Origin of the sequence: Bacillus swezeyi, from assembly GCF_001969815.1 — a bacterium.
Classification (GTDB): domain Bacteria; phylum Bacillota; class Bacilli; order Bacillales; family Bacillaceae; genus Bacillus; species Bacillus swezeyi.
This window is the reverse complement of the sequence record NZ_MRBK01000003.1, coordinates 1-57671: the sequence shown is the minus strand read 5'-3', so window position 1 is coordinate 57671 and position 57671 is coordinate 1. Positions and strand designations below refer to the sequence as shown.

General features: G+C 42.9%; 19 protein-coding genes and 1 pseudogene (1 of these 20 running past the window's edge). 5 read left to right on the top strand and 15 right to left on the bottom strand.

Annotation, left to right across the window (positions count from 1 at the left end):
* Positions 1 to 2, top strand: a 2-nt sliver of a protein-coding gene (locus tag BTA30_RS01915; protein ID WP_076758555.1) for a YqzH family protein. 208 nt of this gene lie to the left of the window's left edge; a 2-nt sliver of its 210-nt coding sequence is all that appears in the window; the start codon falls outside the window, past its left edge; the stop codon is cut by the window's left edge — 2 of its three bases fall inside, at positions 1 to 2.
* Between the two features lie 143 nt (positions 3 to 145).
* Positions 146 to 1387 (top strand): MDR family MFS transporter, encoded by a 1242-nt coding sequence (locus BTA30_RS01910; protein WP_076758551.1) that lies wholly within the window; start codon positions 146 to 148, stop codon positions 1385 to 1387.
* 46 nt (positions 1388 to 1433) lie between these two features.
* On the opposite strand, the gene BTA30_RS01905 is transcribed toward BTA30_RS01910, so the two are convergent.
* The 4 genes from BTA30_RS01905 to BTA30_RS01890 form a co-directional block, all read right to left on the bottom strand.
* Positions 1434 to 1835 carry a VOC family protein gene (locus BTA30_RS01905; protein ID WP_239693663.1) on the bottom strand — a complete coding sequence of 134 codons (402 nt, stop codon included), beginning with the start codon at positions 1833 to 1835 and terminating at the stop codon, positions 1434 to 1436.
* Between the two features lie 35 nt (positions 1836 to 1870).
* Positions 1871 to 2830, bottom strand: a complete 960-nt coding sequence (gene coaA / locus BTA30_RS01900; RefSeq protein WP_076758546.1) for a type I pantothenate kinase — start codon at positions 2828 to 2830, stop codon at positions 1871 to 1873.
* 140 nt (positions 2831 to 2970) lie between these two features.
* A complete protein-coding gene (locus BTA30_RS01895) occupies positions 2971 to 3501 on the bottom strand; it encodes a GrpB family protein (protein ID WP_076758543.1) in 531 nt (176 codons plus the stop codon).
* Positions 3502 to 3806: 305 nt separating this feature from the next.
* Positions 3807 to 5066, bottom strand: coding sequence for an MFS transporter (locus tag BTA30_RS01890; RefSeq protein ID WP_076758540.1), 1260 nt, complete (start codon positions 5064 to 5066; stop codon positions 3807 to 3809).
* 452 nt (positions 5067 to 5518) lie between these two features.
* On the opposite strand from BTA30_RS01890, the gene BTA30_RS01880 reads away from it, so the two are divergent.
* Entirely contained in the window at positions 5519 to 6583 is a 1065-nt protein-coding gene (locus tag BTA30_RS01880) for a Rap family tetratricopeptide repeat protein (RefSeq protein ID WP_275667272.1), read from the top strand.
* The gene (locus BTA30_RS24060; protein WP_275667265.1) at positions 6580 to 6705 is read left to right on the top strand and encodes a hypothetical protein; all 126 of its coding nucleotides are present in this window, start codon (positions 6580 to 6582) and stop codon (positions 6703 to 6705) included. The genes BTA30_RS01880 and BTA30_RS24060 overlap by 4 nt, the downstream gene beginning before the upstream one ends.
* A 192-nt stretch (positions 6706 to 6897) precedes the next feature.
* Here the strand turns inward: BTA30_RS24060 and BTA30_RS01875 are convergent, their stop codons facing one another.
* From BTA30_RS01875 to BTA30_RS01865, 3 genes are all read right to left on the bottom strand, one after another.
* A complete protein-coding gene (locus BTA30_RS01875) occupies positions 6898 to 7863 on the bottom strand; it encodes an ABC transporter permease (RefSeq protein ID WP_076758533.1) in 966 nt (321 codons plus the stop codon).
* Positions 7841 to 8503, bottom strand: a complete 663-nt coding sequence (locus tag BTA30_RS01870; RefSeq protein ID WP_076758531.1) for an ATP-binding cassette domain-containing protein — start codon at positions 8501 to 8503, stop codon at positions 7841 to 7843. The genes BTA30_RS01875 and BTA30_RS01870 overlap by 23 nt, the downstream gene beginning before the upstream one ends.
* A gap of 115 nt (positions 8504 to 8618) precedes the next feature.
* Positions 8619 to 9107 (bottom strand): hypothetical protein, encoded by a 489-nt coding sequence (locus tag BTA30_RS01865; RefSeq protein ID WP_076758529.1) that lies wholly within the window; start codon positions 9105 to 9107, stop codon positions 8619 to 8621.
* A 345-nt stretch (positions 9108 to 9452) separates the two neighbouring features.
* Between BTA30_RS01865 and BTA30_RS01860 the strand changes: the two are divergent.
* A pseudogene (locus BTA30_RS01860) lies at positions 9453 to 9893 on the top strand (SMI1/KNR4 family protein); the annotation flags it as partial.
* A 77-nt stretch (positions 9894 to 9970) separates the two neighbouring features.
* On the opposite strand, the gene BTA30_RS01855 reads toward BTA30_RS01860, so the two are convergent.
* From BTA30_RS01855 to BTA30_RS01820, 8 genes are all read right to left on the bottom strand, one after another.
* Positions 9971 to 10582 carry an undecaprenyl-diphosphatase gene (locus BTA30_RS01855; RefSeq protein ID WP_076758527.1) on the bottom strand — a complete coding sequence of 204 codons (612 nt, stop codon included), beginning with the start codon at positions 10580 to 10582 and terminating at the stop codon, positions 9971 to 9973.
* 180 nt (positions 10583 to 10762) lie between these two features.
* Entirely contained in the window at positions 10763 to 11497 is a 735-nt protein-coding gene (locus tag BTA30_RS01850; RefSeq protein WP_076758525.1) for an ABC transporter permease, read from the bottom strand.
* Positions 11490 to 12410 (bottom strand): bacitracin resistance ABC transporter ATP-binding subunit BcrA, encoded by a 921-nt coding sequence (gene bcrA / locus BTA30_RS01845; RefSeq protein ID WP_125921371.1) that lies wholly within the window; start codon positions 12408 to 12410, stop codon positions 11490 to 11492. Before bcrA ends, BTA30_RS01850 begins: the two co-directional genes overlap by 8 nt.
* A 77-nt stretch (positions 12411 to 12487) precedes the next feature.
* Positions 12488 to 13516 (bottom strand): sensor histidine kinase, encoded by a 1029-nt coding sequence (locus tag BTA30_RS01840; RefSeq protein ID WP_076758522.1) that lies wholly within the window; start codon positions 13514 to 13516, stop codon positions 12488 to 12490.
* Positions 13506 to 14219: a response regulator transcription factor gene (locus BTA30_RS01835; protein WP_076758520.1), complete on the bottom strand. Its 714-nt coding sequence runs from the start codon at positions 14217 to 14219 to the stop codon at positions 13506 to 13508. Before BTA30_RS01835 ends, BTA30_RS01840 begins: the two co-directional genes overlap by 11 nt.
* Before the next feature lie 196 nt (positions 14220 to 14415).
* The gene (locus BTA30_RS01830) at positions 14416 to 33534 is read right to left on the bottom strand and encodes a non-ribosomal peptide synthetase (RefSeq protein ID WP_076758518.1); all 19119 of its coding nucleotides are present in this window, start codon (positions 33532 to 33534) and stop codon (positions 14416 to 14418) included.
* Between the two features lie 157 nt (positions 33535 to 33691).
* Complete coding sequence (locus tag BTA30_RS01825; protein WP_076758516.1) at positions 33692 to 41518, bottom strand: non-ribosomal peptide synthetase; 7827 nt, start codon at positions 41516 to 41518, stop codon at positions 33692 to 33694.
* A gap of 195 nt (positions 41519 to 41713) precedes the next feature.
* Positions 41714 to 57304: a non-ribosomal peptide synthetase gene (locus BTA30_RS01820; RefSeq protein WP_275667432.1), complete on the bottom strand. Its 15591-nt coding sequence runs from the start codon at positions 57302 to 57304 to the stop codon at positions 41714 to 41716.
* Between the last annotated feature and the right edge of the window lie 367 nt (positions 57305 to 57671).

Below are 57671 nucleotides of genomic sequence, written 5' to 3'. Positions count from 1 at the left end.
AATGCGATAAATGCTTCCCGGATCGGCTTCCAAAGCCAGGAAGCTTTCCCCCGCCTTCGCCCCAAGATTTAGAAATTCCTCTATTCATCACCATCTGTTTCATGTATGATAATACAATAAAATATGATTATCTGGAGCGTTCATCATGAAACGAAAATGGCAGAATATCCACCCGCTCAGCTGGACCATTATTGTCGGAACGATTTTCGGACGGATGGGAACCACAATAAGCATTCCTTTTTTAGCGATTTATTTAACACAGGTCAAGGGGGCTTCAGCCGCTTTTGCGGGAGCCGTGATAGCGGCAAGCTCCCTGATTGGAATTGCGGCGAGCTTTTATGGAGGGTATTTATCAGACCGGTTCGGCCGGAAAAAGATCATGCTCCTCTCGATTTTCGGCTGGGTGCTCGTGTTTGCCGGCTTCGCCCTCGCCGACCGCGTCTGGACCTTCTTTTTGATGAATGCCTTGAACGGATTGTGCCGCGCGCTTTTTGAACCGACTTCAAGAGCGCTGCTTTCCGATGTATCCAAACCTGAGACGCGCCTCTTTGTCTTCAATCTTAGATATACAGCAATCAACCTCGGCGTCGTCTTCGGTCCGCTTTTAGGCCTGTACCTCGGCTCTTCCAAAACGACGCTGCCGTTTTTCATCGCGGCTTTTATTTATTTCATTTACGGGGCCGTGCTGGCGGTTCAATTTCAAAATCACACCGTACCGGTAAGGGAGACGAATAAGCGCATTAAAGTAAGAGATGCCTTGCAGGTGACAAGAACAGACCGGGTGTTTTCAATCACGCTGATCGGCTCGATTCTTTGTCTGTTCGGCTATTCCCACTTCACATCGACGCTTGCACAGTACATGTCGGCAAGTCCTTTCATTGAAGATGGGACGAAGATATTCGGGATGATGCTGACGTTAAATGCTGCGGTCGTGCTGGTCATACAGTACCCGATCGTCCATATCGCAAAACGGTTTTCACCGATTTTGTCGCTGATCACGGGAAATGTTTTGATTAGCATGAGCCTGTTCAGCCTCTCGTTTTTCCATGACCTTTTATCCATCATCTTCATTGTTGTATTGTTTACAACAGGAGAAGTTTTGTTATTTTCTATGATGGATCTATTGATTGACCAAATTGCACACCCTGAACTCAAAGGGACTTATTTCGGAGCGATGGGCTTTACCCAGCTGGGAAGCGTCATCGGTCCGTGGGCGGGCGGCATGCTGCTGGATGCTTTCGGAGCAGGGAAGCCTTTTTTCACCTTTTCCATCCTGGCCCTCGCGACCCTTTGCGGAGTGCCTTTTCTCATTGCGGCCTTCAGAAAAGTCAGAGTGATGGAAGCCGCAAAAGTGAACATGCATTCAGAAAACACATTGCAAAATTAAAAGAGCGCAAGAGCGAGACCCTTCCGTTCGGCGGAGGGCCTTCTGGTTAAATGGTCGGGCGGACGTCAGCCGGAGCCACAAGCTCAACCTTGATACGATCGGGATCTTCCGCGTACAGCGCATAATGTCCGGCTCCGCCGGCGAACGGGTGTCTGTCTTCGTATAACATCCGATAGCCGCGTGCAACCAGCTGCTCTGTCATTTCATCCACCTGGGCTCTTGAAGCCGCTTGAAAGGCGAGATGGTTTAAACCGACCCGGCATCTGTGGTAGCCTGCCTCTAAAAAGCGCGCTTCTGCCTGAACAAGGACGATGTAGGCGCCATTCGCTTTCCAGCTGATGCCCCCTTTCCACTGCTGATAAACCTCATAGCCGAGCTCCTTTAGAAACCACCCCCAAAAACGCTTTGATCTTTCTACATTTGAAACATACAGTTCAATATGATGAATCACGCTCTTATCCTCCCGCTTCTATCTCCTTGATGTCACACCCGTCTGACCAAAATCTCTTCGACTTTGTGGCCTTTTCCTTTTTTCAGGATGAAGTCCGACCGGAATTTTGTAGGCAGAATGTTTTCATACAAGTTCGGGCGGTTGACCGTCTCCCAGATCGACTTCGCCAGCGAATCCGCTTCATCGTCTGTCAGATCTTTAAATTTATGAAAATAAGAAGTCGGGTCCTGAAACGCCGTCTCCCTGAGCATGCGGAACCGCTCGAGATACCATTTGATGATGAGATCTTCCTCGGCATCTACATAAATCGAAAAATCAAAGAAATCAGATACGAAAACACGCGGCTTTGTCCGGTCATCTTCAATCGTCGGCGTTTGCAGCACGTTGACACCTTCAATAATGACAATATCCGCCTCTTTCACCGTTTCAAAGACACCTTCCATTCTGTCGTAAGTTAAATGGGAGTAGACAGGCGCCTTGACGCTTTCCTTTCCTGACTTTAATTCGTTTAAAAACTCAAGCAGCGCCTTGACATCATAACTCTCAGGAAAACCCTTCCGCGACATCATCTTTTTTTCTGCGAGAATTGCATTTGGATAAAGAAACCCGTCTGTTGTGATCAGGCTGACCTTCAGCCGCTCCTGCAAGCGGGAGAGCGCGGTTTGAATGATCCGGGCGGTTGTGCTTTTTCCGACCGCCACACTTCCGGCTATCCCGATGATAAACGGAATCTTCGCTGCATGGGGGTGATTCAGAAAACCGTTCACCCGGATGTTCCGCTCATACTGAGAAGTCCGATGCAAATAAAGAAGCCGTGCCAGCGGAACATAAATCGTTTCCACTTCCTCCAATGACAGATAATCATTTAAACCTTCAAGCTCTTTCGCTTCCTCTTCCGTGATTTGCACTGACATATGGCCGCCCAGTTGCGCCCAGGCATCACGGGTATGACTCGTATATAACGTTTGCAAATTTAAATCTTGATTCGCCACATTTCTCACCTGTCCCTCTGTCATACACTGTTTGACCAATTTTTTTGAAATTGATTCCAGACCGCCATTATATTATATAGAATTTTTTGAATATTGACGAGAGATCAAGATTTTTTAATATCTGCAGATAAAAAACCGCCTCATCTGAGACGGTTGCTGTGGTTCGCCTTCCAATCAAGCGCGCGCTGTTCCAATCGTTTGACAAACGTATCTTTGCCATCCATGTAAGCTTCAATGTTAAAAGGAAACTGTTCCGCAAGCCGCGCTTTGAAACGACCGTACATTTCGGCATCCTCGGGATGCGCCCTTAAATAATCCCTGACCGCCAAGTGCCGGTCAATCTCTTCACGGTTATCGAATTGAAACATATGGATCTGATGGGTCCGCTTGTCTCCGCCTTTTCGGTAATACCGCCTTCCCGGAATACCGAATTCCCCGAGCGGCTCATATCCGAACGCAATCATTTCTCTGTTGAAGATTTCAGCATTTTCGATATTTTTGACAACCGGCATCATATCAATGATCGGCTTGGCTTGAAGCCCCGGTACAGACGTGCTGCCGATATGATGAAAATCGATCAATTCACCGCCGAAAATGGCTTTCAATTTTTGCGCTTCTTCCTGAAACAGGCGGGGCCATTTTTCATTATAGGCCGTTACAATAACATTCATGTTTACCGCTCCTTTTTGCCATTTAAGTCTTCAATGAAATAATAGAATATCATTCCGCCTTTACAAAATAAAAAACGCGCCTTCTGCACTCTTTTATGCTTACGACAAATAGTCTGGTAATCTTGGAACCCCTTCGCTTCTCTCCGTCATCTCAACCGGCATATGCCCGTCCAAATTCGCTAAACTGTCTGTTTATGAAATTCCAGACCGTTTTGTTATGATATTTTAAATGCCTTCAAATTAATCCATTGCTGTTTCATCCACAAAAAAAGACAAATAAAGCGATCCTCAGTTTGATATGATCATTAAATCTTCAAGTCGAGTTCTTTTTCTTTTATCAGATCCGTTCGTTGAGCTTTCCCAAGCTTTGTAAACAAAAGAATGACTATGCCTGCAAGGATTTCAACAAGCCCCCCTACAGCAATCACTTTCCCCGCTCCAAAAAAAGTCGCTGCGTATCCTCCAAGCAAGGCACCGATTGGAATCATAACGTATGAGATCATGCTGATGACTGCATAAACCTGCGGTTGATCCTCATCTTCAACTGACATTTGAATAATGGTATGTTCCGGTACATTTATGGCGCTGACAGTAGCCCCTAGTGCAAATGCCGCGAGGAACACCAGTGGCAAGAACGCGTTCATGCCTGTAATGAAAAATGCAGCTCCTTCAATCATGCCGGCAGCAACAAACAATAGCCCATACCGATTCACCTTTACTTTAGCCAGCACATATCCGAGCAAAAATGCTCCGCCGGCCGTCGTGACTTTTAATAAAGAATGAACGATAGGCCCTCCGTTTAAGTCTTCTGATATATAGACTGCGGACAGTGCTTCCCAAGGAGCAGATGCAATATTTGAAAATACGCAATAAATCGCCAACGGATATAAAATATGATGCCGACGAACAAGTGCAAATCCCCTTTTTAATTTTTTGAAATATGTACCTTGTGTCGTTGATGTTTCACCTTCAACTCTATCGCTTTTCTTTGCATAATGAATGAACAAGACTAAACAGCCTGAAATGATATACAGTGAAAGCGGGATCAGCATTGTATATGACGCCCCGATCATAACGATCAAGACTCCGCAAAGTGTAACCGCAGCCAGTCTTATCATATGTTCAGATGACTGTATTATTGCGTTTGCTTTTTGGATAAGATCTTCTTTCACAACTTTCGGAATCAATGATACAGATGCAGGGTTGTAAGAAGCTCCTGTAGCTGAATGTATGAGCGTCATCAAAATAATAAACCACAGCGGTGAAAATCCATTGAAGTAGCATATTGGAATAACAAACATCAGCAATGCTCTGGTTAAGTCCGCAAAGAACATCCAAAACTTCAATGTGTTTGTTTTCATGAGCGGAGTGATCACTGGCCCTAATAAGGCTTGAGGAAGAAAAGATACAGCTATTAATAAAGCGGTTCCTATCGCCCCTTTTCCTTCAAAGATCAGAAACCACAGAATAGAATTAAATGCGAAACTGTCCGCAGTGATTTTTATCAGCTTTGAACAAAAAAGAAAAATAAAGTTTTTTTGCCAAACGCTGTTCTCTCTTTTCACTCTCCGTCCCCCTCACTCCAATTTCCTATCATTATAAATAATGTTATTATATTACATTATCTTATTTGCAGCCAGCAAGTCAAATATATTCCCAGATAATCCCTCTTTCATCTCGTAAGGTTGAGATGAAATGTATCAGGATCGATTTCCAACTCACACGCTCCTGAAAAAGAACTTCACACCTTGAATGATTGCTCTTATTTTTATTGATGGATGAACGTATAAACTTTTATCAACCTCAAAATGAATCATATTGTTTAGGGCAAAGCCCCTTTTCCAACATCTTTCACAAAATAGAAAAAAGATAATGATTGTAAGTCTAAAGGCTTTTTTGTAAAATAATACATAAGGAAATGACACCCAGGATGAAAATTCAAAATATTATAAACAATCAGGAGGAAGGATGAATACCGCTTGGTCACAAAAATAGCATCTGAACAAATTGCCAAAAGCTGAATCAATGGTATGGCATGATTAAACGCCATCAAACGACAGAAGCAGCAGCCTTAAAAGAGGAAATCCGCAGCTTATTGCCGCATATGGATGAAGATCAGGATTTGCTCATATATTTTAATCTATTAGATTTTCGCTATAAGGTTTTGACTGAAGAAAAACTTGAGGATACTGATAAAGTTTATGATACCATCAAGGCAATTGGAGAAGAAAACACCGATAACATGATCGTTTATTATTCATTGTTCTTCTCAGGGGTATATGAATTTTACAAAAAAAATTATGTTGAAGCCATCAATTTTTATCAGCTGGCAGAAGCCAAACTCCGCAATGTCCCCGACCAAATAGAACACGCAGAATTTCATTATAAAATTAGCGAAGCCTATTATCAGATAGACCAGCATCTCATTTCGATAAGCCATGCCTTAAAAGCAAGAAGCATTTTTCGAGAATGGGAAGATTATAGGCATAGATCCATAAAATGTGAGATGGTTCTCGGAGCCAATATGTATGATATGTATAGATTCACCTCGGCGGAAGAACATTATCAAAAAGCGCTGAATGAAGCTAAAGCCGCGGGATTCCCAAAGGAAGTCGGTATCGTATATCATAACCTCGGGTTAATTTATGACAGAAAAAATATTCCTAAACTTGCTGAAGAATATTTTAAAAAAGCGATTAACATTGCGGAACATATGGAATCAATTAATGGCATTAGAACTTTATATATGATGGCAAACGTTCTATACAGAAGTGACCGGACTGCCGAAGCAAGAAGCTGGTATGATAAAGGACTTGCATATGCCAAAACATTTCGAGAAGAGGAGTACGAAGCAAAGTTAAAGTTAATTCACTCTTTATATGATTGCCATAATGATTCTGTAATCAATGAATCCTTACAATTCCTTGAACAAAAAAATTTATGGCCGGATACCTCGGAACTTGATGAACAAATTGCAGAATATTATTTGAAACAAGGAAATTTATCCAGGTCTGTTGAATACTTTAAAAGAGCAATAAAAGCAAAAAATCAAATGATGAAAGTTATGGAGGCGTTAGCATGAAAAAACTTAGTATCATCGGAATATTAAGCATCCTGACAATCACTTTTGCTTTCAGTCCGCTTGAAAAAGCGATTACAGTCGAAGCACCGGGATTTCATGTAGCTGAGAAAGCCATTACGTGAAACATTTAAAGAGACAAGTGCTTAGAAATGAACGGGTCAGTATATCAAGGAGTTTACAGAATTTCTGGACAATCATGTAAGGAGCGGGTCCTTCGTTTTACACCCGCTCCTTTTTCAATTCAAAAAAATATCCTGGCCCCGTTTGAACAAAAAAGAGTGCGGGCCCGCACTCTCTTTCAAACAGCCTGCTATTCACACGACATACTTGCTTTGCCTGTGTGCCATATAATAGGTGACGGCGGACAGCAATCCGATAGACGCGGCCAGAATGATGATGATCGGAAACATGTCAACCTTCACCGGGGTGAACAGTCTGAAGTTGCCGTTGAAATTAAAAACCGCATGCCCCAGATTGGACAGCAGATTTTTCAGATCAAATTTGCCAAGTGCAGGAACGAGCAGGCTGTAAATGATGTACAGCAAAGCTGGTGTAATAAAACTTCTGAACAGGACGCCTAAATAAAACCCGATCGTTGCAAAAATAAAGCTGACGGTCAGAACGACAATAAATTGAAGCAGGATATTGGCTTTTGGAAGAGCAGATATTGAAAACTGATCAACCGGGATGACTCTGGATGCCAGGGAATAAAAAATGAAGCTTGACATATATGCCGTACATAAAACAGCTGCCATTGCCGCTAGCATCACCATATAAACCGAACACTGTTTGGCAAGCAAAACCGACTTCCAATCATGCTTAACCGCCTTGACTTTCACCGTCTTAAATCTCATATCATATGAGGAAATATAGATGGCATAAAGCGTGAAAGCCAAAGGAAAAATAATGAAGCCCATCCACTCCATCGTGATGATGACCGATTGTTTTGGCTGAAGATGGTGAAGGGACAATACGAACTGCTCATAATCATACCTTAAAATGTTTTCAACGATTTCTCCGTCGCCATCCTTGCTCTTCAGCTCTCCTTCTTTCACCTTGACGGGCGAGCCCAGCGCCTGCTTAATATCGATTCCGAGGCTTTCATATTCTGCTTCTGTCTTCTTAAACAACTGATAGCTGCTGACCGTATTCTTATACTGAAAATATATGTATCCTGATGAAATCAATAGAAGAGGAATGAATAAAATGAAGAGCATTTTGGAATAGGATTGATACGCAAGCTCTTTCTTAAAAATGTTATAAATATTCTTTATAGACATCGCCCAATTCTGCTCCATTCGTTTTAAAATTTTCCACATGCAAAGCCGAGCCGTCTTTTAGCACAAATAATTGATCGACGATCGATGAATAAAATTCAAATTGATGACCGGCAGCTACAATGGTCATTTCACTTGACCAGTTATTGATCATTTCCTGAAGCTCCATCATTGAACGGTAGTCCAGGCCGTTTGAAATCTCATCCAAAAACAAGTATGCCGGTTTGTTTAAGGCGGCGATCATTAAAGCAAGCTTTTTTCTTTGTCCATAGGAATAGGTTTTGACTTTCTTTTTCAAGAGCGCATGATCGAGAAACTTTTGCGAGATTTGTTCGAGCTCATCTTTTTCAACCCGCTTGTTCAATAATATGTTGATGTTTTGGTATCCCGTTAGATTGAAATAGAACGGAGAATCATCATAAATGACGTGCACCTGATCTCTGACCGCTTCAAGCGGCTCGCCGCTATATAAAATGTCGCCTTTGAAATGTTCAAGCTTAAGCAGGCATTTCAGCAAGGTCGTTTTCCCTGCGCCGTTTTCCCCCATCAGAAAGCTGATTTTGTTTTTTTCGATGTTCATATTGAGGCGATTGAAAACCGCCTTGTTCCCATATGCTTTTGTTAAATCGCTGATTTTGATCAATTTAAAAAATCCTTTCTTGCATCAGGATGTGTTGCAACATTCTTCATTATAAAACGCTGCCAGGATTTTCAAAATAGTCTTTTGGCAGCGTTTTATGCCCTTTTTTTATTTCAAATTAGTCTTTTCCATACTTGCCTTTTTTGTTGACCCATCTTCTGTCCGTAAATGTAGTGCTTGCAAGTTCCACATCTCCCCAAGGTGTAACGGTCCCGATGCTGTGTGTTTTTTTGGCTCTCCATTTGTGAAGCCCGGAAGATTTGTAATACCTTTTAATCCCTTTTGCTCTCACGACGTTCGGAAAAATATATCCCACATCTTGCGAGCCGCTGCTTTTGGACACTTTTTTGCCGTTGTAGTACCAGTCAATATAATCTTTTGACCAGGCGAGAAAGCTCCCTCTTTTAATCGTGAGCCTCTTTCCCGAATAAGCCGTCACATTGCTTTGAACAGATGCTTGTTTCGGAAGTGATTGGACATACTCTGTTTTGGCTTCAAGCAGTTCTTTCTGCTCATCTGTCAGCTGGCCGCCTTCCGCAGCCGCAGCAAATGAGGATGGAATCAAGAGTGCTGCTGACAAAGAAAATCCTAAAATCGCTTTTTTCATGTTACTCCCCCCGTATTTTAAAATATTCTTATGTATGTCTGAGCTGGCACCCATCAGCATTTTCTATATACAAAAAACGGTTTAAGGTCGCGCATTCTATTATTTTAATCGATTAAAAGGTAGATTCCTAGCAGATCAGACCATTTAATCATTGCCTATTGGAAATTATCCCCTCCTCATTTATTGATATTATAACATATTTTACCTTATTATCAATTTTGTTTTCTTGTTTTTCCCATTATTATGTTTACAAAAATATCATTTTCGACAAATACATTCCAAAAACATCATGCTCCACTTATAATAGAAATGGTTCAAAACAATGACAGAAAAGGATGGGAGAATATGTGGAAAACCGAAAGTGAAGACCCGTATGTTTTGCAGAAAATAAACGAGAAAGCCATTCTCAAAGCGGAAAAAGAGCTTGGGATCAATCTTCCTGAATCGTACAAAAAATTGGTGCTCCTGCAGAACGGAGGATTCATCAAATACAATGCCTTTCCGACAGACCGTCCGACATCCTGGGCGAAAGACCATATCCAGTTCGACTATCTGCTGGGGATAGGCAAAGAAGACGGTATTCTGGAAAGCGCTGATCTGATTGAAGAGTGGGAACTGCCTGACGGTCTCGTCCTCCTCCATGGAGACGGTCATACTTGGATCGCTCTTGACTACAGAGAAGTGAAAGAGAATCCGCCTGTCCATTACTTCGATTTGGAAGATGAGGAGGATTTCAGACTGGCCGATTCTTTTGATGAGTTCATCGCCAAGCTGTATATAGAGGAAATCTAGAACGGCGCATCCGCTCGGATACCATCTTGAAAAAGGAAAAGGCTGCCTGAGAAAACCGGGCAGCCTAATGCTTAAAAGTTTTTCGATTTATCATTGGATTTATTTTTGGAAGGAAATATCCGCTGTTCTCCCTTTTCATAAAGAGCAAGCAATTGGTTGATAAACGCCAGCTTTGGTGCTGTCCAGAATACAAACAGGGCTGATAAAACTCCTAAGAGAGCTCCGGCCGCCACATCGAAAGGATAGTGGACGCCTGACCAAATCCGGGAAACCCCTACGGCGAAAGCGAGTACAAGCCACAGCCATCCCGTCTTCTTGTAGAATAAGAAGAATAAAAAACAGATTGAAAAAAATAAAATCGTATGGTCGCTCGGAAACGAATTATCAATTTCATGTTCAATCAGCTGATTGACATGCGGAAGTTCTGCAAAGGGCTGGTAGTTCGAATAAAGAGAGCCGGCGATTTTCCCGAGAATCTCAGCAATCACAAATGAGATGACTCCATAGATAACCATCAGTCTGTTTTTGGTGGTTCGGGTCAACCAATAAACCACAAGACCCAGCGCGAAAATATACATCATGTATTCCGCCAGAAAATAAACAGCTGGATTAAACATTGAATACTCTTTTCCTAAATCATTAATGGCACGAAAAACATCAATATTCAGCTCTGAAAAAGACATTTCCACATCTCCTTTTTTAAACTTTTATAGAAAATATATCCATTTCAACCGCGCAGAAAGGCCACTGATCATTCACTCCCGCGCTTTATCGAATGTCATATATGTAAAACCGGAAAGTTACAACAAGGGTGACAAGAGGAATTTGCAGGTCGCATCATTGCAAACTCCCTATACGCCATATCAATGAATATCGATCTTCTTAAAGTAAACAATCGTCGCGAGTAATCCAAGAATAGCTGCAGCAGAAACACTGATAAAAGAATATTCTGGCGGATACTCCGGAAAGAAGGTACCGGCAGCTATCACCCATACTGCTGACCAAGGGAATAATGCACTGTATTCCGTACCATACACCATAATGCTGACCATTGAAATAATGATCGTAAATATAATAGTGGGCACATAATTTTTAAACAGCAGCGTGACAAATATAATCGGCGTGATCAGGAAAAAGAGAAGAGCGCCTCCGATGATAAATTGTATAAACGATTCTAGCAGAACCTGGAATCTCAGCCCTTCAAACTGTCCGGCCAGTCCAAACAAAAAGGTCAGAACCCAAGCGATTAAAGTCAGCATCATGATCCAAATAAACAACAGAACCAATTTGCTGACAATGAGGCTGATTCTTGAAACAGGAATCGTTAATAGATTCTTCAGCGTGCTTTCAGTATATTCCCTATTGAATAAATACGAAGTAATAACGCCGTATAAAGGGACTCCGATCAGCAGGACAATATACAGGTTGGTATCGGAAAAAGTCTCGCTGAATCGAATGGGTACATCAGGGTACTTGGCTTTCTTGGCTAAAGACGATATAAAACAAATGAAAGGGGCTGCCGCCGCTCCCAGAATGCTGACTAAAAACATCTGTGAACGCTTAAGCTTCAGCAGTTCCGTGTATAGCAAATTAACCAATCGTCCCGCCCCCTATCAATTTCACGAAGTAGTCCTCAAGACTGTCCTCGCTCATCGTAATCTTCAATACTTCGATGCCGTTTTCGACAAACATTTTATTGAGCCTCCCCTGCTGACCCAAATGGGAATAGACCCGGATGATTCCGTCCTGGTGAACTTCATAGTCGTGAATATCAAAATGCTGTTCCATCAGAACGGCCGCTTTATTTTGATCGGATAATTGAAACTCAAGATATTTGCGGTTTTTTTCCCTAAGATGATCAAAAGGGGTTTCTTCAAGCAGCTTTCCTTCGTGAATGATCCCAACATGATCGACGAGCTGTTCGATTTCAGATAATATGTGGCTTGAAATGAAGATCGTGATGTTTCTTTCTTTGGCCAAGGAATGAATGAGCATTCTCATTTCCTTGATGCCGATCGGATCCAAGCCGTTTGTCGGTTCGTCTAATATCAGCAGCTCCGGATAGTGAAGCAGGGCTCTTGCAATCCCTAATCTTTGTTTCATTCCCAAGGAATATTTGCCGACGAGCTTTTTCGTTTCATTATGCAGCCCCACGATTTCCAATACTTCATCGATCGCATTTTTTTTGTGGACACCGATGATCTTCGCGTTGATCAATAGGTTTTCCCTCGCTGTCAAATTTGCATAAAAACCCGGGACTTCAACAATGGAGCCGATTCTCCTTAAAATGTCTTTTTTATTCTTGAAAAAGTTCTCTCCAAAAATCTCAATCTGCCCATGGGTGGGTTTGATCAATCCCAGCAGCATTCTGATTGTCGTTGTCTTGCCAGCGCCGTTTCGGCCTAAAAAACCGTATATATCTCCTTGTTTTACGTTTATATTAAGGTGATCTACAGATTTTTGCGACCCGTACATTTTCGTGAGATTCGTCGTTTTTATGATTGTGCTCAACTGGTTCACTCGCTTTCACCAACCTTATAGTTACATCATAAACAGAAGGATTTAATTCCTCCTTAACCAATTCTTAATTATTTCTTAAATGAATGGCGATGGTTTTGTTTAGGAAGTGAAAAACCAAAAGTCGTTTTTTTCCAAGGGACACTTTCCGCCCAGATGCTTCCGCGGTTTTTTTCGATTAGGGATTTGGCGATAGCAAGTCCTAAACCGCTGCCGTCATCAAGGCTTCTCGAGCGGTCTCTTCGATACATTCTTTCAAACACATGTTCAAGATCGCCTTCCGGAATTCCCGGTCCCTGATCCCAGATCAGAAGCTGATATTCATGCTCTGATTCTGTCAGCTCGATTCCCAGCACCTTCCCCTCTTTTCCATAATGGACGCCGTTTTTCACGATATTTTCTATCACGCGGATCAGACTCAGCCGATCCGCCATGACTAAACACTTTTTATCCGGAATCTGAACTTCCAATTCAATATCCTGTTTTTTCAGTTCAGGTAAAAAGTCTATCAGCGTTTCCCGAACGATTTCAGCAAAGTCAAAGGAATCGGTATTCAATTGGATTTCATTTGCATCCAGTTTTGCCATGTTAAAGATTTCGTCGATCAATTGCTTTAAGCTGTTGGATTTTTTAGAAATAATCTGAAGATATTCCTGCTTTTCTTCTTCAGAAGAAGCTACCCCGTCTTTTAAAGCATCTACATAGCCAATAATAGATGTAAGCGGCGTCCGGATATCGTGGGAAATGTTAGACAGCAGTCTTTTTCTCGCCGTTTCTGATTTGGCGGCGTTGATTTGCACTTTTTCAAGCTGTTCAATCAATTCATTCATCGAAAAAATGATTTCATTGAATAACCGGTTGTCTTTGGCAAGCAGCCTTCTACTTACATTCCCGTCTGCCACGCGCTTCAGCTCGGCATCAATCCATTTTAAATGGCTGATAAAACGAAGCCTTGAGACGAATAAAAGTGCGGTGCTCCCGAATAGAAAAATAAACAATATAACACTGAACATCCCGAAAGAGCCGGTATTAGTGAATAAAAGCGCCGCAGCCGCTGCAAATTGCAGGATGAGAAGGAGTATCTTTTTATCATTCAGCATCTTTCTCACCTACAAACTTATAGCCGATGCCCCACACAGTCTGAATAAACTGAGGATCAGAAGGGTCAGATTCTATTTTTTTTCTGAGCTTTCTGATATGCACCATGACTGTATTATCATCTTCTATGTATTGATTGCCCCAAGCGTTTCGAAACAGCTGCGTCTTCGTGAATACCTGGCCCGGATTTGCGGCGAAAAACTTCAGCAGTTCAAATTCCTTCGCTGTAAGCGAGATCTCCCGCCCTTCAGCCGTGACCGTATATTTTTTCAAATCAATGGTTAATCCTTTAAATTGAATCAGCGATTTTTCATCGGTGCGGCTCTCACTGCCGAGAACTAAAAAGCGCCTCAGCAGAGCTTTGATCCGTGCCAGAACTTCGTTCATGCTGAAAGGCTTTGTAATATAATCATCAGCACCCATCGACAGCCCTAATATTTTATCGCCTTCAAGGTCTTTGGCGGTCAGCATCAGGATCGGAACATTCGTATGACTCCTTATTCTTCTGCATACTTCTATTCCGTCGATCTTAGGCATCATCAAATCTAATATGATCAGGTGGTAATGGTTCTGTTCAAACAGCCTTAGAGCATCTTCCCCGTCAACTGCCGCATCTACCTCATACCACTCTCTTTTTAAATAGGTTTTCAATAAATCTCTGATTTCTTTTTCATCATCGGCTATGAGCACTCGTATGGCTTCCATGGTTTCACCCGCTTTATGTTTTGGTTTCTTCGAATTCCATCTATATGTCTACCCTCTTTTGATCGATGTCATCATTTGCGGCACAGACCGCTGCTTGTTTTTTGAAGTATTTCCTCTCTTTTCTTTGCTTTCCATTATAGCAGAGAGTTGATTTGTTCGGGAAAAGCAAAGGCATCCCGGAAGGATGCCTTTTTGCTTAAATTCTGACAGTCTTATTGATGATGTCATGAATTAATTTTGCGTTTTTTTCAAGAATTTCAGGATGGGATTTGGATATCATCTGCATGTGTTCTCCGGCTCCTTGCATGACTGTAAATGTCTTGGCCGCCGCTTTTTCCCACATCATGATCTGTTCATCCTGCCGGTCTTTCACCGATTTGATATAGCTTATATTTCCGTCAATTGTGCCGGTTGTCACCGCATTTTGGACATATAAATAAGACTTCATAATCAATTCAACTAAATAGTCGCTCATCAATTTCTCTAAATCTTCATATTTCTCAAGATCAAATGTTTGATAGATCTCCTTCCTGTACTCCTCCTCTGTGTACTGATGCTTCTCCGCTTCTGTACGGTATCTTGAATCGATGATGATCAAATCTTCAACTTCATATCCCTGCCGGTTCAATTCTTTTGCTACGTCAAATGCCAGTACTCCTCCCGACGAATATCCCATTAACGTATATGGCCCATCTCCTTGAATATGTTTGATGATGTCTGCATACTTTTCAATCCTATTTTCGGATTGGATGAAGTTGAAGCTGTAAACTGAATACTGTTCCAAATGTTTCGCCAAGCCCATGTAGGCGATGCCCATCGAAGCGGCCGGCGGGAAGCAGAACAGTTTTTTGCTGCCTTCTTCCGCACCGCTCAGCTGAATACAATCATCTGTATAGTCTTTTAGCAATTCTTGTGCATTTTTCAAAAAGCCCGACAGCTGTTTAATGGACGGCTTGGAGAAAATGTCCTTAAACGGGACTCTGAAGCCCAGATCTGCATATAGTCTTGAAACAAATGACATGACATGTAAAGAGTTGGCCCCGATATCGAATAAATTGGCATTGATGCTGATCGGTTTGATATTCAAAATATCTTCCCAGATGCGGGCCATCTTTTCTTCGAGCGCATGTTTTGGAGGCTCGTATTCTATTGCCGCACCCAGATTTACATCAGGCTCAGGAAGTGCCTTCAAATCCACTTTACCGTTAGGCGTAAGCGGCAATTCATCAAGCTTCAGTACATGGGACGGCACCATATATTCCGGAAGCTCTTTTGCTAAAAACTCTTTTATTGCTGCCTGTGTGATGTCTCTTTGTAAAACGACGTATGCACAAAGATATGGATCGTTGTTGTGATCTGTTTTTGCGGCAACTGCTGCATCTTCGATATCCAGGTGCCTTAATAATTGATTTTCTATTTCGCCAAGCTCGATGCGATAGCCCCGTATCTTGACTTGGTGGTCGACCCGGCCTAAAAACTCTATATTCCCATCCGGTCTCAGCCTTGCGAGGTCTCCTGTCCGATACATCCTTTCACCAGGCAAAAACGGATTTGGCAGGAATTTTTCTGACGTGAGCTCCGGTTTGTTCAGATAGCCTTTTGCCACTCCATCTCCGCCAATATACAGCTCTCCGGCAATTCCGATCGGCTGCACTTCTTGCTGGGCGTCCAGAATGTAAAGCTGGACATTCTGACCCGGCTTGCCGATAGGAACAGATACATGGCGATCTCGTCCGGCGTCATATTGATAAATCATGCAGCCGACAACTGTTTCAGTAGGCCCGTATTCGTTATAAATCTCAATCTTGTGCTGGAATTTCTCAGTGATTTCTTTGGCCAATTCAGATTTTAAATCTTCTCCGCCCACGATCAGCCGCTTGATGCTGGAGCCGCGGCCATCTATATCTTTTACCAGGCTTAAATGCGACGGGGTTAATTTTACAATCCCGGCTTTTTTGTCTTGGAATACTTTTCTGATGATCGGTTCGCTATCATCGCTCTCTTGATAGACAATCACTTTATTGCCTGAGATTAAAGGTGTAAAGATAGATGTCACCGTCAAATCAAACGCAACTGATGAGTAGAGGGCAAAATCGAGCTTATCACCCTGAACATATACTTGATCAGCCCACGCGATATAATTGACTAATCCTCTTTGCCTGATCATCGTCCCTTTCGGTTTGCCTGTAGATCCAGACGTGTAGATGATATAGGCGAGACTGTCGGCGTCGCTGGCTGGTTCCAGCTGATCGGCAGGATAGGCGCTGAAGTCTCCGTCTAAATAGACGGCTTCTTGCCGTGGCCCGCTCAGGCCCTTCTCGTTGTCCAGAAGGATGATATCCGCACCGCTGTCTTCCAGCATATACTTGATTCGCTCTTTCGGATAATCAGGATCAATCGGCAGATAGGCTCCTCCGGCTTTTAATATCCCCATAATCCCGATCATCATTTCCGGTGAGCGTTCTGCCTTGATGGCAACAATCGTGTCCGATTTGACCCCTTTTTCCCTCAGATGTCTTGCGAGCTGGTTTGATTTTTCATTTAGCTCACGATACGTCAGCTTGTCATTGTCAGACACAACCGCAGGAAGCTCAGGGGTTCTCTCGGCTTGTTCTTCAAATAGCTGGTGAATGGTCTTATCTTTCGGATAATCTCTCTTTGTCTCATTCAATTCGTACAGCAGCCTGTTTCTTTCTTTTTCCGAAAGGATCGTGATTTCGTTCAATGTTTGATCTTCATTCCGGACAACCTGTTCCATCACATGCTGGAGGTGTTCTTTGATGTTGTTGATGACTTGATCATGATATGCATTTCCGTCATAAGTGAATTTGATGACCAAACGGTCGCCTGGAACTGCCACAATATTGAATCCGTAATTTGTTTGTTCTTCAGTGTGTATTTCTTCAAAAACAAACTCCGGTCCGCCTTTTTCAACAGATTCAAAGGCGCTCTTATCAACCGCATAATTCTCGAAAATCATGACATGGTCCAGCAGATCTCTTTTTAATTCGCTGAGCGACTGCACTTCCGACAAGTTCATGTAGTTATATTTGCCGCTTTCTAAAGCTTCTTCTTGAACTTTCTTTATGATGTCCCTGAAGCTTTTATTTTTTTCCATTTTGATTCTTGTCGGTATTGTGTTGATGAAAAGCCCGACCATTTTTTCTATACCGGCTACATTCGCATCCCTGCCAGAGATGACGGTTCCGAATACCACGTCTTCCATTTGGTTGTATTTTGCCAGCAAAATGCCCCAAATGCTTTGCAGCACCGTATGGAAGGTTACACTGTTGCGATTTGCAAGCTGTGTGATTTGACTGGTCAATTCTGTTGAGAATTCAATTGCCGTTTCTTTTCTGTGATACTCACCATTTCCAGATTTGTTTTCCAATACCGAAATTTGCGATTTTTCGGCAAAACCTGATAAATATTTTTTCCAATAGGCTTTTCCGGCTTCTTTGTCCTGTTCCTCCAGCCACCTAATATAATCGCTGTACGGTCTTGCCTCTTCAAGCTGATGCTGCTGGCCTGCTGCTTTTCTGTGATAAATGCGGAACAGCTCTCCAAGAATAATCCCCCGGCACCAGCCGTCAAGCAGGATGTGGTGGTTTGTCCATATGAATGTATAGCTGTCCTCTGAGGTTCTCATCAACGCCGCTCTGATTAATGCTTCTCTGCTTAAATGAAAACCTTTCACCCTGTCTGCTTTGAGATATTTTTGAATCGTCAGCTCGCGTTGACCGGGACTTTGATGTCTTAAATCAAGATAGTAAAGATTGATCTTTCTGTCCCTAATGACAATATTTCTTGGTTCTTCCGTTATTTCATACTCAAGCGAAGCCCTCAGGATTTCGTGTCTAGCCATGATGTCATTGAAGCTTTCTTCAAATATCTTTTCGTCTATATATCCTTTAATGTCTATTGCCATTTGTTCAAAATACGCTTTGGATTCCGCGTCTTCAAGCGCATGGAACAGCATGCCTCTCTGCATGTTTGCGAGCGGATATATTTTTTCGATTTCCATCCCTTTATATTTCAGCTTGATTTCCTCCAGCTGAGATATGCTGATGTTCTTATCTCCATAATCGGACGGCGTTTTTTCCGCTTCTTCTTGATAAACGCAGTGAGTGATCACCGTTTTAAGGGCTTCTTTATATTTTTCTGTAAAGGTTTTGACGATGTCTTCATTGTATGCTCTTGTATGATATGTCGTTTGAATGATTAGCTGTCCATTCAACACGACTGCATTTATTTCCATCGGGTGTTCTCTTATGATGCCGTTTCCGATCACTTCTCCCGGTGACAGCGGCGAAGAAGAAAACGCTTTGCTGTTGATATCTTCATCAAGCTGTCCTAAATAATTAAACAAAATTGGAGATGCCGCACCTTTTATGATGTCTGGGTCTCTAGTTAAATATTTTAATATCCCGTATCCTATTCCTTTATTTGGCACTTTTCTCAAATGCTCTTTGACCACTTTGATATTTTTGGAAATATCTGTTTCTTCTCCTAAATCGATCAATACCGGATATTTTGATGTGAACCAGCCTACTGTTCTGCTGATATCGATGCCGTCTCCAACCTTTTCTCGTCCATGCCCTTCCATGCTGATTCTTAACTTGTTTTGACCTGTCATATCCCTTGCCGCAATCAAAAGCGCTGTGATCAAAATATCGTTGATTTCGGTATGATAAGCTTGATTTGTTTCTCTTAAAAGCTGCCTTGTTTCTTCTTCCCCAAGTTGTGTATTTAATGTCTGGCTGTCCTCAAATTTGAAGATGCCGGCATCTTCATTCATTTCTAAAAATTCGATGTCTTCTTGCAATGTCTGGCTCCAATAATTCTTTTCTTTCAGCAGCTTTTCAGTTTGCGAATACTTCGTCATTTGTCGTGCATATTCTTGATAGGAAGCCGTTTTTGGATAGAATTCGACTTTTCTTCCGTTTAATAATTGGCTGTACCCCAGCGCCAAATCTTCAAATAAAATTCTCCAGGAGATCCCGTCGATCACGAGATGATGGATGATGATCAAAAGATGGTCTCCTTCATTCGTTTTGAATATCGCCAGTTTCACTAGAGGGCCGCGTTTGATGTCGATGCTATGCTGGAGCTCTGTTGCCAATTGATGAACCTTTTGATAAAGCTCTTTTTCATGTGAGACATCATAAACGAATAAATCCAACTGATTGCTGTCCGGCCCTTGGTTATATTGCAGAACTTTTCCGTTTTCTTCTTTATACACCATCCGCAGTGCATCGTGATGCTTTACGATTTCTCCAAATATACGTTTGACAATGTCCTCGTTGAATCCGCTTTTTCTAAACAGCATGACAGCGTGGTTATAGTGGTTTCTGTCCGTTTTGTTCCGTGTGAAGTATTCTTGTTGAATTGGCGTCAGCAGGACCTCGCCTTGAACCGTTTCATAGGATGCCGTCTTGCCTGTTTCGGCCTTGACATATTTGCTTAAAGACTTAATTTGCGGATTTGCAAATAAATCTTTCATTTCAAGTGTAATGCCTTCTCTTGATAATCTTGAAATAATCTGCAGCGCTTTGATGGAGTCGCCGCCCGCTGCAAAAAAGTGATGCGTGATCCCTAGATTTTCGACTCCCAGCACTTCTTTCCATACCATGACCAGCTGTTCTTCTGTAAGGTTCCGCGGTGCTTCATATTCGGCCTCTGTGCTCAGCTCCGGTTCAGGCAGTGCGGCCATGTCGATCTTTCCGTTGGCGGTCAGCGGCATGTGTTCAATCTGGACAAAATAGGACGGAATCATATAGTCAGGAAGCTCATTTTTCAGATAAGATCTGATGTCTTCGAATGTCACTCTCACATCTGCTGTAAAATAGGCGCAAAGCTGTCTGCTGCCTTCCTCAGCTTCTTTTACAGCGATGAAGGCTTCCCTTATCTTTTCATGTGTTAATAGCCTGTTTTTAATCTCTTCCGTTTCTATTCTGTAGCCCCTCACCTTCACTTGGGTGTCGATCCGGCCTGAAAGTTCGATGTTTCCATCGCTTAACCTTCTGGCCAGATCCCCTGTCCGGTACATTCTTTCATTTTGTTCAAACGGATTTTCGACGAATTTTTCAGCCGTTACATCAGGTCTGTTCACATAGCCGCCTGCCACTCCATCTCCTGTGATGCACAGCTCTCCGAATACACCTTCCGGAAGCAGTTTCATGTTTTGATCCAAGACATATGCCTTCGTATTATGAATCGGCGTGCCGATGACCGGAGACGCTTTGAAAGATTGAAGCCGCTCCGGGTCGATCACCTTAAAGACCGATCCGATTGTCGTTTCCGTAGGCCCGTAATGGTTCATGATCACACCATTTGGATATTGCTTGTAAAACGCCTCTACATCCCGCGTATTGATCATTTCTCCGCCCAAAACAGCCAGCCTGAGTTTTTCGCAATGATTTTCGGCAGAGAAGCTCGGATCATTGACCAAAATATGAAACAGAGACGGCGTCAATTTCAGATAAGTGATCTCATTTTCTTTCATATATTTGAGTGCTCGATGGGCATTTGAATAAACTGCTTTTCTTGCGATGTGCAGTTCGCTTCCGCTTAAAAGAGCTGAGAATATGCCCGTATAGCCCAAATCAAATGCATAGGAAGACACAAGCAATGCTTTATCGTTTTCTTTCAGGCCCGCTTCCTTTATAAACCACGCTGTGTAGTTCACCACATTGTAATGTCTGACAAAAACCCCTTTTGGTTTTCCTGTGGAACCTGATGTGTAAATGATATATGCATTGTTTTCAGCTGCACTGCATGCGGACAGGTTTGACGAATCCTTTGCATAGATGCTGCTGTCTTCAACATTGACGACTTCTCCATGGAAGATGACGTTCTCCATGACAGAGCCTTTGACCAGCCATATCTTCGCCGCACTATCTTGTAAAATCTCATTTGTCCGTTTGGACAGCTGCTCCGTATCTATTGGCAAATATGCCGCTCCGGCCTTCAGCACCGCCATCATGGACACAATCATCTCAAGCGATGGTTCAATCATGATGCCGACGGCTGCACCGGCTCCGGCTCCTTTTTCTCTCAAAAGTCTCGCCAATTGATTTGATCTTTCATTTAGTTCCCTATACGTGAGCTTTCTATCCTCAAACACGACTGCGGTTTTGTCAGGCGTTTGCTCAGCCTGCTCTTCAAATAGCTCATGAACGGTTTTATCCTTTGGATAATCAGCTTGTTTCCCGTGATGCTTAGTGAGAAGCGTATTCATTTCTTCTTTTGACAGCATATTGATCTCGTTTAATTGCATATCAGGACGGTTTGCTATTTCTTTTAGTATATGGATAAAGTGCCCTGCCATTCTTTTAATGGTTGTCCTCTTAAATAGTTTTGTGCAGTAATTGAGAACGCATTGAATATCATCATCTGTTTCAGCAGCTGTGAGCGTTAAATCAAATTTTGATATTTGCATATCTGTTTGAAGCGGTTTAAATTTTAGGCCTTCTATGTCAAATTCATCACTGTCAAAGTTTTGCAGAACGAGCATTGTATCAAACAGCGCGTTCCTACTCATATCCCGTTTTACATCCAGTTTTTCAACCAGTTCGTCAAATTGATAGTCCTGATTTTCGTACGCTTTCAGCGCCGTTTCTTTTACCTCTTTTAAATAATCGGTAAATAGCATGCCGCCTTTTGGAAAATTCCTCATCGCAAGTGTATTGATAAACATGCCGATGACATGTTTCAAATCGCTGTGGTGTCTTCCCGCAATCGGTGAGCCAACGATGATATCGTCTTGACCGGTATATTTAGAAAGCAGTGTTGTGTAGCCCGCTAAAAGCAGCATGTACATCGTGACGCCAGTTTCTCTCGCCAGCTTCTTTAGCTTCGCGGACGTTTCACCGTCTATTTCAAACTCAAAGATATCCCCTTCAAAATGGCGTTTTTGCGGCCTTTGATAATCGGTCGGCAAGTTCAGGACCGGCACTTCATCTTGAAAGACATTCAGCCAGTAGTCTTCCTGCTTTTTGATCTCATCCTTTTGGTAAAATTGCTTTTGCCATTCTGAAAAATCTTTGTACTGAATCGGCAACGGCGGCAGTTGTTTCCCCTCATATAACTCGGCCAGCTCTTGTGTGAAAACGGCCAGTGATACGCCGTCTGATATGATATGATGCATATCGAACATCATAATATGTTCGTCATCATTCACTTTTAATAGTTCCGTTCTTAGAAGCGGCGCTTTTTCGAGGTCAAACGGTCTGATGAACGATTTGATTTTCTCTTCCAGCCGCTCTGTTCCCAGTTGGCCGTACTTCACTTTAAAATCGATGTCTTTTTCGATCTTCTGCACAGGTTCGCCGTCTGCCATCAATATCGACGTCCTCAAGGCCTCATGTCTTTGAATCAATTGTTGAAAAGCCTCTTCAAACCGATGCACATCAAAATGACCTTCAATTTTCATGACGAAAGGCATGTTGTAAGAAGTGCCGCCGCCTTCGATCTGGTTGAGGATATACAGCCTTCTTTGTGACGATGACAAGCTGTAATATTCTTTATCTTCCACTTTCGTTATGGACGCATAAGGGCTTTCTTTCGTTGAATCGATATATGCTCCGAGATCTTTTATTGTCGGTGTTTCGAATAGTTGTCGTAAAGGCACTTCAATCTTCAGTTCTTTATGCATTTTTGCAGCCAAAGCCGCAGCTTTAAGAGAATGTCCGCCGAGCTCAAAGAAATTGTCGCTGATCCCGATTTTTTCGACCCCTAAAACGTCCTCCCAAATCGAGACAAGTTTTTCTTCCGCTGCATGTCTCGGCGCTTCATATTCAGCTTGAGCACCCGCGCGGCCATCCGGCTCCGGCAGCGCTTTTCTGTCGATTTTCCCGTTGGCTGTAAGCGGCAGTTGATCAAGCTTGACAAAGTACTGCGGAACCATATATTCCGGAAGTTCTCTTAACAAAAATGTTCTGATATCTGAAATGCTTGATGCTTTTTCTAAAGCGATGTATGCACAAAGGTATTTGCCGCCGTCTTGATCTTCTCTTGCTATAACTGCGGCTTGCTGAATGCTTTCAAATGTAAGCAATCGGTTTTCTATTTCCCCAAGTTCGATTCTGTATCCGCGTATCTTGACTTGGTGATCGATTCTTCCTAAATATTCGATGCTCCCGTCAGGCAGAAACCTTGCAAGATCTCCCGTACGGTACATTCTTTCCCCCTGAACAAACGGGTTTGAAACAAATTTCTCAGCGGTGAGGTCAGGTTTGTTTACGTATCCGCGCGCCAGGCCTTCCCCTGCGATGTACAGCTCTCCGGGCGCTCCGATCGGCGCCAGTTTCCGCCGGCTATCAAAAATATAACAGGTCAGCGTCGGAATCGGACAGCCGATATTGCTCACATTCGTTTCAATATCTTGTTTTGTCATTTCTTTAAATGTAGCGTGCACGGTCGTCTCCGTAATGCCATACATATTAATCAGCCTTGTCTGCGGGTACTTATGACGCCACGGCTTCAACATCGAAGGATTCAGCGCCTCTCCCCCGAAAATCACGTAGCGGATGTGAAGCTGCGCCTCCGGATGCCTGCATTCTTCGTTCACAAGCTTAGAGAAAGCGGTCGGAGTCTGGTTCAGCACCGTCACCATGTTTTCCCTTAGCAGCTTAAGGAAAGCCCTGCTGTCTTTCGCAGTATATTTCGGTACAACCACAACTTTTCCGCCATAAAGCAGAGCGCCATACATTTCCCATACCGAGAAGTCGAAGCAGTAGGAGTGGAACATCGTCCATACATCACGATCATTGAAGTCAAACTGCTGCTTTTCGTTCACCAGCAAGCGGACCACATTTCGGTGCTCGATCATACAGCCCTTCGGCTTGCCCGTCGTTCCTGACGTATAGATGATATAAGCGGTGTCTTCCGGCTGATTGACCGGTTTGGGATTTTTCGCATCTGCCGGCTCATCCGCGTTCAGATCATCTATGTCTAACAAGATTCCGGAGAAAGATTTCGGGCAAAACGTCTCCGAATGAATCAGCAAAATCCCCGTCCCGCTGTCTTCAAGCATGTACCGAATCCGTTCTTCCGGATAATCCGGATCGATTGGCAGATATGCGCCGCCTGCTTTTAGAATGCCAAGCATAGCGACGATCATGCCGGCAGAACGTTCCATCATCACTCCTACAATATCATCAGGGCGGACACCTTTTTCCCGCAGGACATGCGCTAGCCGGTTTGCTCTGGCATTCAATTCTCTGTAAGTCAGCTTCTCTTCTTCAAATACAACCGCCATATGGCCAGGCGTCCGTTCTGCTTGTTCTTCAAACAATTGCTGGATCGTTTTATCTTTTGGATAAGCGGCGCTCGTATCATTAAAATCGTACAAGAGCGTCCTTCTTTCTTTTTCCGCCAGGATATCTATTTCGCTTATTTTCGTATTTTCATTTGCCACCACTTGCTCAACGACTCTTTTGATATGGTTTCCGATGTTATCGATGGTGTCCTCGTCATAGACATTTCCGTCATATGTTAATGCCAAAGTCAGCTCTTCACCAGGTGTTGCTGACATGCTAAAGCTGTAATTACTTTGTTCTGCAGCGCTGATCGCTTTGACTTCAAAACCCGTCTCCATTTGGTTCTGCTCCAAAAGCTGATCATCCACTTCATAGTTCTCAAACACAAGAATATGGTCGATCAGATCTTTTTTCAAGCTGCTCAAAGCCTGGACTTCAGCAAGATTCATATAGTTGTAGCCATTGCTTTCGATCGCTTCTGCCTGCACTATTTTGAGGACATCGTTAAATCCCGCATTTTGATTGAACCTGATTCTTGTCGGGATGGTGTTGATAAACAGTCCGATCATGTCTTCTATTCCGTCTACTTTTGCTTCCCTTCCCGATACGACTGTTCCAAACACTACATCTTCTATATTGTTATATTTCGTTAAAATAAGACCCCAGATCGTCTGAAGCACCGTATGAAGGGTTACGCTGTTTTTGCCGGCCAATTGCTTCATTTGATTTGTAAGCTGCTTTGAAAAGCTGATGACTTTTTCTTGTCTGTCATACGGGCTGTTCTTTTTCCCTTTCTTGAACTTTGGAATTTGCGCCTGTTCCTCATATCCTGCCAAATATTTTTGCCAGTATTGACGGGCCTCTTCTTTATCTTGTCTTTCCAGCCATTGAATATAATCGCTGTACGGCTTCGGTTCCTTTAACTGGAGGGCTTCGCCTTTGATCATTTTTTCGTAGACGGCAAACAGCTCGCCGATGATAATGCCCAGGCACCAGCCGTCCAATAAAATATGATGATGGCTCCATATCAGTTGGTATGATCCGCGGTCTGTTTTAATCAAATAAACTCTCATGAGCACATCTTTGCTTAAGTCAAAGCCTTTATCCCGATCTTCATTGATATATTTTTCAATGACCACACCTTTTTGAGGAGAGGCGCTGTTCTCGATACCATAATAGTAAAAATCTATTTTCCGATTTTCAATGATAATTTGTCTCGGTTCCTCAACGATTTCATACTCATAGGAAGCCCTTAATATTTCATGTCTTTTCACGATCTCATTAAAGCTTTTCTCAAGGATGTCTGGATCAACATATCCCTCAATATCCATAACCGTCTGCTGAAAATATGCACTTGATGTTTGATCCTCGATGGCATGAAACAGCATTCCCTTTTGCATATTGGCCAGCGGATAGATTTTTTCAATTCGGGCGTCTTTGTATTTGCCCTTTATTTCTTCAAGTTCGTCTAAACTGATGTTTGTATCTCCGTAGTCAAACGGCGTCCTTTCACTTTCCGCTTGATTTGTGCAGTGGTCAATGATTTTTTCAAGGCTTTCTTTATATGTTTCATTCAGTCGGCTGATCGTATCTTTTGTGTATTCTAACGGATTAAAGGTTGTATGAATCACCAGCTCATGGTTGATGATGATGGAGTTGATTTCAATTGAATGGCTCCTTGAAATTTTCCCGCCGATGCTTTCGCCTTCAGAAAAGTTTGACCCTGAAAATTCGCCGCGATTAATGTCCGAATCGATTTCGCCTAAATAGTTGAAAGAAATCTTGGCTTTTTCTTCATTCATGAAATCTGGATCTTCGGCTAAATATTTTAATATTCCATAGCCTATTCCCTTATTCGGTATTTTTCGCAACGTTTCTTTGACCATTTTTATATGTTGAGAGATTCCTTTTTCATCCCCCAAATCGAGGAGCACTGGATACATCGTCGTAAACCAGCCCACCGTTCTGCTGATATCAGCGCCTTCCAGAATGTCTTCCCTGCCGTGGCCTTCCATCATGACCTTTAGCTTGTTTTCGCCGGTGATGTCCCTGATTCCGGATAATAATCCCGTCAACAAAATATCATTGATTTCCGTGTTGTAAGCTCTGTTCGTTTTTCTCAGCAGGCTCGCTGTCGTTTGTTTGTCCAGCGTGATGCTTAGTGTCGTGCTGTTGGCGAATATATCCCTTTTTAATGTTTGGTTTTGAGGCATGAATGGGACTTCAGCCTTTGCGATATTCCGCCAGTACTCCGCCTCATTCAGTAATCGGCGGCTGCCGGCATACGCCTTTAATCGGCGGGCGAAGTCCTGATAGGAATCCGTTTTGTATCCGACTTCGAGCGTTTCACCTTTTAATGCCTGGCTGTACAATATGTCGAAGTCCTCGAATAGAATTCTCCACGATACACCGTCAACGACAAGGTGGTGGATGACAATGAGCAGATGGTCGCCCTCATCTGTTTGAAAGATGGCGAGGTTAACCAGCTTCCCTTTTTCAATGGATGATTTTTTTTGAATGCTAGTCGCCAGCTCATGAATCTTTTCCGATTTATGACCAAGCCCTCTCACATCATATACATTCAGATCGAAAAGGTTTTCCTGATAGTCTCTGTTATATTGAATGACGGTCCCGTTTTTTTCTTCATATATCATCCTTAACGCATCGTGGTGCCCCAATATTTTATTGAAGGCCATTCTTACGCAGTTTTCATCAAAGCCGTCTTTTCTAAAGAGTATAAAGGACTGGTTGAAGTGGTCGAGCTCTTCTTTGTTATTTGTAAAATACCATTTTTGAATCGGTGTTAACTCTGTTTGTCCTTCAACCATTTCATAAGCTTTTTGCCGCTCATTTTGCTTTTTGACATATTTGCTTAGATCCCTGATTTTAGGATTCGCAAACAAATCCTTCATTTCAAGCTTCAGGTCAAGTCTTGAGAGTCTTGATACGATTTGCAGCGCCTTAATCGAATCTCCCCCTGCTGCAAAGAAATGATGGTTGATGCCTATGTCCTCTGCGCCGAGCACATCCCTCCAAATGTCGACAAGCTTTGCCTCTGTTTCATTCCGCGGCGGTTCATACTCCGCTCCTGTGCCGACATGCCTGGCAGGTTCAGGCAGTGCTTTTCGATCAACTTTATCGTTTGAGGTGAGCGGCAGCTGATCAAGTCTGACAAAATAAGCCGGAATCATATAATGAGGAAGCTCTTTTTCCAGCCATTCGCTAACCTCGGTTGCCGTCAATTCTTTTTTGGAGACGATATAAGCACACAAATAATGGTTATTGGCGTCGTCAGTCCTGGATATGGCGGCCGCTTCTTCGATATTGTCATGCTTGAGCAATTGATTCTCGATCTCGCCGAGTTCAATCCGGTATCCGCGAATTTTCACCTGATGGTCTATTCTTCCTAAAAACTCGAGATTTCCATCAGGCAGCCATCTGGCCAGATCTCCTGTCCGGTACAGTCTTTCTTCCGATATCAATGGATTTGGAATAAACTTTTCAGCGGTCAGTTCCGGTTGATTTAAATATCCGCGGGCCAGACTGATTCCGCCGACACACAGCTCTCCCACAACGCCTGTCGGGACGGGCTGCTGATGTTGATCCAATACATATACTTTTGTATTTGCAATCGGACTGCCGATATGAGGGCGGCCGGTTCCTCTGTAAACCCCCGCCGTTGCACAAACAGTCGTTTCCGTTGGCCCGTAAGCATTGATAAACACTTTGCTGTCAGACCATCTTTTTGCAAGTTCTTCGCTGCAGGCAGAACCAGCGGATACGATGACTTGGAGATGCTCCAATTGAGATTCATCCAACACATTCAGAACCGTCGGCGGCAACGTAGCATGGGTGATCTCATGATGCCTTAAAAAACTTGTTAACGGCTGTCCCGGCATCAGATCCTCTTGCCGGCCGAGAATCAAAGCCGCCCCGGCTGCAAGGGCTGGAAATATTTCAAATGCTGATGCATCAAATGAAAGAGAAGCAAATTGTATCGCTCTGCTTTCCGGTTTTAAATGCATCCATTCAATGACTGCCTGAACCAGATTGCACAACCCTTTTTGTTCGATTAATACACCCTTCGGTTTTCCGGTGGAGCCTGAAGTATAGATGATATAGGCCAGATCCCCGCTCTGATTGACAGGAAGCAAACGATCTGCGTCTTGCTTGGCAATCTGTTTGTCGTGAATGTCTACTTTAATAAAATCGGCATCTTTTATAGAAGTCCGTTCTTTTATGAGCTTATCCTGCGTCAGGAGAATCTTTGTTTGACTGTCTTCAAGGATGTACTTGATCCTGTCTTCGGGATATGCCGGGTCAAGCGGGAGATATGCGCCTCCGGCCTTCAGAATTCCCAGGATTCCAACGATCATTTCAGGAGAACGTTCGACCATGATGCCAACTGCCGAATTCGGTTTTACTCCTTTTTCTCTTAAAAACCGGGCCAATTGATTTGACCTTTCATTTAATTCACGATATGTCATTTTTTGTTCTTCAAACACGACCGCTGTATAGTCCGGCGTTTTCTCAGCACGCTCCTCAAATAACTGACAAATGGTTTGGTTTTTTGGGAAATCTGTCTTTGTATCGTTAAACTGATACAATAACGTGTTTCTTTCATTGCCTGACATCATCTCTATTTTGTGCAGCGGCATGTCTGTATGATTGGAGATTTCCTTTAAAACATGAACAAAGTGCTCGGACATTTTTTCAATCGTCTCTTTATTAAATAGCTTTGTGCAGTATTCCAAATCAAACTCTATGCCGGCGTCCTTTTCGACTGCCGATAATGTGAAGTCAAATTTGGAAATATGCACGTCGCTTTCATATGTTTCAAATGTCAGCCCTTTTATTTCGGCATCCGCATGATCAAGATTTTGCAGGACGAACATTGTATCAAACAGCGGGTTTCTGCTCATGTCTCTATTGACATCAAGCTGTTCAACAAGATCATCAAATTGATAATCTTGATGTTCATATGCTTTGAGCGCCGTCTCTTTTACTTCTTTTAAATATTCAGTGAATGTCTTTTCGCCTTTTGGATAGTTTCTCATCGCAAGCGTATTGACAAACATCCCGATCACATGTTTCAGATCGTGGTGCTGTCTTCCTTCGATCGGCGATCCGACGATTAAATCTTCTTGTCCGGTATATTTTGAAAGCAGAACCGTATAGGCCGCCAGAAGAAGCATATACATTGTAACCCCGTTGTCTTTGGCGATTCGATGAAGGTTTTTCGTCAATTCGCTGTCTACTTTAAAACTGATTCTGTCGCCTTCAACACTTTTCATTTGCGGTCTCGGGAAATCTGTCGGCATATTGAGAACCGGGATTTCGCCTTTAAAGACATTCAGCCAATAGTTTTTCTGTTTTTTTATTTCATCTTTTTGATAAAATGCTCTTTGCCATTCTGAATAATCTTTATATTGAATGTTGAGCGGCTCCAATTCTTTTCCATCATATAAATCACAAATTTCTTTTGTTAGAACGCCCATAGAAGCGCCGTCTGAAATGATATGGTGCATATCAAACAGCAGGATATGTTCTTTTTCATCGACCTTTACCACTTCCGCTCTAAAAAGCGGCGCTTTTTCCAAATCAAACGGCCTGACAAACGCTTTTATTTTTTCTGAAATGGATGAAGATCCTAATTCACTGTATTTGATGCTGAAATCAATATTTTCTTCAATCTTTTGAACAGGCTCTCCTTCTGCCATCAAAAAGGAGGTTCTAAACGCCTCATGTCTTCCCGTTATGTTTTTCAACACGTTCTCAAAGCGGCGGATATCAAAGCTGCCCTTTACTTTCATTGTGAAAGGTATGTTATAGGACAATCCGCTGCCTTCGATTTTATTGAGAATGTATAATCTTTTTTGGGCAGAGGAAAGGTGATAGCAGTCTTTTTCCTCCACCTTTTGAATGGATGAATAAACCGTTTCTTTTGTTGACCGAATATATTTTCCCAGTCCTTTGATTGTAGGGGTTTTAAATATTTGTCTCAGAGGTGTTTCCGTCTTAAGCTCTTTCTGGATTTTTGATGCCATCGCGGCCGCTTTGAGAGAATGTCCTCCGATTTCGAAGAAGTGATCGTTGATGCCGATCTTCTCCACCCCTAAAATGTCTCGCCAAATCGCTGCCAGCTTTTCTTCTGTTTCATTTCGCGGCGCTTCATACTCCGTTTCCGCCCCTGCCGTTCTGTCAGGCTCCGGCAAGGCTTTTCTGTTCACTTTCCCGTTTTTGGTCAGCGGCAGTTTGTCCAGTTTGACAAAATAGGCGGGAATCATGTAGTCCGGCAGCTTTTCTCCCAAAAATCCTCTCAGCTCTTCAACCGGCATCTCGCGGTTTGCGGTGATGTAGGCGCAAATGTACGGGCGGCTTTCCCCGTCTTCCCTGACGGTGACGATCGTCTCGTTTATGTCTTCGTGTTTTTCCAATTGGCTTTCGATTTCTCCGAGTTCAATCCGGAAGCCGCGGATTTTCACCTGATGGTCGATCCGCCCGATAAATTCGATGTTGCCGTCAGGCAGCCATTTCGCCAAATCGCCCGTCTTGTAAAGCCTTTCTCCCGGGATAAACGGATGCGGGATGAATGTTTCCGATGTGAGCTCATCCCGGTTTAAATACCCTTTGCTTAAGCCGTCTCCAGCTATGCACAGCTCACCGGGAACGCCGATTGGAAGAAGTTTTCCGTCTTCGTCCATGATCAATGCCGATGTATTCGCCAATGGCCTGCCGATCGGGATCGTTTCCGCTGCTTCATCAATCTCATTGATGAAGTAATATGTCGCATAAACCGTGCTTTCCGTCGGGCCGTATACATGGATCAGCTTGTCCTGGCCAACCCGGTCGAGCACTTTTTTCGCATGCGGAATCGAAATTCTTTCGCCGCCAAACAGGATTTTTCGCAGATTGGCGAGAGAGTCGATATTGATGTCGGCGAGCGTATTGAACAGCGCCGTCGTCATGAACATTACGCTGACCTTTTCTTTCTCGATCACATCGGCCAGCTCATTGATATTCAATACCGTTTCTTTCTCAATCATGACGAGTGATGCGCCGTTTAAAAGAGCTCCGAATATATCGAATATCGATCCGTCGAACGAATAGTTGGACAGCTGAAGAATGACGTCGTCCGTTCGGATGTCAATATAGTTGGTGTTCCGCACGACACGCACCGCACTGTAGTGCGGAGCGACCACGCCTTTCGGCATTCCTGTTGAACCGGATGTGTAGATGATATAGGCGGCATCGCCGGAGTCATTGACAGCGTCCAGCCGCTCTTCGCTGAATCTGTCGAATGCCGTCTTGTCCAAATGAATGACCTCAGCCTCGCAATCGATTTCGTCTGCCGCTTCACCTTGCGTAAGCAGCACACCCGCCTCCGTGTCTTTCAGCATATAGGAGATTCTGTCTTTAGGCGTTTCAGGATCAATCGGCAAATATGCGCCTCCCGCTTTTAAAATCCCCATGATGCCGATGATCATCTCAAAGGATCGGTCTAATAGGAGCGCCGCAATCGAGCCGGCCCCTACGCCTTTTTCCCTGAGAAGCCTTGCCGCTTGGTTTGATTTTTCGTCCAGCTCTCTGTAGGTCATATTTTGGCTGCCGAACACAACGGCTGTATGATCAGGCGTCTTCATCGCTTGTTCTTCAAAAAGCTGATGGATCGTCTTGTCTTTTGGATAATCGGTTTTTGTATCGTTGAATGCGTATAACAAGGTATTTCTTTCTTCCTCTGATACGAGATCGATTTCACTTAATGTTTTTTCTTCATCTTCCGTCACCTGTTCTGCGACTGCGGTGATATGCTTTTCGATATGATTGATGATTGTCTCGTCATAAACATTTTCATCATAGATGATCAATAGCTTTAAATGATCGTCCAATCCTGCGGAAATGCTGAAACTATAATTTGTCTGCTCTTCTCCGCTGACACTCTCCATTTCAAAACCGACATCATTTTTCTGTTCAAATGCTTTTTGATCAACGGCATAGTTTTCAAAGACCATGACATGATCGATCAAATCGTTTTTCAATTCGGTCAGCGCTTGAACCTCCGCCAAATTCATGTAATTGTAGCGGTTGCTTTCCAAAGCATCGGATTGCGTTTTTCTTAAGACATCTTTAAAGCGCTTGTTTTTTTCAAGCCTGACTCTGGTCGGGATGGTGTTGATGAAGACGCCGACCATTTTTTCAATTCCTTCGACCTCCGCATCTCTTCCAGAGACAACCGTTCCAAAAACAACATCTTCACTGTTGTTGTATTTTGCTAAAATCACGCCCCAAATGCCTTGTAAAACGGTATTGATGGTCACATGATTTCGATTCGCCAGTTTTATGAGGCGATTTGTGAGTTCTTTGGAACATTCAATTGTTTTTTCTTTTCTTTTAAATAGAGCAGATGCAGAGTGTGTGCGAAGCTTTGGAATCAGAGTCTTTTGGTCATAGCCGTTCAAATATTTCCCCCAATATTCCTGAGCTTCATCTTTATCCTGGCTTTCCAGCCATTTGATATAGTCGCTGTACGGTCTCGGCTCTTCCAATTGAAGACCTTTGCCTTTTCGTTTCTTTTCGTAAATCGTAAACAGCTCATCCAGGATGATTCCAAGGCACCATCCGTCAAGCAATATGTGATGATACGTCCAGACAAATTGATAAGAATCCTCAGCCGTTCTAAAGAGACAGGCTCTCATCAGCGTTTCTTTAGCTAAGTCAAAACCCTTTTGCCTATCTTCATTTAAATAACTTTCCAAAACATCCTCTTGATCGTTTTGCTTGCGTATATCCCTATGCTCAAACTTTACGTTTCGATCTTTCATAATGACATGCAGCGGCTCATCCAATCTGTAATGAAATGATGCTCTTAATATCTCATGTCTTTTCATGATTTCATTTAGGCTATCCTCAAACACCCGTTCATCTACATAACCTTTTAACTCAATGATTAATTGCTCAAAATATGCATTTGACGCTTCGTCCTCCATCGCATGAAAGAGCATTCCTTTTTGCATGTTTGATAACGGATATATTTTCTCAACTTTGGTTTTCATATCGTAATCTCATCTCCTAGAATTCCTTTAGTTTTCCGGAACCACATCATCCGACCATGTGGGCTGCCGCCAGTTAAACAGGGTTTTGGCAGCAGCGTTTTCCATAACTTCCCGGAGGCTTTACGGGTTGCAATAAAACTTTTTTTGTCAGGAGGTTCTAGCTGTCTACAGATTCATATTCATTCAATAATTCCTCAAGATCTTTTAATGAGATTTTGTCATAACCGTAGTCAGAGGACGTTTTTTCAGTTTCATTTTTACTCATGCAATGACTGATGACCTTCTGAAGACTTTCCTTGTACGTTTGATTAAAATCGCTGATCATCTGATCGGTGTACTCGTATTCGTTAAATGTCGTACTGATCATGAATTGTTGATCAACAACGACTGAGTCGATTTCGACGGAAGCATCTCTTGCACTTTTTGCTCCGATGCTTTGACCTGCCGAGAGCCTCGAAGATGAAAATTGTTCAGTCGTCAGATCATGGTCGAGTTCACCTAGATAATTGAATAATATCGGTGGCTTTTCATCCTTGAAGAGCTTTTGGTCTTTTGTCAAATACTTCAGGATGCCATAACCTATGCCGTTATTCGGTATTTTTCTCAATGTTTCTTTCACTATCTTGATCGCCATGGTCAGCTCTGTTTCTTCTTCTAAATCGATGAATACCGGATACATCGAGGTAAACCAGCCTACCGTTCTGCTGATATCTACATCCTGCAAGATGTCTTCTCTTCCGTGGCCTTCCATGAGAATTTTCAGCTTGTTTTCCCCGGTTAACCGCCTGACTGCCATTAACAAAGCTGTTAACAGAATGTCATTGATTTGCGTGTTGTATGCTTTATGCACCTCGCCCAGCAGCTGTTCCGTTTCCGTTTCACCGAGGGAAACCCTGAGTGTTCTGCTATTTTCATAGTTATCAAGTGCTGCCTTATGATGTTTAGGGATAAATTCCATCTTTCCTTTTGCTATCTCCCTCCAATATTCTTTTTCTTTCAACAACTTTTTGCTGTGGGCGTACTCTGCCAGTTTTTCTGAAAACGCCTTGTAAGAATCCGTTTTATAGCCGAGCTCAATTGTATTGCCTTGCAGTGCTTGGCTGTATGCGGCCGCAAAATCTTCGAATATGATTCTCCAAGACACTCCGTCTACCAAAAGGTGGTGAATCACGATCAGAAGATGGTCGCCCTCATCTGTTTGGAAAATGCAGAGTTTCATCATTTTTCCTTCTTGGATTGAAATCTCTTTTTGAATGGTTGTCGCTGTTTGATAAACGGCCTCCTCCGGGTTCTCTGCCGCTTTGATATCATAGACATACAGATCGAAGACGCTGCCTTCTAAACCGCGGTTATGCTGAATGATTTCACTGTTTTTCTCTTGATAGATCATCCTTAATGCATCATGCTGTTCGGTGAGTTTACGGACAACTCTTTCAACGATTTTTTCATCAAATCCATTTTCTCTATAGAGCATGAACGCCTGATTATAATGGTTTTGCTCTTCTTGATTTGCCGCAAAAAACGACCTTTGGATCGGGGTCAGCGGCACTTCCCCTTGAATGATTTCGTCTTGGCCGCGCACTTTCGTCTCTTTTTTCACATATTTACTGAGGTGTTTGATGGCCGGATTGGTAAACAGATCTTTAACCTGGAGTTTGAGATCGGCTCTTGATAATTTTGAAACGATCTGCAGAGCCTTGATTGAATCTCCCCCGACTTCAAAGAAATTATCATTGATTCCGATTTTGTCTCTGTCCAGCACTTCCTGCCAAACGGCAGCCAGCTTTTCTTCTGTTTCATTTCGGGGCGCTTCGTATTCGCTTGCTGCTGCCGCATCTTCGCCAGGTTCAGGGAGCGCTTTTCGATCGACCTTTCCGTTTGGTGTAAGAGGCATCTTGTTGATTTGAATAAAATAGGAAGGAATCATATAGTCCGGCAAATGATTGGATAAATATTCCCTTAGTTCATTTGCAATGATTTGCTGTGGGCAAGCGATATAGGCGCACAGGTATTTATGGCCTTTGCTGTCTTCGCGATCAATGACAACGGCTTCGCTAATATCCTGCTTACCTCGCAGCCTGGTTTCAATTTCACCGATTTCGATTCTGAAACCGCGAATCTTGACCTGATGATCAATTCTGCCCAGGAATTCAACATTTCCATCTGGCAGCCATCTTGCCAAGTCCCCCGTTCTGTACATGTTTCCCCCGGGTTCAAAAAGATGCGGAACAAATTTTTCCTTGGTGAGTTCAGGATTGTTGAAGTATCCTCTTGCGATCCCCTCACCTCCGATATACAGCTCGCCATAAACCCCGATAGGCTGCGGGTTTAATGAAGAATCCAATATATAAAATGCTGTATTATCCAGCGGTTTTCCTATAGGGGTATTCGCAATATCCGGAATATAATCCAAAGCTTCCTCATAATAGCCGGAGTCAACAGATGCTTCAGTAACGCCGTAGCTGTTGATGATTCTCATGTTTTGTCCATACTGTTCAACGAGCCACTTATAATCTTTGATAGCGCAGTTATCAGAACCCATGATCAGCAGTTTCATGCTGGATATATCCAATTGGTGATGATGGACATATTTCATAAAAGGAATGATAAGGCTTGGCGTCGACTCAAAGATGTGGATGTCATGTTTTTTGATCATGTCATATAATAGATTCATTTCCAGTTTGACGTCGTTTGGCACAATATACATCGTTCCGCCGTTGAAGAGGCTTCTGCATAAATCTCCCGCAAATACATCAAAAGAAATGCTGGCGAGCTGAAGCAGGTTGACCTTAAATGATGCTAATCCATAGTGCTTTCTCCAAGTGTAGTGAGCATGAATCAAATTGCGATGCTCCACCATAACGCCTTTTGGATTTCCTGTCGTACCCGATGTATAAATGACATATGCCAAATCACCGGAAGAATTGAGATGGTCCAAATTGCTTCCATCTGGATCATAAGCATCCGCTTGATCGATTTGCACGATTTCGCCGGCAAAGTTCATGTTGCCGATGAGATGGCGCTGGATAAGTAAAACATCGGCGGCGCTGTCCATCAGGATATATTCGATGCGCTCTTTCGGATAGTCCGGATCGATCGGCAGGTATGCCCCTCCGGCTTTGAGAATCGCCAATATGCCTGTCACCATATCCAATGACCGATCTGCCATGATTCCAACTATAGACTCTCGCTGAACACCTTTTTTCCGTAAAGTTCTTGCCAGTTGATTCGCTTTTTCATTTAATTCCCCGTAAGTCAATGTTTGTTCTTTAAAGACAATTGCCGGATGATTCGGTGATGTCTCAGCCTGTTTCTCAAACAGCTCCGGCAAAGTCCCTGTCGGATGTTCGGTCTTCGTATCATTAAACTGATACAGGATGGTGCTTCTTTCTTCTTCTGAAAGCATATTGATTTCGCTTAGCGTCTGGTGAGGATGATCAGCAATGTCTTCCAGTATATGAATGAAATGCTCCGCTATCGTTTCAGCGGTTTCTTTCTTAAATAATTTTGTGCAAAATTCCAGATGAAAAGTCATTGCACCTGCGGATTCTGCCGCTGCTAAAGACAAATCAAATTTTGAAATAGGAAACTCCATGCCGCATGTTTCTACATTCAATCCTTCGATATGCGGTTCTGCATCATCCAAAGCCTGCATATCAAACATCGTGTCGAATAATGCATTTCTGCTGATATCCCGTTCCAAATCTAATTTTTCAACAAGCTCATCGAATGGATAGTCTTGATGTTCATAGGCATTCAACGTATTGTCTTTCACTTCTTTTAAATACTCAATGAATGTCCTGCCGCCTTTTGGATAATTCCTCATCGCAAGCGTGTTAACAAACATTCCAATTGTGTTTTCCAAATCGGCCCGAGACCTTCCGGCAATCGGAGAACCTACGATTACATCTTCCTGTCCTGTATATTTTGAAAGCAGTGTTGTATATCCCGCCAACAGAAGCATATACATCGTAGCGCCGTTTTCATTGGCTATTCTTTTGAGCTTTTCTGTCAGCTCTCTGCCGATAGCAAATATAAGTCTGTCCCCTTCATAGCTTTGCATTTGCGGCCTTGGATAGTCTGTCGGCATGTTCAGAACCGGAATGTCATCGCGAAATACATTCAGCCAGTATTCTTCCTGCTTTTTCAAACTGTCTTTCTGATAGGCTTCTCTTTGCCACTCCGAATAGTCTTTATATTGGATGGTTAACGGCGCGAGTTCCTTTTCTTCATATAGGGCAGCCCATTCCTTCATGAATATCCCTATTGACACCCCGTCTGAAATGATATGGTGCATATCAAACAGCAGGATATGTTCTTCCGCGTCCACCCTAAGAAGCTCTGTTCTTAGAAGGGGGGCTTTTTCTAAATCAAACGGTCTGATAAACTGATTCATTCGCTCCTTGAGGCTCCGGTTCCCCAAATCATCGTATTTGATTTCAAACCGGACATCCTCTTCTATTTTTTGAACAGGTTCGCCGTTGATTGTGACAAAGGATGTTCTAAACCCTTCATGTCTGTCGATTAATGTTTTGAAAGCATGCTCAAGCTTCGCCGCTTGGAGCTCACCCTTTATTTTGATTGCAAATGGCATGTTGTAAGCGGTTTGGCCGTCTTCAATTTGATTGAGAATGTACAGTCTTTTTTGAGCGGATGAAAGAGGGTAATACTCTTTCTTTTCCGCTTTTTTAATGTCTGAATGAACCATTTTATGTTTTTGTTGGACATAGGCTGCGATTTCTTTAATCGTCGGATGGCTGAATATTTCTTTTAACGTTACCTCTACATTTAGTTTTGATTGTATCTTAGCGGCCATTGAAAAAGCCTTTAATGACTGTCCGCCGATTTCAAAGAAATGATCGTTTATCCCAATCTTCTCCAGGCCTAATATGTCCTCCCAGATGGATAAAAGCGCTGCTTCCGTTTGATTGCTCGGGGCTTCATAGCCTGCTGCCACAGACTCCCTTACATCCGGCTCAGGCAATGCCCTGACATCCACCTTGCCATTGATCGTGCGCGGCATTTGATCCAGCATGATAAAGTGTGACGGAATCATGTACTCGGGGAGGTCCTTCGCCAGAAATTCTTTGATTTGATCAATGGCGGCACCTTTGTGATGTAAGGTGATATAGGCACATAGATATTTGTTGTTGTTCTCGTCTTCCTTTGCTATAACGACCGCTTCATTTATATTGCCGTTCTTTAATAGGCGGTGTTCAATTTCTTCAAGCTCAATCCGATAGCCGCGAATTTTGACTTGGTTATCGATTCTGCCTAAAAATTCGATGTTTCCATCTGGGAGCCATCTCGCTAAATCACCTGTACGATACACCCTCTCACCTGATTTATTCAGGACAAACGCGGCATCTGTTAATTTTTGATTATTCAGGTATCCTCTTGCAAGGCCGTCGCCGCCGATCATAAGCTCGCCCGGTATTCCAATCGGCAGGAGCCGTCCGTATTGATCAGCGATATACACCTTATAATTACGTAAAGGTCTGCCGATTGGAATGCTCGTTTTTTTCTGATCTTCGCTGCTTAATTTATAATAGGTTGCACAAACCGTTGCTTCCGTCGGGCCGTAGGAGTTATAAACTTCGGCACCTTTTATGATATTTTCGATATACTCATATTTCAGAACATCCCCGCCGCTGATAAATTTCATATGCGGATGAAAGGTTAAATGTTTATGTTTATCGATTTCATTTAATAAAAGCGGGGAGCAGCTGACGAGCGTGACGCGGTGCTTTTTGATATTTTCCATCAGTTCATCGATGTTCATATCGCCGATTTTTTTGCTGATCACAAGACGCCCTGAGCAGGCTAAAATAGGATAAACCTCTTCAGTGAATGCATCAAATGAAAATGATACGACTTGCAGGATTGTATCGTTTTCACTTAAAGGAACCCTTTTAGTAAATGAATGAATATAATTGATGACATTCCGGTGAGTCGTCATCACACCTTTTGGTCTGCCTGAAGAGCCCGATGTGTAAATCACATATGCCAAATCAGAAGCGCCGTTTATCATTGGCGGATTTTTTTTATCACAACATTGAATCGCCTCATCATCAACTGTAATCAACCGGCCTCCGTCTATTCTGGACTTTAAATGCTCCTGAACGACGATCACATCAGCTCCGCTGTCTCTCAGCATATACTTCACTCTGTCCGAGGGATAATCCGGATCAATCGGCAAATAGGCTCCCCCTGCTTTTAAAATGCCCAAGATCCCAATGATCATCTCCGGTGAACGTTCTGTCATGATGCCCACTATTGTATTGGGTGTTACTCCATTTTCTTTGAGGAGCCAGGCCAGCTGATTGGCTTTTTCGTTCAGCTCTCTGTATGTCAATCGCTTGTCTCCAAAAATAACGGCGGTGTGATCCGGCGTTATTTCCGCCCGTTCTTCAAACAGCCGGCTGACTGTTTTATTTTTCGGATCGTCTTTTTTCGCTTGATTGAATGTATGTAATACGATATCTTTCTCTTCCTCAGACATCATCCTGATCTCGCTTAATGTCTGTTCAGGATGATGAGCGGCATCTTTTAAAACATTCAAAAAGTGTCCGGCCATTCTTTCGATTATTTCTTTTTTATACAGATTAGTGCAATATTGTAAATCGAACTTTATATGATCCCCATGATGATATGCGGTAAGGCTTATATCAAATTTCGAAACATCAAAGGCAAAGTCGTATGTCTCAAAGAGGGCTCCGCCGGCTTCAGGTGTGAAATCATCTGCATTTTGCATATCAAACATCGTGTCAAACAGCGGGTTTCTGCTCAAGTCTTTTTTCAAGCCCAATGTTTCTACCAATGCATCAAATTGATAATCTTGGTTTTCGTATGCGTTTAATGTATTTTCTTTTACGATCTGCAAGTATTCCCTGAATGTCATGCCGCCTTTCGGATGATTTCTCATCGCAAGGGTGCCCACGAACATGCCGATTGTCCTGTTTAAATCGGCATGTGATCTTCCCGCAATTGGGGAGCCTACAATGATATCTTCTTGCCCGGTGTATTTTGAAAGCAGGATTGTGTAGCCCGCCAACAGAAGCATATACATCGTCACACCGTTTTCTCCGGCTATGCTTTTGAGTTTTTTCGTGATGTCCTGATCCAATTCAAAAACCGTTCTGTCTCCTTGAAAACTTCGGGTTTTTGGCCTTCTGTAATCAAGCGGCATATTCAAAACCGGAATTTCACCTTGGAAGGTATTCAGCCAATAATCTTCCTGCTTCTTTAAGCCGCCTGTTTTCTCGATTTCTCTCTGCCATTCCGAATAATCTTTATATTGCACCGCCACCGGAGACAATGGTCTACCTTCCAATAAATCAGCCAATTCCTTCATTAAAATTCCCATAGAGACACCGTCTGAGATGATATGGTGCATATCAACCATCATCATACGCTCAGCCTCATTGACTTTTACGATCTCGGCTCTTAAAAGCGGGGCTTTGTCTAAATGAAAAGGTTTGATGAACCCGCCGATTTTCTCCTGAATGCTTTCTTCTCCTAATTCGCTGTATCCTAATTGAAACTCGGCTTCTTGTGCGATTTTTTGCATCGGTTCGCCATCGACTGTTACAAAGGAAGTTCTTAATGCTTCATGCCTGGCGATTAACTGCCTCCAAGCATCTTTAAACTGACTGATTTGGACGCTGCCTCTTCGTCTCACCGCTAAAGGCATGTTGTATGCGGTTCCGCTCTCGTCAAGCTTATTTAGAACGAACATCCTCTTTTGTTCCCTTGATAAAGGGTAACATCCATTTCCCGACAGATCCGCTTTCGGAATACCGCGCTCGTTTTTCTCCTCGGCGCTTTTTAGAACAGCTATGATTTCTTGTTTATATCGCTTTATTTTTTGTTTTAACTCAGCTGTCAATAATTCCTGAGGCCCAATGATTTTAATTTTTCCTTGGTTATGATATAAGAAAATATTTTTCTTTTTTAAATCATTTATGAAGCCTATTATACTCATATCAATCATCACTCCATTTATCAGACTTGCGGCGCTAAAATAAGAATAGTTTGAGCGTAAAATAGGGCAGCTGTACAATCTATCTCCAGGAAATAGATTGTACAGTGCGGGTGATTGGAAAGGTTCTTACGGCCAAATTGAATATAATGACTCCATAAGCAAGCTCCATCAGTTGCTTATTCCATCTTTTAAGGATTATATTTCCTCCTCGGCGTACTCAACCATGCCGTCTGATTCGGCTTCAGCATGTAATACGCAATGGGCTAAGTTTTTGGCAGTCGTATTCTCAAAGAATGTACTTACACCCATATTGATGCCAAAGGCTTTGTTAATTGAATTGACAGCTTGCATCGCTTTTAGTGAGTTCCCTCCTCTGTCGAAGAAACGGCAGGAGATGCCCATCCGTTCTGTCCCCAGCACTTCTTCCAATATGGAGATGATTTGTTTTTCCACAAAGTTCCTCGGCGCTTCATACTCAGCTTCCGCCCCTGCATTTCTGTCAGGCTCCGGCAATGCTTTTCTGTCCACTTTCCCGTTTTTGGTCAGCGGCAGTTTGTCCAGTTTGACAAAATAGGCGGGAATCATGTAGTCCGGCAGCTTTTCTCCCAAAAATCCTCTCAGCTCTTCAACCGGTATCTCGCGGTTTGCGGTGATGTAGGCGCAAATGTACGGGCGGCTTTCCCCGTCTTCCCTGACGGTGACGATCGTCTCGTTTATGTCTTCGTGTTTTTCCAATTGGCTTTCGATTTCTCCGAGTTCAATCCGGAAGCCGCGGATTTTCACCTGATGGTCGATCCGCCCGATAAATTCGATGTTGCCGTCAGGCAGCCATTTCGCTAAATCGCCTGTTTTGTAAAGCCTTTCTCCCGGGATAAACGGATGCGGGATGAATGTTTCCGATGTGAGCTCATCCCGGTTTAAATACCCTTTGCTTAAGCCGTCCCCCGAAATGCACAGCTCACCGGGAACGCCGATTGGAAGAAGTTTTCCGTCTTCGTCCATGATCAATGCCGATGTATTCGCCAATGGCCTGCCGATCGGGATCGTTTCCGCTGCTTCATCAATCTCATTGATGAAGTAATATGTCGCATAAACCGTGCTTTCCGTCGGGCCGTATACATGGATCAGCTTGTCCTGGCCAACGCGGTCGAGCACTTTTTTCGCATGCGGAATCGAAATTCTTTCACCGCCAAACAGGATTTTTCGCAGATTGGCGAGAGAGTCGATATTGATGTCGGCGAGCGTATTGAACAGCGCCGTCGTCATGAACATTACGCTGACCTTTTCTTTCTCGATCACATCGGCCAGCTCGCGGATATTCAATACCGTGTCTTTTTCAATCAGGACGAGCGCCGCACCGTTTAAGAGAGCACCGAAGATATCAAATACCGATCCGTCAAACGAATAGTTGGACAGCTGAAGAATGACGTCGTCCGTTCGGATGTCAATATAATTGGTGTTCCGCACGACACGCACCGCACTGTAGTGCGGGATGACCACGCCTTTTGGCATTCCGGTAGAGCCGGACGTGTATACAATGTATGCTGTATCATTTGATCGACTAACAAGCGGAAGGTTTTCCCTGCTGATCATTTGCAAATCGTCTGAGCGCAGATCAACAGCTTCAATATCAAACGCTTCAAGCTGCGGTTCTTTGGTTAACACTACTTTTGCACCGCTATTCTCCAAAACATAATCGATTCTGTCCTTAGGCGTTTCAGGATCAATCGGCAAATACGCGCCTCCCGCTTTTAAAACCCCCATGATGCCGATGATCATCTCAAAAGAGCGGTCTAATAGGATCGCCGCAATGGAGCCGGCGCCTACGCCTTTTTCCCTGAGAAGCCTTGCCGCTTGGTTTGATTTTTCGTTCAGCTCTCTGTAGGTCATGTTTTGGCTGCCGAACACAACGGCTGTATGATCAGGCGTCTTCACCGCCTGTTCCTCAAAAAGCTGATGGATCGTCTTGTCTTTTGGATAATCGGTTTTTGTATCGTTGAATGTGTATAACAGGGTGTTTCTTTCTTCCTCTGATACGAGATCGATTTCACTTAATGTTTTTTCTTCATCTTCCGTCACCTGTTCTGTGACTGCGATGATATGCTTTTCGATATGATTGATGATCGTCTCGTCATAAACATTTTCATCATATGTCATTTTAAGCGCGAGCTTTCCTTCTTCTAGAACACCAATCATATTAAAATCGTAGTTTGTCCTTTCTTTTCCATGTACGCCCTCGAGTTCAAAGCCGAGTTTACCAGTTTGGCGGCTGAACATCTGTTGATCAAACGCATAATTTTGAAAAACCATGACATGACTGATGAGCTCTCTCTTCAGTTCACTCAGTTCTTGAATTTCTGATAGATTCATATAACTGTACCGGCTGCTTTCAATGGACTCGGCTTGAGTATTTCTCAATGCTTCTTTGAAGCTCGCACCGCCTCCAAATCTGATCCTGGTCGGTATTGTATTAATAAACAGCCCAACCATTTCTTCAATACCGTCTACCTGGGCCTCCCGTCCTGATACAACGGTTCCGAATACAACCTCTTCTGCATTGTTATATTTAGCCAGAACAACGCCCCAAATGCTCTGGAGGATGGTATTGATGGTCACATGATTTCGATTTGCGATTTCGATGATTTTGTTTGTCAGTTCTTTTGGAAACGCAATGACTCTCTCTTTGCCGCCGTATTCACCAGCAGGTTTGCCGCTATTTAATTTTGGTATTTCGGCTCTAGTCTCATACCCCTCCAAATATGTCTTCCAATACGCTGCACCTTCGTCCTTGTCCTGTTTTTCCAGCCATTTGATATAGTCGCTATACGGCTTCGGCGCTTCTAATTGATAGGTTTCGCCTTTCATCCTTTTTTCATAGATGCTGAATAGCTCGCTTAAAATAATGCCCAAGCACCAGCCGTCCAGCAATATGTGATGATGGCTCCAAATGAGTTGATATGATTGATCATTCATTCTGATCAAACATGCTCTCATGAGAGATTCGCTTCCAAGGTCAAACCCTTTTTCTTTGTCTTCTTTTAAATATTTTTCCGTTAAGATTTCTTTTTGAACATTGTTGTGTTCCGTGAGATCAATAGATTTAAAAGCTATTTTTCGCTCTGCAGAAATGATCTGTCTCGGTTCCTCAACGACCTCATATTCAAATGATGCCCTCAATATCTCATGTCTCTTGATGATGTCATTAAAGCTTGCTTCTAAAATGTCTGCATGAATCTGCCCTTTTAAATCGATGACAATTTGCTGGAAGTATGCGCTGGATGTTTGATCCTTAATGGCATGAAACAGCATTCCCTTTTGCATATTGGCGAGCGGATAAATGTTCTCGATCTTTAATGAACCATGCTTGTTCTTGATTTTCTCCAGTTCCTCCAGACTGAGCGAAGCATCGCTGTAGTCAGACGGTGTCATTTCCACGCCGTCTTTTCCGGCGCAATGATCAATGATCTTTTCAAGGTTTTCCTTATATGATTGATTGAATTGCTGGATTGTGTTTGTGTGATATTGTTCTTGATTAAATGTGGTATAAATGGTCAATTCGCCGTTTGTCACGATAGCATTCATCTCAATGGCGCAATGCCGCAAGATTTTGCCTCCGACACTTTCGCCTGATGAAAATGGCGATTGGGAAAATCCCTTTCTGTTAATATCTTTGTTCATTTCCCCAAAATAATTAAAAGAAATTGGGGCCTGAACTTCGTTTAATTCATCCAGCTCCCGGGTCAGATATTTTAATACACCGTAGCCGATCCCTTTGTTCGGTACTTTTCTCAACGTTTCTTTAACCATTTTAATGTTTTGGGATATGTCCTTTGCTTCTCCCAAATCGATCAATACCGGGTAAACCGTCGTGAACCAGCCAACTGTTCTGCTGATGTCAACACCTTCCAGGATGTCTTCTCTGCCATGGCCTTCCATCATGACCTTCAATTTGTGTTGTCCGGTGATGTCTCTGATTCCGGCTAATAATGCCGTTAATAAAATATCGTTGATTTCCGTGTTGTAAGCTCTGTTCGTTTTTCTCAAGAGGCTTTTAGTCGCCTCTTGATCCAATGTGATGCTTAGTGTCGTGCTGTCTTCAAATCGATCTCTTTTTTGCTGTTGATTTGCAGGAATGAAGCGAACATCGGCATTTGCCGTCTCCCTCCAATACTCTGCTTCCTTTAACAGCCTGCGGCTGGCGGCATAATGTTTCATTTGGCGGGCGAATTCTTGATATGAATCCGTTTTATATCCAGTTTCGAGCGTTTCACCTTTTAATGCCTGACTGTACAATGTTTCGAAATCCTCAAGAATGATTCTCCATGATACACCGTCAACGACTAGATGATGGATCGCAATGAGCAGGTGATCTCCTTCATCTGTTTGAAAGATGCCGAGGTTAACCAGTTTGCCGTCTTTGATAGAGGATTTCATTTGAATGTCCGTCGCCAATTTGTGAATTCTTTGCGCTTTATCCTTCAATCCTTTCATCTGATGCACATCTAGACCGAAAAGGTTTTCCTGATAGTCTCTGTTATATTGAATGACAGCCCCGTCTTGCTCTTCATATGTCATCCTTAATGCATCATGCTGCTCCAATATTTTATTGAAGGCCATTCTTACGCAGTTTTCATCAAAACCTTCTTTTCTAAAGAGCATAAAGGACTGGTTGAAGTGGTCTGGCTCCTCCTTGTTTTTCGCAAAATATCTTTTCTGTATAGGAAGCAGCTCTGTTTCCCCTGTCACAGTTTCGTTATGTTTATACGCTCTTGTTTCTTCTTTGATATATTTGCTGAGATCTTTTATTTTAGGATTTGCAAACAGCTCCTTCATCTCAAGCTTCAGGTTCATCCTTGACAGCCTTGATACGATTTGGAGCGCCTTGATCGAATCTCCCCCTGCTGCAAAGAAATGGTGGTTGATACCTATGTCATCTGCATCGAGAATCTCCCTCCAGATTTGCACCAGCTTTCGTTCGGTTTCATTCCGGGGAGGCTCATACCGAGTTCCTTCATTCATCATGTTGCTGTCCGGCTCCGGCAATGCGCTTCTGTCTATTTTGCCGCTTGATGTTCGAGGCAGTTGATCAAGCTTGACAAAATATGACGGGATCATATAATCCGGGATTTCTCTTTCAAGGAATTGTCTGACAACCTCTGCGGCCAGTTCCTTTTCAGACGTTATATAAGCGCACAAATAGCTGTTGCCGTGTTGATCTTTTCTGGCAATCACTGCTGCTTCTTTTATCTCTTCATGTCTTAGCAGCTGAATTTCCACTTCACCAAGCTCTATTCGATAGCCGCGAATTTTCACTTGATGATCGGCCCTTCCTAAAAACTCAATATTTCCATCCGGCAGCCACATGGCCAAATCTCCGGTTTTGTACATTTTTTTGCCTGGCTCAAATGGATGATCGATAAATTTCTCTGCTGTCAGCTCTGGTCTATTGAGATATCCCCTTGCCACACCCTCTCCAGCTATACACAGTTCTCCGGCAATTCCTATTGGCTGAGGATGATGTTCTTGGTCTACAATATATATTTTTGTGTTTAAAAGCGGTCTGCCGATCGGAATGGACGGTGTTTGCGGCACTTTTCCACGTTCAATTTGATGTGAAGCCGCATCTACACAACACTCTGTCGGACCGTATACGTTTGTGATATTGCACGTCAGATTAGGCAGTTTTTCGAATAGACCGGCTATTAAATCGGGTGTTAAGGCATCTCCGCCGACAATCAATTCGTTCATATCCAATTCCAGTTCCATTTTGTTGATATAGGTCAACATGTTTAAATGAGCAGGGGTCATATCAGATACGTTTATTTTGTTCTTCGAATAGTAATCGATTAAACTCATGGCATCCCAGCTTGTTTCCCTTGGGACAATGCAGAGGGTATGCCCAAGCAGCAGCGCTGCGAATATTTGTTTGACAGAGGCGTCAAATATATATGGCGCGACCAGTGCGACGTTTAATTGAGGGGTGAGTTGCTGATAAATTCTTTCATGAAGCCCCTGAACAAGATTATTCACACTGTGATGCTCTATCATCACGCCTTTTGGTTTTCCGGTAGATCCTGATGTATAAATGACATAAGCCAAATTTTCCGGCTTAATGTGATGCTTTAAGTTGGCTGAATGGCCTTTTTGATGGAGTTGATCAAGTCTGACGATTTCTCCATTAAAAGCTTCACCTGGACGGACATCCCCTGTCACACATAACACATTGACACGGCTGTCTGTTAACATATAGCTTGTTCTTTCCTGCGGATACTCCGGATCGATTGGCAGATAGGCTCCTCCTGCTTTCAAGATTCCCATCATGCCGACAATCATGTCGATTGAGCGTTCTGTGATGATCCCTGTTACCATGTCAGGGCCTACTCCTTTTTCACGCAGGATGAAAGCAAGGTGATTCGCTCTTTCATTTAGTTCTTTGTACGTGAGCTTTTTATCCCCAAAGACAACCGCCGGATGATCAGGCGTCTTTTCCGCTTGTTCTTCAAACAGCTCCGGTATCGTTTTTTCTTTGCAGAATGCTCGGTCAGTGCGGTTAAATCCAGACAGAATCCGGTTTCTTTCAGACTCTGTTAATACATCTATTTGATTTAATTCAATGTCTGGATTTTCCGCTGCTTTTTGCAATAAGCTGATCAGGTGTTCTGATAGTCTTTCTATTCTTTCTTTTTTGAATAACGCCGTGCAATATTCCACTTCCAATCTTAATCCAGCAAGTGCTTCACTCGCTGTCACTGTGAGGTCGAACTTAGAAATTCCGCGCTTGATCTCAAGCATCTTGCTTCTCAGCCCTTCTGCTTCAAACGGCTTCATATCTGTGTTATGGTACACCAGCATCGTATCAAACAGCGGGTTTCGCGAGATGTCCCTTTTAATATTGACCTTTTCTACAAGATCATCAAATTGATAATCTTGGTTTTCATAAGCCAGCAGTGTGTTTTCTTTTACTTCATGTAAATAGTTCCTGAATGTCTTTTTCCCTGCCGGATGATTTCTTATCGCCAAAGTATTGATAAACATGCCGATAAGATGATGGACATCCTCATGTTTTCTTCCTGCAATCGGCGTGCCGACAATGACATCTTCTTGACCTGTATATTTGGAAAGCAGCGTTGTATAGCCGGCCAAAAGGAGCATGTACATGGTCACTCCGTTTTCCTTGGCCATTTGTTGAAGCTTACTGAATGTTTCCTTTTCGATTGTTACAGTGACGGTGTCCCCTTCAGCACTTTGGGCGAGCGGCCTTTTATAATCTGCCGGCATGTCAAGCACAGGAACGTCATCTTTAAACATATTCAGCCAGAATTCTTCCTGCTTGTTCAACTGATGATCCTGATCAATGCCTTTTTCCCATTCTGCGTAATCTTTATACTGAATGTTTAATGGAGGCAATGATTTTCCTTCATAAAATACTGTCAGTTCTTTCATCAAGATGTCCATGGACACGCCGTCTGAAATGATATGATGCATATCGAACATCATCAGGTGCTCATTTTCATTCACTTTTACGATCTCCGCCCTTAAAAGCGGCGCTTTTTCCAAATGAAACGGCCTGATGAAGCCTTTGATTTTTTCCTCAGCGCTTTCTGCACCGACATCACTGTATCCCACTTGAAAATCGATCTCTTTTTCAATCTTTTGTACAGGTTCGCCGTCGATCATGAAAAAGGAAGTTCGAAGTGATTCATGTCTTTCGATCATCTTGTTCAATGCATTCTCAAACCGGCGCACATCAAAATCGCCTTGAATTGTCATGGCAAAAGGCATGTTATAAGCAACTCCGCTGCCTTCGATTTGATTAAGGATATACAGCCTTTTCTGTGCTGAAGATAGACGGTAATATGCTTTTTCTTCCGTTTTCCTTATGGATGTAAAAGCACTTTCCTTTGTTGAGCCGATGAATTCTCTAAGCCCTTTAATCGTCGGTGTTTCGAATATTTGTCTTAAAGGCACCTTTACACTCAGCTCTTTATGAATGGTTGACAATAAAGCGGCGGCTTTGAGCGAATGTCCGCCTGCATCAAAGAAATTGCTGCTGATCCCGATTTTTTCGATGCCTAATGCATCCTCCCAAATTGAGACCAGTTTTTCTTCCGTCTCATCCCGCGGCGCTTCATAGCCATGCTCCATTTCAATGCTTCGCTCGGGAGCCGGCAGGCTTTTCTTATCCAATTTTCCATTCACAGTCAGCGGCAGTTGGTCAAGCTTGACAAAGTGCGCAGGCACCATATAACTCGGAAGATTTTTCTTTAAGAACCCTCTGATCTCTTCCGGTTCAACTTCTTTTTTGGCCACTACATATGCGCAAAGATAATGGTCATGGTCGCTGTCTTCTCTTGCCATAACCGCTGCTTCATCGATATCTTCGTGCTTGAGCAGCTGAGTCTCTATTTCACCCGGTTCAATGCGGTAGCCGCGTATTTTCACTTGCTGGTCAACCCGCCCTAAAAACTGAATGTTTCCATCAGGCAAGATTTTGGCAAGATCCCCTGTCCGGTACATTCTTTCTCCGGGAACCAACGGATGTTGGATGAATTTTTCTGCGGTCAGATCAGGTCTGTTTAAATACCCGCGGGCCAAGCCCCCTCCGGCTATACAGAGCTCTCCGACAGCCCCAAGCGGGCAAAGCTGATTGTCTTGATTCAATATAAAAGTATTCACATTATCGATCGGTTTGCCTATCGGAATATTGTGATATGGCTTGTCTATCTTAAAACTTGTGGCAACGACTGTGTTTTCAGTCGGTCCGTAATTGTTTACGATTTGATAGTTGTTTTCTTTAAAAACATTTAATTTATCTCCGCCCGTTAACAGTGTCCTCAAAGAATGATTGTCAAGCAGCATAAACTGTTCGCAAACCGGTGTAGGCAAAAAGCTGATCGATATATGATGTTCATTAAAATATCGGTTTAGTTGTTCAACATCCAACCGCGTCTCTTGATTTAAGACGTGAACGGCTGCTCCCGCCGTTAAATAAGGGAAGAGTTCCCAGACAAAAGCATCGAAGCTGACGCTTGCATAAATCGAGCTGTTATCGTTTGGGCTGATTTCAAAACGATATTGATGCCAGCAGCATAAATTAACCAAAGAATGATGTTCGATCATTACGCCTTTTGGCTTCCCGGTTGATCCCGAAGTGTAGATGACATATGCAAGATCACCGCTTTGATTGACATCTGCCACATCAGATGGATCCTGCATATCAATCTTTTCATCCTCAATATCAATGAACTCGATCGATCCTGTCTCAAACCCTTTGCCAAACGGATCATCGGTGAGGATGACTTTGACCCCGCTGTCATCCATCATGTATTTGATCCGGTCAATAGGGTACTCAGGATCAATAGGCAAATAAGCGCCTCCTGATTTCAGGACACCCATAATCGCAGCGATCATATTGGCCGAACGCTCCATCATGATCCCGACAACCGTATCCGGCCGCACTCCTTTTTCCCTTAGCAGCCTTGCCCATTGATTTGCTTTTTCATTCAGCTCCCGGTAAGTCAGCTTCTGTTCTTCAAAAACAACTGCAGTTTGATCAGGTGTTCGTTTTGCCTGTTCTTCAAACAGCTGGTGGACCGTTTTCTCTTTTGAATAAGCGGCCTCCGTATTGTTAAATTCCTCTACAAGCATCCGTCTTTCTTCATGAGAAATCATGTCGATTTGATCTAAAGTGACATCAAGATTTGCCGAGATTTCTTCTAAAATCCTGATATAATTTTCCGCTATTCTTAAAGTCGTCTCTTCCTTAAGTAAGTTCGTCGAGTATTCAATGTTCAAGACGATCTGTTGTTCAAAGTCTAAAACATTAAAGATCATGTCAAATTTTGCATTGTCCAGTTCGAAGATGATCGGGCTAAGCTTGACATCGCCTTTCTGTTTGGTAAACATCCTTGCATCTTCCAGGACAAACATCGTGTCGAATAAAGGATTTCGATTAGGCTCCCGTACATTATGGAGTTTTCGGATCAAATCATCAAACGGATATTCAGAATGTTCAAAGGCCGCGATCGTACGGTCTTTTGTCTGATTCAAAAATTCTTTAAAACGCTTTGAAGTGTCAATCTCGTTTCGCAAAGCGAGTGTATTGACAAAAACGCCGAAAACATTTTGAAGATCTGGATGCAGCCTTCCCGCGGCAGCTGTTCCCACAACAATATCCGTATGATCTGTGTATTTATTTAAAAGTACATAATATGCACTCAACATCACCGTATAAAGGGTTGTTCCGGTTTTTTTAGCCAACATTCTTATATTTTGAGTCAGCTTCTGGTCCATCTCCACGTACACATTACTTCCTTCAAAAGTGTCGATGTTCTGCCTTTTATTATCATATGGAAAGTCCAGCTTTTCCGGTAGGTCACGATAGACATCCAGCCAGTATTTTTCTTGTTTTTTCATCGCGGCGGATTGATTAAAGGTATGATTCCATTCCGTATAATCCTTATATTGCACGTTTGCTTCCGGCAATGGAGTATGGCTGTACAGCTCCAATATTTCGTTCATCAGTATGCCTTGAGATACACCGTCACTAACGATGTGGTGAAAATTAATGACCAGTATGTGTTTGTGATCGCCGATTTTGATCAGCTTGGCCCTCATGAGGGGCGGCCGCCTTAAATCAAACGGTTTGATCGATTCTTTGCAATAAGCACTTGTTACCTTCATTAAGGTGTTTTGATCTGTAATGGGAGCGTCTAAGCACTCGTATTCCATTCGGAATTCAACATCATCATCAATTTTTTGTACGAGTTCATTGTTTTGGATCTCAAATCCGGTTCGCAAAATTTCATGTCTTTGCAAAAATGTCTTCAATGCACCTTCAAGTCGGCCGAGGTTCAATTGCCCTTCGACAAGAAGCGCCATCGGAATATGATATGCTCCCCTTTCATTCTCCATCATCGAAAGCATATACATTCTTTTTTGAGCAGGTGATGCCGCATAATATTCCTTAACGGCAGCCTTCTTAATCGGTTTTTCAATATGATGGTCTTCTCTATTTTTCAAATAGCGGTCCAAAGCGATAATCGTGTCATTTTTGAATATTTCACCTATCGGCATCTCAACATTCATTCGTTTATTGATTTCAGCAATAATCGATATCGCCTTGAGCGAGTCTCCGCCTATTTCATAATAGCTGACGTCTAGATTGATGCTATCCAGGCCGAATATATCTTTCCAAATCTCCAGGAGCATGGCTTGTGTTTCATTCTCCGGATGTATCAATCCGCCTGCTGTGCCTTCATCTATTGTTTGCTGTTCAGCCAATTCTTGCAAAATACGCTTATCAATTTTTCCGTTTACTGTTAACGGGATTTCATCAAGTTTCACAAACTTCACAGGAATCATATAGTCAGGCAGCGTTTTCTGCAAAAATCCCTTGAAGTCTTTTTGATTGATCTCTCTTTCTGTCACAACAAAAGCATATAAGTTTTTCATTCCATCCCGATTCGTATAATCAATAATGGTTGCTTTGCTGACATCTCTATGGTTCAGGAGGGTATTTTCAATTTCCCCTAATTCCACTCTATATCCTCTGATCTTTACCTGGCTGTCTTTTCTTCCGAGAAATTCGACATAGCCGCCCTCTTTTAATACGCCGTGATCACCCGTTTTATAAATGCAGCCTAGTTCTTGATGCCATATAAATGCATTGTTCGTTTTTTCTTTATCATTAATATATCCGCTGGCTACCCCCAAACCGCCTATGTACAGCTCTCCTTCTACACCGAGGGGGCATAATTGTTTTTGCTGGTTTAGGACGTATATTTTTTGGTTTGCCAACGGCATTCCATAAGGGATGCTTTTCCAGTTCTCCTCCACTTTTTGAATCGGATAGTAGATCGACCAGATTGATCCTTCCGTTGCGCCTCCCAAACTAATCACTTCGGCGTTTTTAAACGTTTTCTTTATTTTTGCAGGCAGCTGAAGCGGTATCCAGTCTCCGCTTAGCAGCACTAGTCTTAAATGATGATTGAGTTCGTGCTCCTGATATAAATCGACCGTCATTCCCATAATCGCCGGTACAGAGTTCCATATCGTGATTTGCTCTTTTTCCGCTATCTCTTTCAAACGGAATATATCCCTTTGATCATCAATAATGACCAGCGCGGCTCCGCTGCTTAAAGCGCCAAACACATCATAAACAGATAAATCAAAGCACAATGAGGAAATGCCCATGATTTTATCATTTTCTGAGACGCCGAACTTTTCATTGATGTCGAGAATAGTGTTTGCTGCGGCTCCGTGAGTAATCTGAACGCCTTTTGGCTTGCCAGTGCTTCCGGATGTAAATATCGCATATGCCATATCCTCAAGATTGACTTTTATATCAACTGGTTCTGTAGAGAAGCGTTCCATATGTTCGTTTTGATGAATATCAGGGCTGATGAAGAATTTGCAGCTGCTTTTTGATTTGATGTACGCCTTCCTTTCTTCCGGGTAATCCGGATCAAGCGGAATGTATGCCGCCCCCGACTTTAATACAGCAAACAGATTGATAATCGTGCCTGGGCTTCTTTTGCCTATAACGCCTATATAGTCGCCTTTTTCAACACCTTTTTCGATTAAATATCTTGCGACTTGGTTGGATTTCTCATCCAGCTCCTGATAAGTCATCGATTCTTCATGATGTTTTACCGCGATACGATCAGGTCCTTGTTTCACTTGGTTGATCAATAATTCATGAAGTGGCAGCGGTTCGAAAGATTGATCTGTATCATTATAATCCTGTATGGCTTGACGGCTTTTTTCATCAATTTGGATATGTTCTACTTCCTCGCGCGATACGACTTGATTGATGACATCGATGTACTGGTCAAACATCGATTCAATCACTTCATGTTCAAAAATCTGCTCAACATAGTCCCATGTGATATAGAGGCCGCCGTTTATTTCATAAACCTGATTATCAATGTACACTTGAGACGTTCTTGTACTAAAGAAATGAATCTTTTCAAAATCCACTAACTGGTCAAATGAATCTTCGGAATTTTCACTGAGTACGCTTGTGAATACGATAGGCATGACAGCCTTCTTGTTCATGCCATTCTTTTTGGCGATGTTCCTTATCAAATCAACACCGTCATAGTGTCTGTGTTCAAGTGCTTCCAAGAGCGTATCCTGAACGTTTAAAGCAAAGCTCCAAAAAGAGTTCAACTCATCTTCTGCGTTGATGTCCAACAACATTAATGTCGTGAAATCTCCGATCATTTTCTTCACATCTGGGTGAAACGGGATTCTGTTAAATACGGTTAAGTTAATAGCAAAATGATTTTGATGGCTCCAGTAAGCTAAAATATAGGCATAAGCGGCACAAAGGACGGATGTCGGCGTCAGATTTTTATTCCTTGCTTTCTTCTTTAATTCATTCCAGGTAGGCTCATCTAAAAATGTTGAAAATTTCTTGAATGCAGGCTTCTTCACATAAGCAGGATCATATTTGAAAGGGAGCTCAGGCGCACTAGGGAAATGGTCCAGTTTATCCATCCAATATGTTTTATCTTTTTTATATCTGTTCGTTTGTTTAAATTCAGTCGATGCCAAAACATAATCTCTGAAGCTGAATTCTAAGAGGGGAAGCTGAAGATCAGGCTGTTCATAAAATCGTTTAAACTCTCTGATTAATATTTTCATACTGCTGTCATCGCAAATTAGCGGGTCTACATTGAGGAAAAAATATTTTTTCCCTTCCGGCAAAATAAACGTTTTGATTTCAAACAGCGGCCATACACTTGGATCTATTATTTTTGAAGTCATGTTCTCTCGCTGTTTTAAAATCTTTTCTTTCGTTTCTTCTGCTGTTAAATGTCTTAAATCCAAGGTTTCTATCGTATAATATGGTTCTTCTTCAATTATTTTTTGTGTTCCGTTTTCAAATACGATGGTCCGGAGAATCGGATGTCTGTGAATCAGTTTTTGCAATGCCAGTTGAAATCGATTCAAATCGACATCCGCTTCAAATTCAACAGTTAGATTTGTAGCCACTCCGCCGATTTCGAATGTTTCATCTCTTCCAACCAAATAAGCCAACTGAATGCCTGTAAGCGGAAAGGTTTCATGCATATTTTCCGGATCGGCTGCTCTTATTACATGATTGTCGTCCCTAGATTCTTCTTTATTTGATTCAATAAATGCACTTAATTCCTTTATGGTAGCCAGCTTAAATAATTGGTTTAACGGGATTTCAGTATTCATATTCTCTTTTATTTTCGCGATGAGCTCCATAGCATTTAACGAATGGCCGCCCATCATTGTAAAATGATCATTGATTCCCGCTTTTTCCACATGTAAAATCTCACACCAAATCGCAGCCAGCTTTTCTTCTGTTTCATTTCGCGGCGCTTCATACTCAGCTTCCGCCCCTGCCGTTCTGTCAGGCTCCGGCAAGGCTTTTCTGTCCACTTTCCCGTTTTTGGTCAGCGGCAGCTTGTCCAGTTTGACAAAATAGGCGGGAATCATGTAGTCCGGAAGCTTTTCTCCCAAAAATCCTCTCAGCTCTTCAACCGGCATCTCGCGGTTTGCGGTGATGTAGGCGCAAATGTACGGGCGGCTTTCCCCGTCTTCCCTGACGGTGACGATCGTCTCGTTTATATCTTCGTGTTTTTCCAATTGGCTTTCGATCTCTCCGAGTTCAATCCGGAAGCCGCGGATTTTCACCTGATGGTCGATCCGCCCGATAAATTCGATGTTGCCGTCAGGCAGCCATTTCGCCAAATCGCCCGTTTTGTAAAGCCTTTCTCCCGGGATAAACGGATGGGGGATGAATGTTTCCGATGTGAGCTCATCCCGGTTTAAATATCCTTTGCTTAAGCCGTCCCCCGAAATGCACAGTTCACCGGGAACGCCGATTGGAAGAAGCCTGCCGTCTTCGTCCATGATCAATGCCGATGTATTCGCCAATGGCCTGCCGATCGGGATCGTTTCCGCTGCTTCATCAATCTCATTGATGAAGTAATATGTCGCATAAACCGTGCTTTCCGTCGGGCCGTATACATGAATCAGCTTATCTTGCCCGACATGATTCAGCACTTTTTTCGCATGCGGAATCGAAATTCTTTCGCCGCCAAACAGGATTTTTCGCAGATTGACGAGGCAGTCGATATTGATGTCGGCGAGCGTATTGAACAGCGCTGTGGTAATGAACATTACGCTGACTTCCGCCTTTTTGATAGCGCTTCCAAGTCTGCAGATGTTCAATAAGGTTTCTTTCTCAATCATGACGAGTGATGCGCCGTTTAAAAGAGCTCCGAATATATCAAATATCGATCCGTCGAACGAATAGTTGGACAGCTGGAGAATGACGTCGTCCGTTCGGATGTCAATATAATTGGTGTTCCGCACGACACGCACCGCACTGTAGTGCGGGGTGACCACGCCTTTCGGCATTCCTGTTGAACCGGATGTGTAGATGATATAGGCGGCATCGCCGGAGTCATTGACAGCGTCCAGCCGCTCTTCGCTGAATCTGTCGAATGCCGTCTTGTCCAAATGAATGACCTCAGCCTCGCAATCGATTCCGTCTGCCGCTTCACCTTGTGTAAGCAGCACACCCGCCTCCGTGTCTTTCAGCATATAGGAGATTCTGTCTTTAGGCGTTTCAGGATCAATCGGCAAATATGCGCCTCCCGCTTTTAAAACCCCCATGATGCCGATGATCATCTCAAAAGAGCGGTCTAACAGGATCGCCGCAATCGAGCCGGCGCCTACGCCTTTTTCCCTGAGAAGCCTTGCCGTTTGGTTTGATTTTTCGTTCAGCTCTCTGTAGGTCATGTTTTGGCTGCCGAACACAACNNTCTTTTGGATAATCGGTTTTCGTATTGTTAAAATGATTGAGTATCAATTCTTTTTCATTCTCTGTCATTTTGTTAAATACCCCATTTTTTAATGACTGATTAGCAACCATACTTAATTCTCCTTTTGATAAAATATTTTTCTTAATATTGGTCTGTAGTTGCTCTTTTGCCGATTTTTTAGCGAACCTCCGTCTTGTGAAAACAGATTATCAAAAAAAATCATTATTTTCCATGGGAATATTGTTTAATAATGGTTAATTTTTTATAAACTTGGATATTTAGTAGTTTACATTTGAAACAAAGATAAAAGAGTGAGAAACATGAATTTACAAGTCGGGCTGATC

Bases quoted from the DNA above. Each gene is read 5' to 3' on its own strand.
- BTA30_RS01910 (WP_076758551.1), top strand. From the start codon at position 146: ATGAAACGAAAATGGCAGAATATCCACCCGCTCAGCTGGACCATTATT.
- BTA30_RS01895 (WP_076758543.1), bottom strand. From the start codon at position 3,501: ATGAATGTTATTGTAACGGCCTATAATGAAAAATGGCCCCGCCTGTTT.
- BTA30_RS24060 (WP_275667265.1), top strand. From the start codon at position 6,580: ATGAAAAAACTTAGTATCATCGGAATATTAAGCATCCTGACAATCACT.
- BTA30_RS01875 (WP_076758533.1), bottom strand. From the start codon at position 7,863: ATGTCTATAAAGAATATTTATAACATTTTTAAGAAAGAGCTTGCGTAT.
- BTA30_RS01865 (WP_076758529.1), bottom strand. From the start codon at position 9,107: ATGAAAAAAGCGATTTTAGGATTTTCTTTGTCAGCAGCACTCTTGATT.
- BTA30_RS01855 (WP_076758527.1), bottom strand. From the start codon at position 10,582: ATGTCTTTTTCAGAGCTGAATATTGATGTTTTTCGTGCCATTAATGAT.
- BTA30_RS01840 (WP_076758522.1), bottom strand. From the start codon at position 13,516: ATGCTGAATGATAAAAAGATACTCCTTCTCATCCTGCAATTTGCAGCG.
- BTA30_RS01835 (WP_076758520.1), bottom strand. From the start codon at position 14,219: ATGGAAGCCATACGAGTGCTCATAGCCGATGATGAAAAAGAAATCAGA.
- BTA30_RS01830 (WP_076758518.1), bottom strand. From the start codon at position 33,534: ATGAAAACCAAAGTTGAGAAAATATATCCGTTATCAAACATGCAAAAA.
- BTA30_RS01825 (WP_076758516.1), bottom strand. From the start codon at position 41,518: ATGAGTATAATAGGCTTCATAAATGATTTAAAAAAGAAAAATATTTTC.
- BTA30_RS01820 (WP_275667432.1), bottom strand. From the start codon at position 57,304: ATGACCTACAGAGAGCTGAACGAAAAATCAAACCAAACGGCAAGGCTT.